The sequence below is a fragment of the Niveispirillum sp. FG156 genome, from assembly GCF_057809555.1.
The window spans coordinates 1-55,490 of the sequence record NZ_JBMDKE010000007.1 but is presented as its reverse complement, the minus strand read 5'-3'; the positions used below and the strand labels follow the sequence as shown (position 1 = coordinate 55,490).

Below are 55,490 nucleotides of genomic sequence, written 5' to 3'. Positions count from 1 at the left end.
CTGATACGCGGTTCAGGATCAGGAATTCATCGAAGTGTGACCCAGCCTCAGTGCCGGGTCTGGCCCAGAACCCAGGATCCGACGATGGCCGCACTTGATACGGCCTCCGCTTCCGGGTGGTGCCACTGATAGACCGCCATGGCGACATCCAGGCAATGCGTATCCGGCACACCACGCGACCGCATTTCGCGATAGGCGCGTGTGACGGCGGAATGGCAGCAATCGCCACTGCCCGCCGCCGGATGATCCGCACAGGGCTGGCCCAGAAATTCCTTGGGAATATCCCGGCCCATCGGGTCAGACCTTGGAGCCGTGGCCACCGGGAACATAGGTCCGCTCCACGATGGGACGGTCCTTGCGCACGCCATAAAGCTCCAGGCGATGGCCGATCAGGCGATAGCCCAGCTCGTCGGCGATCTTCTCCTTGATCTTCTCCAGCTCTTCGCTGGAAAACTCCACCACGTCGCCTGTCTGCACATCAATCAGATGGTGGTGATGTTCCTCGCGCGCCTCTTCATAGCGGGCGCGACCATCGCCGAAATCCAGCCGTTCGATGACATTGGCTTCCTCGAACAGGCGCATGGTGCGATAGACGGTGGCGATGGAGATATGCGGATCAATCTCCACGGCCCGCCGGTAAACCTGCTCCACATCCGGATGGTCTTGGCTGTCCGACAGCACGCGGCTGATGACGCGGCGCTGTTCAGTCATCTTCAGGCCCTTCTGGACGCAAAGCTGTTCGAGGCGGGATGGCATGTCCGTCGTCTCCGATCCGGTTCTCATGGCGAATGATCCGCCAACATATGGACCATCCCGCGCGCCAAGGCGAGGGGGATGGGCATACTCATTCGATAAATCCGCCTTATACCTGCGTCAAGGCCGCCTGTTCCCGGCCCAGCAGCCGCAGCAGCGCCAATAGCTGTGCAGGGGTCAGCCGCGCAATGTCGCGCGCCAGAAGGTTGGCGACCAGCGTATGGTCAGGTGTCAGGCCCGCCGTATCCACGGTGACACGGGGGTCGGAAAGGGTGGCCAGCCGTTCCACCTCCTCCGCCGCGTCCCAGATCAGCCCGAAATAGGTGCATATCTGGCGCAGCAGCATGGGTGACGGCAGGCCCTTATGCCCATGTTCCAGCGCAGACAGGTAGGCCGAGGAGATTTCAAGCTCATCCGCCATCTGTTTCAGGCTGACGCCCTTTTCGGCGCGAAGCTGGCGGACGCGGTTGCCAAATGGGGTCATGGGCACCGAACGGGGTCATGGGGGCAAGAGGCTTGCAGCATAGAGGCCCGTTGCCCCATGAGCAAAGCCCCGCCAGAACCACCCGCGATACGGGAAGAAAACAGGAACTGAATACACTTTTATGCTTGCCGATCCGGCGGCCCTGCCCCGAAATGAAATGGCGGACCGCAATCAAGCGATCCGCCATTCGGAGGGATGGACATGCGCAGTATGTCCCTTCTCCTGGTGTTCCGGTTACCGATCTGGCGGCGGCGTGTCATCCACGTTACTATCATGATCGACCGGGCCTCAAGTGTGATCAGTCAAACTGATCACACCAGCACCAAAAGCAGTGGGCGGGTCGGGAAAGCACCCCGGCCCGCCTACTTCCTTATATAAGCTACTTGGCCTGCCGAGTCGATAGGTGCTTGACGCCGCCACCGCTGCCCTTTACAACCCCGCCCCTTTTGCCGGGTTGAAGGGTGACGGATCATGGTGGCGTGCGGGCTGGATTTCGGCACCTCCAATTCCACGCTGGGCGTGGCGGATGAGGCGGGCAGCCGCATGCTGGCGCTGGAAGGCGACCATGAGACGCTGCCCAGCGCCATTTTCTTCGATTTCGAGACCCACCGCCCCGCCTTTGGCCGTGCGGCCATCAATGCCTATGTGGCGGGTGGCGATGGGCGCCTGATGCGATCCATCAAATCCGTGCTGGGCACCAGCCTGATTGATGAAGAAACACTGCTGGGCCGCCGCCGCGTAGGCTTCCGCGAGGTCATCGGCCTGGTCATCCGCCATATCAAGGAAGAGGGTGAGCGGCGTTGCGGCCGGGAACTGACCCATGTGGTCCATGGCCGCCCCGTGCATTTCGTGGATGGCGATGACGCCGCCGACCAGCGGGCGGAAAACGCCCTGGCCGACATTGCACGGGCCAGCGGCTTCAAGGATGTCAGCTTTCAATATGAACCGATCGCGGCGGCGCTGGCCTATGAGGCACAGATCAATGCCGAACAGATCGCCCTGATCGCGGATATCGGCGGCGGTACATCGGACTTTTCCATCGTACGCATCGGGCCGGACCGGGCGCGGCGGGCGGAACGCGCCGATGACATTTTGGCCAATGACGGTCTGCGCATCGGCGGTACGGATTTTGACCGGCTGCTGAGCCTGGAGGCGGTGATGCCGCATCTGGGCTACCGCTCCCCCCTGCTACGCCAGGGGCTGCTGACGCCCAACCATCTTTATGTCGATCTGGCGACCTGGGCCAAGATCAACTTCCTCTACAGCCCCGCCATCCTGGCCGATGTTGAACGGCTGGTGAAGGAGGCAAAGCACCCGCAATTGATCCGCCGGCTGGTCACGGTGCTGGAGGACCATCTGGGCCATGCGCTGGCCATGAAGGTGGAAGAGGCCAAGATCGCCCTGTCGGGATCAAGCACCCACGACATCGACCTGTCGCTGGTCGAAAAGGGGCTGGAGGCCCCGTCCACCCGCGGGCGTCTGGGGAATGCGGTGGCCGATCCGGTGGAAAGGCTGGCCGCCATGACGACGGACTGCCTGCGTCAGGCGGGGCTGCGTGGCGATCAGGTGGATGCCATCTTCCTGACCGGCGGTTCCACCCTGCTACCCGCCGTGCGCGGCGCCATCACGGGTGCCGTGCCCGAGGCCCGGATCGTTGAAGGCGACAAATTCGGCGCCGTCGGCCTGGGCTTGACCATTGAGGCCGGGCGGCGCTACGGGTAAGCCTGCAGCTTGCCGACCCTAACCTTGGCCTTATAGCACTGCAGTCGGTTTGAAACTCTTCCCCGCTGCAGAAGGATTTTTTTGTTGACGTTGTTAATCACGCCGGTCATATTGGAAAATGTCATTATAATTCTCTGTTGACTATGCAATAACACACCCATACTTTGGGTGAGTTATTTTTTGCCTCAACGTCGCACATAATTGTGCGACGTTGAGACTGAGACGGAGAAGCAAATGCGGGCCAGCGAATTTCTGAGAAGACTGAAAACCCTTGGCCGAGATCGTGGTGTGAATGTCAACTATGACCCCCGTAAAGGAAAGGGAAGCCATGGTACCGTATATTATGGCGACCATTCGACCACACTAAAGGATCTGAACAAGGAGATCAGCCCTGGTTTGCTGAGTGACATGCTCAATGATCTTGGGTTGCGTAAAAAGGACTTCCAGGGCTGAAGTCCAGGAGGAACAATCAATGCGCTATGCTTATCCTTATACTGTAGCCCAGGATGGGGAGTTTTGGATTACTCGCTGTCCCGATGTACGCGGGGCCGCTACAGATTCACGTGACCGCGCCGAAGCCATCACAGAACTTCCAGATGCTCTAATCGCGGCTCTTCGCGGTCATATTGAGCTTGGGCACCCCATTCCGGCTCCCAGCCCCATTCGCGGTCCTGGGCAAATTATCACTCTTGCACCGCTGGTCGCCGCCAAACTGGCCCTGTACGAGGCGATGCGGGCCAAGGATGTGAACAACTCCGAATTGGCCCGGCAAATGGGCCTGCAGGAAAACGCCGTGCGTCGGTTGCTGGACCTGGATCATCGTAGCCATATCGACACTGTTCAACAGGCATTGGCGTTGCTGGGTCGTCGTTTGGTGATTGAGGATGTGCCGCTGAACGCGGCCTGATCCCTTATCCCCTACATCCCACCCTGGCTTTTCCCGCCCACGGGCCGTTCGCCCATGCCATGGGCGGAGTAGCGGGCCACCGCGTCGAAGGCAGCGGAGCGGAACTGGCGGCGCCAGAGGACGTAGGTGACAAGCGCCACCAGCGCGATGAAGGCATAGGGATGGATCATCCAGCCCAGGCTGGCGAAGGCGTAATAGTAACCGCGCAAGCCGCGATTGAAGCTGGTGATGGCGAGCGTCATCATCTTGGCCGCCGCCTTGGCAGTCGTCAGCGCCTCTTCCCCCGGGTCCAGCGGCGCACCGCCGATCAGCGCGATCGTGTAGTTGAACTGCCGCACCGCCCAGGTGAAGGAAAAGAAGCTGTAGATGAAAATGGCCAGCAGCAGCAGCAGCTTGGCCTCGAACACCGTCCTGTCGGTCGGGTTCGTGAAGCCCAGTTCCATCACCACCTTGTAGGCACTGTCGGAAGAGGCCAGCACGCCCAACAGGCCGGCCAGCACCAGAACCGTGGTGGAGGCGAAGAAGGAGACGCTGTGGATCAGGTGACCCATCAGCATGCTGTCCATCACCCGGTTGTCCCGGTACAGCATGTTGGTCATCCAGCGGATGCGGATGCGCAGCATGTGCTGGTTCAGGCTGGTAGGTGCCCCCTGGCGACGGTCGGTCAGCCAGCCATAGCCCCACCAAAGCAGGACGAACCACGCGAAGGCCGCGCCATCAAGCAGCGTCAGGGAAGAAAACAGCGGCGGCATGACAAACCCTCAAGCCAGGCGGTAACGCGGCGCCACCAGCCCGTTGAGATAGGTCTTCAGTTCGGGCGTCAGCGGCTCGAATTTCACTGACACGGAACGGGTGGCGGCGTCCAGCGCCATGACCCGCGCCTGCACCGGCACCGGATCGCCCGCACCCGGTGCCGCCACCAGCAGCGTGACCAGCTCGCCTTCCTGATAAAGGGCGGGATCGGCATCGATGGCCAGCCCACCGAAGGACCAGTTGCGGGTGCGGGCCGTTCCCTTACGGCTGCCCACGGCCAAGGGCGGCTGCACGAAGCGGCGCAGGCGGCGGCGCTGCTTGGCATCGCCATCGCCGGCGCGGGTGGCACCGGCCAGATCGGCGCCCCGCATATTGACGCCGGTGACGATGGCGCCCGCCAGATCGGCCTTGCGCAGGATGGCACCCGACAGGATGGCATTGGTCAGGTCGGCACCGCGCAGAATGGCGCCGTCCAGATTGGCAGGCCAACTGCGCCCGCCCGACAAGGTCTTGGCCGTCAGGTCCACGCCGGCCAGATGCGCACCCGACAGGTTGGCCCGGCGCAAGGTGGCGCCCGACAGGACAGACCCGTCCAGCACCGCTTCCGTCAGGTCGCTATAGGACAGATCGGCCATCTCCAGCCGGTTATCGGCCCAATCGGCAGCGGCCAGACGGCAGCGACGCAGGCGGGCACCGGCCAGGTTGCGGCCATGCAGGACCAGCGGGTCCAGTTCCGCCATGTCCAGATCCAGCCGCGCGCCCTTGGCCCCGCCGGTTTCTATCCATTGCTCATGGGCATCGATCATGGCCGACAGCTCCGCCGACGGAATGCGCCGCCGGCTGGGTGCGGCGATCATGGTCGTCACACCTTCGGGCAGATGCTTGCCGCGCGACAGCATCTCGCTGTCCACCATGGTGCCGGCCAGCTGTGCGCCCATCAGATTGGCGCCCGTCAGATCGACGCCCAGCATCACGCATTTCGACAGGTCGGCACCGGCCAGATCGGCATCCATCAGGTCGGCACCCGTCAGGTCGCAGCCCGTCAGTTTGGCCGAACACAGGATGGCACGTTCCAGCCGCGCCTCCGTTAGAACCGCCGCCCCTTCGCGTTTGGTAGCTCCGCTGCTGTCGGACAGCGTGCCCGACCGGAAATCCGCGCCGCGCAGGATGACATCGTTCAAGGTGGCCCGGTGCAGATTGGCGCCGCGCAGATCGGCACCCGACAGATTGGCGCTGGTCAGTTCCGCACCTTCCAGATCGGCGCCGAACAGATCGGCGCGGGCCAGATCCGCACCTTCAAGGTTGCAGCCCGACAGATTGGCCCCGGCCAGCTTGGCCTCCGCCAGACGCGCGCCCTTCAGCGTCAGGCCCGACAGATCCTGAAAGGCCAGTTCGGCGCGCCGACCACCCTTGCCGTCAAGCCATTGACGGTGAAGCTGAAATTCCTTGCGTAGGAATTCCACGTCGCGGGCGGGCGTGCTCGTGTTGGTCATTGGTCGTTGGCCCCGGATACCGGCATCGGTGATTTTGTTATCTGCACCCTACGCTAGAGAATACCGCTCCACAATGCGGCGAAGCGATGTGTTCCGGGAATGGTTGACCCACCCTGTCCGTCACGTATAATACGACCGTTCGTTCTTTTTGTGCTTAACCCCTGATGGATGCCGATATGACCCGCCGCAGCCGCACCTATGATTGGGACGCAAGCCCCCTGGACCCTGCCCTGCTGACCCGCCTGCCTGGGATTGAGATCATCCGGATGATCGCGCGTGGCGACCTGCCGGCGCCCAGCATGGCCGCGACCCTGGGCATGGGCCTATTGCTGGGCGAGGTGGAGGAAGGCCGTGTGGTGTTTGAAGGGGAGCCGGGCGACCACGTGCTGAACCCGCTGGGCACCGTCCATGGCGGCTTTGCGGCCACGCTGCTGGACAGTGCCATGGGCTGTGCCGTCCATACTATGCTGCCGGCGGGGGCCGGATACGGCACCGTGGACCTGAAAGTCAGTTTCCTGCGCCCCATCCTGCGCGATGCCGGCATCCTGCGGGTGGAAGGCAAGGTGATCAATGCCGGTCGCACCCTGATGCTGGCCGAGGGCCGGGTGGTGGGCCGTGACGATGGCAAGCTTTATGCCCATGGCACCTGCACCTGCTTCGTCCAGGCCGGCAAATAGGCCGCCTACACTATTATTTATTCATCTTCTAGTAGTCATTCTGCGGGAGCAGCCGGCGGGTTGTACATGGACAGGGCGGCGGCGATGATGTCGGCATTGCCCTGCCCGTGCCCGGCCTTGGCATGACCTTCCTCGGTCGCCGCAAGCCGGTAGTAATTCACCAGGAAAACCCGGATCGCTGCTGTCAGGGAGGCGGCGCCCGGCTTCCTTTCCACGATGCGGGTGCAGATGTCATGGACGTTATGTCCTTCACGTACCGCGACATCCGACAGCGCATCCCACATTTCCGGCTCCATCCGAAGGCTGGTGCGCTTGCCCAGCACGACGACATTGCGGATGACCAGGGTGCTGCTGCCATCGGGCAAATCTTCACCGGAGAAACGCTTTGAACGCGGCGGCACGGTTGCCTCCCCACTGGACATGAACGGGACATGTCGGCATAAATCAATATGCAGACACATAAACCTATATGTCACGTCATATGACCAGATCAATCAAAATCAATCTTGGGTAAGTTGCAACGTTCAGGGCCGGTCGGGCCACCCGCAGGCGGGACCGGACAGGGGCGCATCTCTCCCGGTGCGTGCCCCATGGGTCATTTCTGAAAACCGTCAAAGCACCGGCTGATACGCTTCAGCGTTGGACCCGGATTCCAGCATCGCCGGTCCGATTTATGGGAAATCAGCCCTGTCTTTATGAATACTCGGCCTGTGCGACCGAAATGCGGATGGTACGCTTCGGGTGCCGATTACTCGGCCTCCGCCTCCAACGCCTCCATGTCGGCATCGCTGAAGCCGAAATGATGCCCGATCTCATGGATCAGGACATGGCGGACCAGATGATCCAGGTCCTCCCCCGTCTCGCACCAGTAATCCAGGATGGGCCGGCGATAGAGGAAGATCAGGTCCGGTTCCAGGCGCGGCTGCGTCACGCTTTGCCAGGGCATGCCCACGCCACGGTAAAGGCCCAGCAGGTCGAACGGGCTTTCCAGGCCCATTTCGCGCTCCGTCTCCTCATCGGGGAAATCCTCCACCCGGATCAGGACATTGCGCACATGGCTGCGCAGGGCGTCGGGAATGCTCTCGGCGGCGCGGGCGGCGATGATTTCCATCTCGGCCAGGGTGGGGGCGGTGGTGAAGCGGCGAAGCGAGGTCATGGGGTACCGGTCGGGGCAAAGGGGTTGGATGGGCGATGGCGGCTTGACGCCGCCGCCGCCCCGGTCCACCTACAGGCCAACAAATCCTGATCAGGAGGAAGAGATGACGCAAGCCCAAACAGGCCGCCCGCCGAAACTGGATAATGATGCCGTAACGGCATCCCTGGGCGCCCTGCCCGGCTGGACCCTGCGCCCCGATCAGGCCGCCATCGTGAAGACCTTCCGTTTCAAGGACTTCAACGAGGCGTTCGGCTTCATGACGCGCGTCGCCATTCTGGCCGACAAGATCGACCACCATCCCGAATGGTTCAATGTCTATAACCGCGTCGACGTCACGCTGAACACCCACGATGTCGGCGGCATCAGCCGCCTGGACATCGACATGGCGACCTTCATGGAGCAGGCGGCGCGCTGAGCCGCATCGCCTCCAGCATCGCCGTCACCAACTTGGCGGCGTTGCTGGAGGCCAGCGCCATGAAGGTAGGGATGCGGTTTTCATCGGGGTCAGCACCGGCCAGATCGGAGACGGACCGGAAGATGATGTAGGGCACGCCATTCTGTTCAGCGACCAGCGCCACGGCGGCACTTTCCATATCCACCACCTTGGCCCCGATGGTGCCGTACAGATAGGCACGCCAGCCGGCATTGTCCATGAAGGCGGGGCCCGACACCCCGTCGCCGCCCATGACAATCTTGGGGCTTGTCTCAAGACAGGTCTTGTTTGCAGCGCATTTATCCAGCTTCACCCCGGCCACCGCCTTCTCGGCCAGGGCCAGCAGGCCGGCATCCGCCTCGAACCAGAATTTACGGATTGGTTCGGCCTTTCCGGGCACGCGGACATAGGCGTTCGACGGCTGGATCACGCCATAGGCGGGATAGGGCAGGCTGGCCCAGGGCACGGGCTTCAGGGTTCCATCCGCGCCTTCGCGCACGAAATGGCTTTCCAGATACTGGCCCCAGCGGCGGGGCACGGCCACGTCACCGATATGCAGATGCGGATCAAGACCGCCGGCAATGCCGCTGAACAGCAAGGCATCGACCTTGAACCGGTCCAGCAGCATCTGCGTCGTCATGGCGGCATTCACCATGCTGACACCCGACAGGACCAGCACTACCGGGCGGCCCGCCAATGTGCCCAGCGTGAAATCTACGCCATGCACGGAGATTACCTTCTTGTCCTTGGTGCTGGCCAGCAGGGTGACCAGTTCGGGCGCGAAGGCCGACATCACGGCGGTGCGCGGCGTGGCGTCCAGCAATTCCGCCCTTGCTGGCGCTAGCAGCAGCATCAGGGCCAGGAAAGCGGTAACCAGACGAAGCATGGCAAACCATCCATGTTGCAGTGCGGGATACACATGGTGGCGCGGGAACCTGACGGGCGTCAACTAGGGCGAAGGCCCGGGACCCTGGATGTTGACCGCCTTGAGAATGGCCATGTCATAGAATTGGATAATCCCGGCATAACCACTGGCGAATTTCACGACGTCTCCATTCTTCAGTAAAATTTTAGAAAGTCCGAAACTTTCCATTTTGATTTTATCAATATCGGACCAATATATCGAAAATCCATAATTTATGTTATCAAATTTTAATTCATGTTCAGAAAATACTATATAATATACAATATTTATATTAACCGCTTTTAGAAATAGAAAACACATCAGGGAAAAACTTAATATTAAAAATCCTTTTAACAATAAATCACTTACAAAACCATCTTCATTATATTCTTGTAAGGCTGCTCCTATACATACAAAAACAACTATTGCACTGAACAAGAATGATATAATGCTGAAAAATATATATATGTAATTAGTGACACTCGGATATGTACGATGCCAGGTTATATCTCCATCTACCCGCCGGGCAGCGGGTTCTGTAAGTTGCTTGGTTTGCAGAAATCCCAGAAGCAGCATAATGGCTGCAAGCGCAAGGATGATTGCCAGACTTGGAATCAGGCTGCTCATTCTATCCCTTTCCAAGTCTGGCCTGAAGATCACACCTTCTGCGTCTTGATCCAAGCCTCAACCTGTTCACCCAAAACATCCAGCGGCACAGCCCCGGTGCGCAGCACCAGATCATGGAAGGCGCGCAGGTCGAACTTCGCCCCCAGCGCCTGTTTCGCCCGGTCGCGCAGGTCCAGGATCTTCAGCATGCCGACATAGTAGCTGGTGGCCTGACCGGGATTGACGATGTAGCGGTCGATCTCGCGGATCACCTGCTCCCGGTTCAACGGCGTGTTGGCCACGAAATAATCGATGGCCTGTTCACGGGTCCAGCGCTTGGCATGGATGCCGCTATCCACGACCAGCCGCACGGCCCGCCAGACCTGTGTCGTCAGGCGGCCGAAATCGGCATAGGGGTCCTGGTAGAAGCCATATTCCTTGGGCAGGCGCTCGGCATACAGGCCCCAGCCCTCAATATAGGCGCCGAAGAAGCTGTAGCGGCGGAAATCAGGCACATCGCCCAGTTCCTGGGAAATGGCGATCTGCATGTGATGGCCGGGGATCGCCTCGTGATAGACGATGGCGTCGATCTGCCATTTCGCCATTTCCCGCATATTGGCGAGGTTGGCGTAGAAGATGCCGGGCCGGGACCCATCGGGCGAGGGCGGGTTATAGAAGGCCGGCGGGGCGGACTTCTCACGATAGGGTTCGACCCGCTTCACGACGACGGGTGCCTTGGGCTTGGTGATGAACCATTCGTCCAGACGCTTGGAATAATCCGCGATCACTTTCTCGCAATGAGCCAGATAGGCGGCACGGCCTTCATCATCGCCATTGAAATAGAATTTCGGATCATTGCGCAGATGTTCGAAAAATTCCTGCAGGGTGCCGTGGAATTCCACCTGCCGCATGATGCCCTGCATATCCTTCTGCAGAAGCGCCACATGCTTCAGGCCCAGTTCGTGGATCTGATCCGGGCTCATGTCGGTGGTGGTGCTGTTCTTCACGCAGAACCGGTAATAGGCATCGCCATCCGGCAGCTTCCAGACACCGTCATCATGGGTGGCCGCCGCCTCCAGCTTGGCCACGGCGGCGTCCAGCGCCTCATAAGCGGGCTTGACCTTGCTGGTCAGGATGCGGGCCGCTTCGGCCACCAGTTTGTCCTTCTCACCCTGCGCGATGGACAGGGCGCCGACCTTCTTCTTGAAATCGGCATAAAGCGCGCTGTCCGGGCCCTGATCGAAGGGGGCGCCGGTGATGACGGAGCGGATGTCGGGCCGCATCTTGGCCAGCGAGAATTTGGGCGGCACCACGCCGCGCGCAGCGGCATCTTCCCCGCGCCGGATGACATTCTGGATAACGGCGGACACACCGTTCAGGCGCGCCAGATAGGCCCGCGCATCGGAGACATCGTCAATCCGGTGTTGATTGGCCAGGAAGCTGGGGATGCCGGTGTGACGGCCATAGAGATGGTTGATCGGATAGCGGTGATTGCGCAAGCGATGCGCCTCGATCTCCGCCTCGCACTGCGCCTCGAACAGGCGGAAATTCAACCGGTCGGTGGCGCCAAGCTGGCCAGCATCCCAACCCTGGCGCAGCAGATACAGCGCCTGACGGGTGCGGGCAACGGATGCCTCGGCAAAGGCGTCGCTGCCATCATCCCAACGGTCATAGCCGGTCTTGCGACCGCGCTGCGTCTGGGTTTCGGGCGACAGGGACAGGTCGGCTTCATACACCTCTGCGAAGAAGGCATGAAGGGCGGCGGCGTCCCCCTTGTTCTTCGGCTTTGCCGCATCGGTCAGCGACAAGGGGCCGGGCAAGCCCTGCGCAAAGGCGGGCAGCGGGGTGGCAGCAGCAAGCGCCAGACCGGCCGAACCGGCCAGCAGCTGACGACGGGAAAGGCGGTGACGCATGGATCGCTGTTCCATTCTTGTTATCGTGGGACGCTACAACCATACCCGTGTTTCACATGAAACATCGGGGTCCAATCCGGGAAATACCAAGGGTCATACCTTCTGACCGTTGGTACGGCGGTGACTACCGCCGCGCCGCCCATGCGGCGTAGCCAAGGGCGCGGATGCGCCCGCCCGGCGATTGAGGGGCCGTCAAGCCAGCCAGGCGGCGTTCTTCAGCCCCTTCACAAAGGCCTCGTGTGCAGCCAGCTCATCCGGCAGAGGTGCATGTGGGCGCGGCGGGCGGGCGGTGCGGATATCACGGGCGGCCCCCGTATCCAGACCCTGCTGGGTGGCGACCGGGCCGCCGGCCAGCACCAGATCCGGCTGACGCCCACCCATCAGTTCCAGATAGACCTCGGCCAGCAGCTGGCTGTCCAGCAAGGCGCCGTGCAAGGTGCGGTTGGAATTGTCGATTTCAAACCGGCGGCAAAGCGCGTCCAGGCTGGCCGGCGCGCCGGGGAAGCGCTTGCGCGCGATCTTCACCGTATCGATAACCGGATTGATCAGCTTGGGCATGCCGATCCGCACCAGTTCCATGTTCAGGAAGCCAATATCGAACGAGGCATTGTGGATCACCAGCTGCGCATCGCCGATGAAATCCAGGAAATCCCCGACCACGGCGGGAAAGACCGGCTTGTCAGACAGGAAAGTGGCTGACAGGCCGTGCACCGCCTCGGCTTCTGCCGGCATGTCGCGTTCGGGATTCAGATAGGTGTGGTAGTGCTGTCCCGTGGCGATATGGTTGAGCAGTTCCACACAGCCGATTTCGACGATACGGTCGCCGTTCAACGGGTCGATGCCGGTGGTTTCGGTATCCAGCACGATCTCGCGCATTGCCATCAAACCTTTCAAACGGGCGACCAGACGCGGCCCTGATGCTGTTTCATGGTCGCCACGATGCGGCGCAGGTGCAGCAGCGTCAAGCGTCGGCCCAAACCGGTGGGCACGACAAAATCCGCCCGCCGGCGTTTTTCCGCATCGGGCACCTGCCGGGCCAGGATATTGGCCAGTTTCGCGGCATTCATGCCGGGCCGGGCCAGCACGCGCTGACGCTGCAGCCAGGCGGGTGCCGTCACCACAATCACGGCATCCACCCGCCGCTCCCCCTTCGTTTCATAGAGAAGGGGGATATCCATGACGGCCACGGGCACACCGCGCCGGGCACAGCGTTTCAGGAAATCATCGGCATCGGCACGGGTCAGCGGATGCACCGCCGCCTCCAGCCGTTTCAGGGCGTCGGGCTTGCCCAGAACCGCAGCAGCCAGGGCGGCACGGTCCACGGCCCCGTTCTTCACGGCATCGGGAAACAGGGCCTGGATCACCGGCACCGCCTTGCCACCCCGCGCATAAAGCCGGTGGACACTGGCATCGGCATCATGGACGGGACATCCCAGGCGGCGCAGCATGCTGGCCGCCGTGGATTTTCCCATGCCGATGGAACCGGTCAGGCCCAGGATGATCATCGCGGGTCCAGAACGAAGCGGCGCAGATCATCCGTCACCTGCGGATCGGTGCCGAACCAGGCATGAAAGCCGGGCCGGGCCTGATGCAGCAGCATGCCCAACCCATCCACGGCGGGATTGCCCCGTGCGGCGGCAGCGGCCAGCAAGGGCGTAACCAGCGGAACATAGACGATATCGGTGACCAGGGCGTCGGTCGGCAGGGCCGACAGGTCGATCTCCAGGGGTGGATAGCCATTCATGCCCTGGCTGGTGGAATTGACCAGCAGCACGGCGCCATCCAGCGCCGCATCGCGCCCATCCCAGGCCCCGACCTTGATGCGCGGATCGCCCAGATCGGCGGCGATTTCGGCGGCCCGCGCCTGGGTACGGTTCAACAGGCGGATTTCTGGCGCGCCGGCATCCAGCAGCGCCACCACGACGGCCCGCGCCGCACCCCCGGCCCCCAGCACCACCGACGGGCCGCGCGTCACGGACCAGGTGGCCGGTGCCGTGGCCGCCAGATTTTCCCAGAAGCCGAAAGCATCTGTGTTACCACCTTCCAGGGTGCCATCTTCGGCCACGATGATGGTGTTAACGGCACCAATACGCCGGGCGTTGCTGTCCAGCCGGTCAACAATGCGGAACGCCACCTCCTTATGCGGGATGGTGACGTTGCAGCCGCGAAACCCCATGGCAGGCAAGGCGCGGATGGCCTGTTCGGCCCGGTCCGGCGGCACCGCCAACGGCACATAAGCCCCGTCGATCCCATAATGGCGCAGCCAGAACCCATGCAGCAGCGGGCTGCGCGAATGACCAACGGGCCAGCCCATGACGCCGGCGATCAGCCCCTTCCCCGTCAACATTCAGATACTCTCCTGTCAGGCCGGCAACAGCTTGCGCACGCGCAGGAAATCCAGCAGCGGCAGCAGCGGCAGGCCCTGAATGGTGAAATGATCACCCTTCACCTTGTTGAACAGCTGCGCGCCCAGCCCTTCCACCTGATAGGAGCCGGCACAGGACAGAACAGCATCACCGGCGGCATCCAGGTAACGCTCTATGAAGGCGTCGGACAGGGGGCGCATGGTCAGGGTGGCATGGTCGATATGGTGCCAGACACGGGTGCCATTATGAAACACGACCACAGCGGAATAGAGCGTATGTGTGCGCCCCGACAGCAGGCGCAGATGGCTGGCGGCATCGGCCCGGTCGACCGGCTTGTCGAACCAGCGACCGTCGCATTCCAGCATCTGGTCACCGCCCACGACATAGGCGCCGACATATTTGCGCGCGAGCTTGGAGGCTTTCAGATCAGCCAGCGCTTCCGCCACCTCCGGCGGCTTCATGCCGGCGGCCTTGCCCGACAGTTTGATCTCTTCTTCATCCACCCGTGCCGCCTCGGCATGAACCTCCACCCCGGCAGCTTCCAGCATGCGGCGGCGTGAGGTGCTGGCAGACGCCAGGATGATGGGTTCGGTCGTCAGAAAGCCGGGCATCATTCATCACCCTTGATACTGTCGATGGCCGCAGCGGCCTGTGGCCGGCGGCGGGCGAACAGCATCATCACCTCCGCCGCTGTCTCCTCGATCGACCGGCGGGAGACATCGATGACGGCCCAGCCCTTGCGCGTAAACAGGCGCCTTGCCTCCAGCAACTCCTCCCGCACGCGTTCGGGATCGGTGTAGGAGGTGTCGTCGCCCTGATTCAGCAGTTTCAGGCGGTTGCGCCGAATCTGTACCAGCCGTTCAGGGTCCTTGGTCAGACCCACGATCAGGGGTCGGGTCAGTTGATCCAGTTCCGGCGGCAGGGGGCAGCCGGGCACATAAGGAATGTTGGCGGCCTTGATGCCGCGATTGGCCAGATAGATGCAGGTCGGTGTCTTCGATGTCCGGCTGACACCCACCAGGATCACGTCGGCGTCATGCAGACCCCAAGCACTTTGCCCATCATCATGGTTGAGGGCGAAATCCATGGCGTCGATGCGGCCGAAATATTCGGCGGTCAGGGCATGCTGACGCCCTGGTTTTGACTGGCTCTGCAGACCCAGATAATTGCCCAGCGCATTGATCAGCGGGTCCAGGACCGAAATGCTGGGGATGCCCAGTTCCCGACAGGTATCCTGCAGCTTATGGCGCAGCTTTTCGTTCACCAGGGTGAACATCACCAGGCCCGGATGCTCCCGGATGCCTTCCAGCACCATGTCCAGCTGCCGTTCGGTGCGAACCAGATTCCAGAAATGCTCGACCGGGTGCACCTGATCGAACTGGCTGACGCAGGCGCGGGCAACGGAATTGATCGTCTCCCCCGTCGCATCGGAAACCAGATGCAGATGGAAGTTCCTGGGTACGGACGGCGGCTTGATATGACCGCCATGATGATCGCCGGGGTGCATCCTGTGGACCGCTCCTGGGGATATGTCGGGGACGGATGTGTGTGAACGGGCAGAAAAGGCGTAGCCGGGCTTTTCCATCCCTGGCAAGCCCGTACTTATCTGCCCTGCTGCCCGATCTGGGATTAACTCTGCTTGTTTGCCTGAGAATCAAGGACGAATCGGATGGACCAGATGGATTGTCCCCATATCGCAATGATCCCTGGGGAACCAGCATTTCCGCGCCTCTTGCAGCAAACTCCATAAAGTTTTCCACAATTTTTTTCCACACCCTGCGCGATGCATCCGGATTGTGGACAAAAATGCGGACAAATATGAATTCCCGTTATCCACAGGACCCACTACCTCCTCAATCCTTTCTATAAAAAAGTTAAGTTTTAAGAGAGGGGTTGGGATAAGGTTTGGCACGTTCTGCATCGTGACCTGGGTTGGATACATGACCGCCACCTCCGCCGTTCCGCAAAAGAAGATGCTGGCCGCGTTGGCCGGTGTGCCCCAGACGCCGCCGCCCTTCTGGCTGATGCGGCAGGCGGGGCGGTATCTGCCTGAATATAGGCAGGTGCGGACACAGGCGGGTGGCTTCCTGGACCTGTGCATGAACCCGGAACTGGCCTGTGAAGTGACGCTGCAGCCGCTACGCCGCTATGGCATGGATGCGGCCATCCTGTTCTCCGACATTCTGATCATCCCGCACGCCCTGGGACAGGGTCTGCGGTTCGCGGAAGGTGAAGGCCCGGTGCTGGACGCCATCCGGGACCAGCAGGGCCTGCTGAAGCTGGATCTGGACGGTCTTCACCGGAAAGCGGCGCCCGTGTACGAGACGGTGTCACGCATTCGGGCCTCCCTGGATGAACGGACAGCTCTGATTGGGTTCGCCGGCTCGCCCTGGACCGTCGCCTGCTACATGGTGGAAGGGGGCGGATCGAAGGAATATGCGCATGTGAAGCGCTTTGCCTATACCGACCCTGTCGGCTTCAACCGTCTGATCGATATCCTGGTCGAGGCGACGGTTGAATATCTGTCGATGCAGATCAAGGCCGGCGCTGAATTGGTGCAGTTGTTCGACAGCTGGGCCGGCGCCCTGTCCGCCGTCGATTTCCAGCGCTTTGTCGTGGCCCCGACGCGGCGGATTACGGCGGCGCTGAAGGAACGGCATCCGGGCACGCCCATCATCGGCTTCCCCCGCATGGCCGGCCTGAACCTGGAAAGCTTTGTCGAGCAGGCGGGCGTCGATGCCGTGTCGCTGGACCCCGGCGTGCCGGCTGCCTGGGCAGCGCAGCACCTGCAGGGCAAGGTCGCTGTGCAGGGCAATCTGGACCCTGTCCTGCTGATCGCCGGCGGGGAGGAGATGGACCGCGCTGTTCTTGATCTGCTGGAAACTCTTGGCAACGGACCCTTCATTTTCAACCTGGGTCACGGGATCATCAAGGAAACACCGCCGGAAAACGTATCTCGTTTGGCTGGGTTGATCCGGGACTGGAAGCCTGCCACAAGGGATTGATTCCGCGATCCCACAATTTGTGTGCCGGTGGTGACAGCTTCCTTTCGGGACCGTATCGCCGTCGTTCTGATGCAGCCGGGCCAGCCGGCGGCAGATGGGCTGGTTTTGCCTTACCTGCAGGCCCTGCTGGCCGCGCAGCGACAGGACCCGCCCTCCCTGCCCATGCGGCCATTGTTGGCCCTGCGCGCCCGGCGTCTGGCCCGGCATTTCCTTCTGGATGACCTGACCAGCCCGGCGGAAGATCCGACGGCTACGGAGCTGGAAAATGCCCTGTGGGGTGATGGGGTTGTGCGGGTCTTCACCGCCGGTCTGTTCGCGCCGCCATCACCCATCGCCATTGCCCATGATGTTGCCGCCTTCCGGCCTGACCGTCTGGTCCTGCTGCCGCCATCACCGCTGTTTTCCGGTGGTCTGAATGGCATGGCGCTGCAGGCCTGGGACCGTGCCGCCAAGGCGGCGGGACTGGATGTCGCTGCCAGCACCCTATGCTGCCATCCTACTGACCCTGCCCTTTTGCGAACCCTGGTGACCCGCGCGCGGGAGGTGATGGTACCGGGTGGGGCGGGATCGCTGCTGCTGGTCATGCCGGGGCTGGGCTGGTCCGGGGGTGATCCACTTGGCTGGCAGATGAACCGGCTGGCGGTGGAGCTGTCGCGGTTGCTGGACCTGCCTGCAGGCCGGGTTGATGTGGCGCGGCTGGATGTGCCGGGCTTTGATGATGCCGGCCTGCCGACAGTGGAACAGACCATCCGGCGGACACGCAGCCCGGCCCTGTCCATCCTGCCCCTGTCACCCTGGCCATTGCTGAGGGCGAGCTGGGGCGATTATCTGGATGAATGGCGGGATCTGGCGTCGGCATCGGGTGTCCTGTCGCTGACCCTGGCCCGCCCGGCCCTGGCCGAAGGGGCCGATCTGGCGCCGCTGGTGCGTCAGGCCCTGGCTGGACGTGCAGGTATCTGTTCGGGTTTTGGACGGCGGCTTTGCCCCGATACCCATGGTCAATGTCCTCACAAGCGCATGGCGGAGGCTGCCATGCATGGGAAGACCATGGCTTGATTATGCCGGGCTTTGGCCCCAAGTTCGGGGGAAGCCCCTGAGGCATCATCAGGATAACCACCGATGTTCATTCAGACCGAAGACACCCCGAACCCGGCCACGCTGAAGTTTCTGCCTGGCCGCGACGTTCTGGGCACCGGTACCGCCGATTTCACCGATGCGACCGATGCTGCGGCCCGGTCGCCCCTGGCTGACCGGCTTTTTCAGGTCGATGGCGTGACGCGGGTTTTCCTGGCCGGTGATTTTGTCACCGTGACCAAGGATGACAGCCGCGACTGGTATGTGATGAAGCCCGGTATCCTGGGCGCCATCATGGAACATTTCGCCACCGGTAAGCCTGTCTTGACCCAGGTCAAGGCGGACGACAACCAGGTGAACGAGGATGACGATGAGATCGTCGCCCAGATCAAGGAACTGCTGGACGCCAAGGTGCGTCCGGCGGTTGCCCAGGATGGCGGCGACATCACGTTCCATGGTTTTGAGAACGGGGTCGTCTATCTGGCCATGAAGGGGGCCTGCGCCGGCTGCCCCAGCAGCACGGCCACCCTGAAGTCGGGCATCGAGAATATGCTTCGGTATTACATTCCCGAGGTTGTCGAGGTGCAGCAAATCCGATAAGGTTCCTTCTCCAACCCCGGAATTGCGCCTCAATTCGGTCGCAATGGGTTGGGATATGATGCGTGTACAGATGGCGTGCCGGGGGGTTGGGGCCCCTTCGCGGGGAAATTAGACCCCACCGGCATGATGCCCTGGCGGCGGTGCAACCCAGGAAGGGGCCACCGCAGGGATTGCCTCTGACACTGTTGGGCCGGCCTTATTCAGGGCCAAGTGCCAAAGTGCGGAGTTTGCTCCGGCAAAATGACGGACGCGCGCCATGATGATGTGGCGGCGATACCCGTCCTTTCGGCTTGGACTGTAAGGGATTGAAAAAACATGCTGACAGACGCGAACGAGGGCTTTGACAGCCCCCGCGCTACGGCTGCCCGCATATGGGGCATGTCCGCCCTGTTTCTGCTGCTCACCGTTATTCTGCCTTCCACCGTGTTCATCAGCGCTTCCAGCCGGTCTATGGACCGGACGGCGCGGGAGTTCCTGCTGCCCGTGCTGCGCCCGGACCCGGGCTTCACGGTGGAGATGGCAGCCGCCACGACGCGCCATGACCCGTCCTTCAAACTGGACGCCAAGGCCACGCTCGACCTGTTCCATTCCCGCGAGTACCGGATCGAAGCGGTCCGCAGCGGGGAGACGGCGGTGCCGCGTCTGGTTCTGACCGACCTTCCGACCGGCATGACCTCGTTGGAAAGCAGCGACGACCGCAAGGCGCTGTTCGTGAAGACGCTGCTGCCGCTGATCCTGATGGCTAATGAGCGCATTGAACAGGATCGTGACCGGCTGCGCCGGCTGCATGCCGTGAAGCAGGGTGGCCAGATTCTGGCACCGCAGGACCGTCGCTGGCTGGCCGAGGTGGCTGTGCGCTATGGGCTGAATGCCGATGGCGAGATCAACACCAAGGCCCTGTTGCAGCGCGTGGATCTCGTGCCCGTTTCCCTGGCGTTGGCCCAGGCGGCGGAGGAGAGTGGCTGGGGTACCTCGCGCTTTGCCCAGAAGGGCAATGCGCTCTATGGCCAGCTGACCTTCAAGGCGGAGGATGAGGGGATTGTACCCCGTAACCGCCGGCAGGGCGAAACCCACCGCTTTAAATCCTTCGATGATCCGAAGGGAAGCGTGGAAAGCTATATCCATAACCTCAACACCCACCGCGCCTATGCCCAGTTCCGTCAGATGCGCGCCAGCCTGCGCACGCAGGACAAGCCCATTGACGGCTTGATGCTGGTCAATGCGCTGGGCGCTTATTCGGAGCGGGGGGAGGATTATGTCCGTACCATCCGTTCCCTGATCCGTGTCAATTCGCTGGCCGATTTTGACCGGGCAGTGTTGAGCGCGGATCAGATGGAAGAAGTGCTGGGCCCGCGCACGCGCGCCGAAATGGCCCGCGATCACGGGGTCGTTCCGGCCAGCCTTCGCCGGTAATCGCCTTTCGTCCCGTCCTATAGCGTCTTGTGGCTTGCCACTCATGCCGTGATGGCCGATATCACGGACATGAGTGGCCTGCATGCCAAAGGATTGTAACGAATGAGCAACCCGCTTTCCGATACCGCGCTGGATCAGCTGTTCCGCACGGCACGTACCTTCAACAGCTTTACCGACAAGCCGGTCAGCAGTGACACGCTGCGCCAGATCCATGATCTGCTGCGCTGGGGTCCGACCAGCGCCAATTGCTCTCCGCTGCGCCTTGTTTTCCTGACGACGGCAGAAGCAAAGGAACGTCTGCGCCCGGCCCTGTCTGCCGGCAATCTGGCCAAGACCATGTCGGCACCGGTGACCGCCATCCTGGCCTATGACACGCAGTTCGCCGAACACCTGCCGCGTCTGTTCCCGCATGTTGATGCACGCCCCTGGTTTGCCAACCCCGAACTGGCATTCGAGACCGCGTTCCGGAACAGCAGCCTGCAGGGCGCCTATTTCATGCTGGCGGCCCGTGCCGTGGGCCTGGATTGCGGTCCGATGTCCGGTTTTGACCAGGGCAAGGTCAATGCCGAGTTCTTTGCCGATGGCCGCTTCAAGGTCAATTTCATCTGCAATATGGGTTATGGCGATCCCGGCACCCTGTTTGACCGCAGCCCGCGGTTCGATTTCGAGGATGTCTGCCAGGTTCTGTGATCTCGGGGTCTATCCCGGGCAAAAACGAAAAGCCCCGTCAGCCATTCCGGCTGACGGGGCTTTTTCATGCCCGGATATCGGGTGCGATCATTCGTCGGTGTTCAGACGCTCACGCAACTGCTTGCCGGTCTTGAAGAAGGGGATCACCTTCTCATCGACATCGACGCTTTCGCCTGTGCGCGGGTTGCGGCCCGTACGGGCATCACGGCGCTTTACGGAAAAGGCACCGAAGCCGCGCAGTTCGACCCGGTCGCCGCGGGCAAGCGCCTCTGTGATCTCATCAAAGATCGTGGTGACGATCTTCTCCACGTCGCGCTGATAGAGATGCGGATTACGTTCGGCCAGTCGCTGGATCAGTTCCGACTTGGTCATGCCTGTCAATCCCCCCTGGGACGTGGAGCCTTCCGGGACCCGACCTTCCGCCACCGACGGGCGGCCAAGCCGAAGGTCAGGGCCTGTGGCCACCTTGTTTACCAAGGCAAGATTGCCCCAGCCGGGCCGCCCGCGCAAGGGTAAGTCTTTCTGCGCAAACAGTTTTCTTGGAGATTCCCTACGACTTTGGGCAGAAGTGGCATAGAAGCCATGCCCCAGAGCAGGGTTGCAGGTCAGGATCGCTTATCCAATATCACAAGAGATATCGGTATCATCACGATGCCGGTCGCCAGGGACGACCCTGGACGGATTGTCGGTGATGGTGGGGACGACCCTTCCGCGATGGAGAATGCTCCATGGCTTGGGTTTATCTGTTGTTCGCTGGCCTGTTCGAAATCGGCTTTGCCGTTGGTTTGAAGGCCAGTGACGGTTTCTCCCGTCCCCTTCCCACCCTTGTGACCCTGATCTGTCTGGGCATCAGCCTGTGGCTGCTGTCGATGGCCATGCGCGGTCTGCCGCTGGGTACCGCCTATGCCGTCTGGACTGGGATCGGCAGTGCCGGTGCCGTTCTGGCCGGCATGATCATGGCCCGCGAAGGGTTCGACCCTGGCCGCATCTTCTGTGTGCTGCTGATCCTGGCCGGCGTGGCGGGGCTGAAAATCCTGGAAAAATAGCCCGGATTTCAGCCTGTCAGACCCCAATACTGGCGCATCAGCACCTTGAACTCCATCAGCAGCCGGACCTTCACGTCATTATCCTCGGCGCTGGGTGCAAAACGGCTGCTGGCGAGTGCCTGCAGGAACTGCCAGGCTAGGTGCCGCCCCATCTCGAACTTCACGGGATCGGCCACCAGGAAGGAGCCGTAAAGATCCTTTGCCGACTGTTCCCAACGTGCGGCAAAGGCGGCCTTGGCCGGACCCATGATGGAGGCCAGTTCCGCATCGGTGCGGGCGGCGGCCTCCAATTCCTTCCACGCGGTCCAGAGTGGGCTGTGCGCGGCATACCACAGCGCGTCGATGCCCTGATCCAGCCCTTCCCTGCCCTCATGCGCGGCATTGGCCGTGGCGGCCAGATATTCCGCCGTAAAATGCTGGATGATGTGATCGACGGTGGCGCGCAGCACTTCCGGGGTCGTGGGGAAGTAATATTGCACTGCGCCCCGCGTCACCCGCGCCTGCTTGGCGATCTCTGACGTGGTGGTGCGATGGTACCCGATATCCAGAAAGCAACGGATGGCCGCCTCAATGATCCGTTGATGCGTGGCAATGCTTTTGGGCGTTTGCCTTACGCGGGACCCTGCGGCTTCGCTGTCCAAACTCTTGGCGACCGTTGTCGTCATCGACATCGTCTCTGTTCCAGAAACCATGGTTATTGGTTAACGCCCCTTAACCTTATATCGGGACGAGCGTTTATCTACGGTGAATGCCCTTACCTGCGCAACATGGCAATGCGCCGGTCTGACCCGAGAGGGACGAAGAACAAATCGGACAGGCGTTCCTTCCCGCTCGACACCCCGCCCCTGCCTGCGCTATGGGAAGCGCGGTTGACCCCAGCAAGCGAGCCTCCCGCCCGTGACGCCGCGCCAACAGGCCCTGGACTATCTGCGCCGCCTCGGTGAGGCGGATGACAGTGATATTGACGTGGCAGAAGCGGCCCTGGCGCTGGCTGTTCTGGACCACCCCACCGATCTTGCCCCCTATCGCGCCCATCTGGCCGCCTTGGGCGCCGATCTGGGTGTCCTGATGCGGGATGTGCCCGATGGCTTGCCCGACCGTGTGGCGGCCCTGGGCCGGCTGCTGGCGCAGCATGGCTATGCCGGTGACAGCGAAACCTATGAAGACTTGCAGAATGCCAACCTGATTCGCGTCATTGACCGGCGCCGTGGCCTGCCAGTCTCGCTTGGCATCCTGCTGATGTCGGCGGCGCGGGCCCAGGGCTGGGACATGCTTGGCCTGAACTTTCCGGGCCATTTCCTGCTGCGGCTGGACCATGGTGGCGGGCGTCAGATCATCGATCCGTTCGACGGCGCCTCTCCGCGTGGCCCGCGCGAACTGCGTGATATGCTGAAGCAGACGGCGGGTCTTGAATCCGAACTGACGCCCGACCATTACGCACCAGTGTCGAACCGTGAGGTTCTGCTACGCCTGCAGAACAATCTGAAGCTCCGCCACCTGTCGACGGACCAGCCCGACAAGGCGCTGGCGGTCATTGAGGATATGCTGCTGTTCGCGCCCCAGCATATTGGCCTGTGGCGTGAATCCGGCCTGTTGAACGCCCATCTGGGCAAGCTGACGGCGGGCATCCAGGCCTTTGAGAATTTCCTGCGTATTGGTGAGGCACGCGGTGCCTCACCCCAACTGTTAGACCATACGCGCAGCCTGCTGAAGCAGCTGCGGGGGCGACTTAACTAAAGCCTGTTGAAACAGGCTTTAGTTAAGGTTCGTTTTCCTCAGACGCCGGCGCTGCATCCGCAGCTTGGCTTCACGCGGCACGTGCCGCGCGGCGGCGGTCGCCGCCGGATCGGCTTTCGGTTCACCGAAAACCGCTCTGATCTCCCCTGCCCTGTGATGCGGCGCATGGCGTCGGCGCGGCGCTTATGCTTTCCTGCCGCCATCCTCATTTCCGCTGGCCGGAGACAATTCGACATGACCCTGAAGGTCGCCATCCAGATGGACCCGATCGAGTCCATCAATATCGATACTGACAGTTCCTTCATGATGGCGCTGGAGGCGCAGCGCCGCGGCCATGCCCTGTGGCATTACCATCCGCGCGACCTGGCCCTGCGCGGCAACAAGCTGTTTGCCAAGGTGCGGCCCATGCAGGTGCGGCGCGAACGCGGCAACCATCACAGCATGGGTGCCGCAGAGGTGATCGACCTGTCGACCATGGATCTGGTGCTGATGCGCCAGGACCCGCCCTTCGACATGGCCTATATCACTGCCACCCACCTGCTGGAACATATCCATCCCAAGACGCTGGTGGTGAATGACCCGGCTGCGGTCCGCAATGCCCCGGAAAAGCTGTTCGTCACGCATTTCCCCGACCTGATGCCGCCCACCGTCATCACATCGTCGCGTGACGAAGTGCTGGCCGCGCGTGCGGAATGGAAGGACATTATCGTTAAGCCCTTGTTCGGCAACGGTGGTTCCGGTGTGTTTCACGTGAAACCGGATGATGAGAACCTGGGCGCGCTGCTGGAAACCTTCACCCAGCTCTATCGCGAGCCGATCATCGTGCAGAAATACCTGCCGGAAATCCGCAAGGGCGATAAGCGCATCATCCTGATCGATGGCAAGCCCGCCGGGGCCGTATCGCGCATCCCGCAGGATGGCGAGGCGAGGGCCAATTTCCATGCCGGCGGCAGTGCGGGCAAGACGGTGCTGACTAAGCGCGAGCAGGAAATTTGCGAGGCCATTGGCCCCACCCTGCGTCAGCAGGGCCTGTTGTTCGTCGGCATCGATGTCATCGGTGACTATCTGACGGAGATCAATGTCACCAGCCCGACCGGCATTCAGGAGATTAACCGCCTTGACGGTTCGGCCCTCGAAGCCACTCTCTGGGACGCGATGGAAGCACGCTTCGCCGCCACACGGTAAGGCCTTACGGGCGCGGGCGATGGCCTGCGCCCGCTTTCTGCGCCCTCTTGCCGTCCCCCACTGCTTGCGCCACTCTCCTTTGCCTGAAGAACAAGGGGGTGGGTAATGGGTGGAAGTGGCAATCAACCGGTCATTGGCCGCCGTGGGTTTCTCTGTTCCTGCTGCGGTCTGGCCGCCTGGAGCATTGCCGGCGGCATGTTGAGCGAGCCGGCACGGGCCACTGGGGCCGACCCGGCCCTGGACGCGTTCTTTGCCGAATGCTTTGCCCGCCAGGCCGCGAAATCCCCGGAACTGCGCACCTCCCTGGGGCTTCCGGGTGATCAGGGGTCCTGGGACGACTTGTCCGATGCTGCGCTGGCCGCCGATGATGCGGCCCTGCGGGACGATCTCGCCAACTTACGTCGCGATTTCCCCGACGCGAAATTGTCCGCCGATGGGCGGCTGAACAAGGCGCTGTGGGAATATCAGGCAGAGGCAAAGCTGGCGGCTGCGCGCTGGCGCGGGAATGACTATCCCGCCGACCATTTCAATGGCCGCCATAGTGAGATTATCGACACCCTGACCACCTATCACCCGATCCGGGACAAGGTGGGGGCACAGGCCTGGCTGGCGCGCGTGACCCGTATCGACCAGCCTGTGGATCAGTTGATCCAGGCGCTGCGGAAACGTGCGGACAAGGGCGTCATCGCCCCGCGCTTCTCCATGGAAAAGGCGCTGGCCGCCACCCGCGCGGTCCTGACGGGCCGGCCCTTTATGTCGAGTGCGGCGGAGGAGACGGCGTTGCTGGCCGGGTTCCGGCGCAAGGTGGAGGCGCTGGACCTGCCCGCCGCCGACAAGGCGGCGTTGGTGTCGGAGGCTGAAAGCCTGCTCTCCTCCCGCTTCGCGCCGGCCTGGATCCGTCTGGCCAGCGCCATGGAGGCCGTGCTGGCCAAGGCCGACGACCGTGATGGGGTGTGGAAGCTGCCCGATGGCGATGCCTATTACCAGCATTGCCTGTCCCGCCATACCACCCTGCCCCTGAAGGCCGCTGATGTTCATGCGCTGGGCCTCACAGAGGTGAAGCGCATCCATGCGGAGATGGAGACGATCAAGGACAAGGTCGGTTTCAAGGGCGACCTTCAAGCCTTCAACCAGTTCCTTCGCACCGACCGCCAGTTCTATTTCGCAGACGACGATGCGGGCCGTGAGGCCTATATCAAGGGCGCCAACCTGATTCTGGATCGGGTCAAGGGGGTGCTGGACGGGCAGTTCAACCTGAAGCCCAAGGCGCCTCTGGTGGTGCAGCGGTTTGAGCGTTACCGCGAAGCCAGTTCCACCATCGCCCGTTATAGCCAGCCGGCCACCGATGGGTCGCGACCCGGCATCTATTATGTCAACCTGTCCAACATGAAGGAAATGCCGATCTGGCAGATGGAGGTCCTGGCCTTTCATGAAGGCATTCCTGGCCACCATATGCAGATCGCCCTGGCGCAGGAGGCGACGGGCCTGCCGGACTTCCGCCGGCATGATTTCCATACTGCCTATGTGGAGGGGTGGGGCCTTTATTCGGAACGGCTGCCCAAGGAACTGGGTTTCTATGCCGATCCCTATTCCGACTTCGGGCGCCTGACCTTTTCCCTGTGGCGGGCGCTGCGTCTGGTCATGGATACGGGCATCCATGCCAAGCGTTGGACGCGGGCGCAGGCCATCGACTATTTCGTGGCCAATTCCGCCTTCACGCGGGAGGTAGCGGAACGGGAGGTGGACCGCTACATCGTCTATCCTGGGCAGGCCTGCGCCTATTATGTCGGCATGCAGAATATCCTGGAACTGCGGGAGCGGGCGAAGAAGCGGCTGGGCAGCCGCTTCGACATCAAGCGCTTCCACGACACCGTCCTGGGCAATGGGTCGGTGCCCTTGACGGTTCTGGAACAGGTGGTGGAAGGCTGGATCAAAAGCGTTTGATCCGCGCCGTGTAGGTCAGGTCGAGCCAACGGCGAGCCCTGACAGATAAGGCTTTCAATCCATCGCTGTCAGGGCGAGGCTTGCGCCTCGACCTGACCTACGGGTTCAAGGAATCAGGACCGTCGCGCCGGTGGTCGCCCGTGCTTCCAGTGCGCGGTGGGCATCCGCCACATCGCGCAGGGCGAAACGCTGATTGACCTGCACCTTCACTTGGCCCCCCTTCACCACGGCGAACAGATCGTCCGCCATGGACAGCAACTCGTCCCGTGTGCCGGCATAATGCTGCACCGATGGCCGCGTCAGGAACAGGCCACCCTTGCGGTTCAACAGGCCGATATCAAAGGGCGGCACGGCGCCGGAGGCATTGCCATAGCTGACCATCAGGCCGCGTCGGCGCAGACAATCCAGGGAGCGTTCGAACGTGTCCCTGCCGACACCGTCATAGACGACGTCAACGCCCTTCCCGCCTGTGATCTCCCGCACACGGGCCACCACATCCTCGTCGCGATACTGGATGACATGGTGGCAGCCATTGGCCGTTGCCAGCGCCACCTTCTCCGCCGATCCCACCGTGCCGATGACGATGGCACCCAGGGCATTCGCCCATTGGCAGGCAATGGAACCCACCCCGCCGGCGGCGGCATGGATCAGGACAATGTCGCCCTGTTTCACGTGGAACGTCTGTCGCAGAAGATATTGCGCCGTCAGCCCCTGCAGCAGCATGGAGGCCGCAACCTCATCACTCACCCAGTCGGGCAGTTTGATCAACTTGTCCGCCGGGATCAGCCGATGCTCGGCATAGGCACCCAGCGGGGATTGCCCGTACCCGACCCTATCGCCGGGTGCGAGGCCGGACACCCCCTCGCCCACCGCCTCTACAATGCCCGCCCCCTCCATGCCGGGGGTAAAGGGTAAGGGGGCGGGATACAGGCCGGTGCGGTAATAGACGTCGATGAAGTTCAGGCCGATGGCCGTATGCCGGATCAGGGCCTGGTCCGGCCCCGGCTTGCCGATCTGCACCTTCTGCCAGCGCAGAACTTCCGGCCCGCCCGTCTGTTCGACAAGGATGGCATTCGTCATGATAGGACCTTGAAAATGGGGTGGCCGGGATGCGATCTGGCGCATCCCGGCGATGGGCAATCAGCCTAGATGCTTTTTCAGGAATTCGGCAGAGCGGCCATGGGCCAGCTGCGCATCGCCGTCATGGTAATGCTTGCCGCCGATGCGCGTGAAGGCGTGGTCGCGTTCGGAATAGACATGGACCTCCACCAAGAAATTGCCGGCCACGGCCTCCTTGATGGCGTTCTGCGCCTCCGGCGGTACGAAACCGTCCTGGCCGGCAATGTGCAGCAGCAGCGGCTTGGTGATGGCCGACACTTCACCGATATCCTTGTCGATGCCGACCCCGTAATAGGAGACAGAGGCATCAATATCGGTGCGGGTGGCCATCAGATAGGCCAGCTTGCCACCCAGGCAGAAACCGACGCAGCCGACCTTGCCCGTGACGCCGGTATACTGACGGATGAAGGACAGGGTGGTGGCCAGATCCTCCACCCCCTTCACCTCATTGAAGCCTTGATACAGCTGAAACGCCTTCTGCCATTCGGCTTCGGTCTGATCGGTGATTTGCACGCCCGGCTCCTGCCGCCAGAACAGGTCGGGTGCGATGGCGAAATAGCCGGCGGCGGCATATTTGTCGGCAATGGCGCGCAGGTTGGCATTTACGCCGAAAATTTCCTGGATGATGATCATGGCCGGGCCCTTGCCGCTGGCCGGAGCGGCCAGATAGGCGCCAAAGCTGCCATCGGGCGACTGGATCGAAACGTCGGGCATCGGGATATCCTTCCTTTGAATGTACAGATGAAATGGAGCGGGATCACCCACCCAGCAGGGCGGTAAGGTCTGTGGCCGCCGTCACGGGGGCCGAACAATGCTGTTCCTGACAAAGATAAGCGGTCGCATGGCTTTTAACCATGCTTTTGCCTGCGGCGGGATGATGCGGGGGCAGCATCGGATCATTCGCCCCGCGACAGAGTAGGACGAGATTGGGATGCCATTTCTCCAGCGCCACACGGCGAAGGGCGATGGTTCCCGCGTCGTTCGCATCACCGACAATCACCAGCATCTGGCCATGCAAACGCAGATCCACGCCATTCAGGAACCCGGCAAGCGGGAAAAAGTTCCGCCCCACTTCGCCGGCAAATGCGGTGATCAGGGCATCGGCCCGCTGCCGCCAGATATCCTCCCCCGTCAGTAGCCATAGACGGCTGAACAGCCCGACCAGGGTGCCATTGCCGGCGGGAACGGCATTGTCATGGGCATGGCGTGGGCGGCGGATCAGATCATCGGCATCATCCGCCGTAATGAAATAGCCGCCATCGTCATCATCATGGAAATGAAGCTCCACCTTCTCCAGCCAGCCGATGGCGTGGGTCAGATATGGACCCTGCCCCGTCACCTCATAAAGGGTTATGGCAGCCCGTGCCATGTTGGCATGGTCCTCCAGGGTGCCGCGATGCCGCGCCTGTCCATTGCGGAACGAATGCAGCAGACGACCATCGGTGGTGGACATACGGTCCAATACAAAGCCGAAGGCGCGCGTGGCGGCGGAAAGCCAGTCCGCCCGATCCAGCACGGCACCGGCCCGTGCCAGGGCGGCAATCATCAGGCCATTCCAATCGGCCAGAACCTTGTCGTCCCAGCCGGGCCGCACGCGGTATGTACGGGCCGACAGAAGGATGGCGCGACAGCGGGCCAGAATGGCCTCCGTGTCTGCATCCGCCAAACCGTTCTCATGCATGCGGTTCAGGATGGTGTGGCCTTCCCAGTTGCCCTCCGCCGTCACGCCATAAATGCGGCAGAACAGATCGGCATCATCGGCGGGCAGCAGGCGGCGGATTTCTCCGTCGGTCCAGACATAGAACTTGCCCTCCTCCCCCTCGCTGTCGGCATCCAGGGAGGCGGCGAAGCCCCCACCCTCTGCCACCATCTCGGCCAGGGCCCAATCGGCGGTCTCGGTGATGCGGGCGTGCAGCAGCGGATCGCGCGTTTCCTGCCACACGGTCAGCATCAGGTCGATCAGTTGAGCATTGTCGTACAGCATCTTTTCGAAATGCGGGACCAGCCATTCCGCATCCACCGAATAACGGGCGAAGCCGCCACCCAGATGATCATAGATGCCGCCCTGGGCCATGCGCGTTACCGTCTGGATCGTCGCGGTGGCAAATTGCTGCCGGCCCGTATGGCGGAAGGCACGCCAGAGCAGATCGAAAATGCCCGGCTGTGGGAATTTCGGCGCATCGCCGATCCCGCCCCAGACGGGGTCCACCTCCCGCACCAGCCGGTCGGCCACCTGGATCAGGGTGTCAGGCGTGATGGCCTCACCGGGCCGTCCGGTGGCCAGATTGTCCATGGCATTGGTCAGGGCCTGGACATTGCGTTCAACCTTGGCCGGTTCTTCCGCAAAGGTCTGTGCAACAATCTGCAACACTTCTGGAAAGCCGGGTCGGCCCCAACGCCGCTCCGGCGGAAAATAGGTGCCACCCCAGAACGGGTGCCCATCGGGGGTCAGGAACATGGTCAGCGGCCAGCCGCCCTGCTGCCCCAGCAGGCTCAGCGCCTGCTGATAGATATGGTCCAGGTCGGGCCGTTCTTCCCGATCGACCTTGATATTGACGAACAGCTTGTTCATCAGGCCGGCAATGGCGGGGTTTTCAAAGCTTTCATGGGCCATCACATGGCACCAGTGACAGGCGGCATAGCCGACCGACAGCAGGATGGGCTTCCCCTCCGCCTTCGCCTTGTTGAGCGCGTCCGGACCCCAGCCCATCCAGTCCACGGGATTGTCCATGTGCTGGCGCAGATAGGGGCTGGTTTCCCGGTGCAGCAGATTACCAGCACCGCGATGGGCGCTGTTCGGGGGCGTGGCCATGTCTCATCCTTTGCCGGGTCCGCCCATCATGACGCCAATCCATGACGGGCCTGTGAAGAACAGATAGTTTATCCTTGTGTCAAACCCAGGGTACGGGAAAAATCACGCCAGACCAGAGGGAGGCCGGCCGCCATGAAGGTGACCATCAATATCGATTGCACACCGGAAGAGGCGCGGACCTTTCTGGGCCTGCCGGATGTTCAGCCCATGCAGACGGCTCTGATGCAGCAATTGCAGGATCAGATGTCGGCCAATATGAAGGCGATGGACCCGGAAACCATGATGACGACCTGGTTGCCTGTGGGGCTGCAGGGTATTGAGCAGTTTCAGAAAATGATGTGGTCACAGATGTCCAGCGCCATGGGTGGCGCACCGGCAAAGGATGGTAAAAAGTGAGTGATGACGTGAAGGCCGATCCCGCGCCCTATTACCGCGCCCATGTCTTCGTCTGCACCAATGAGCGGGAGCCGGGCCACCCCCGTGGCTGCTGCCGCGAAAAAGGCGGGGATGAACTGCGCGACTATATGAAGAAAAAGGCCACCGGCCTGGGCCTGGGCAAGGCGGTACGCATCAACAATGCCGGCTGCCTGGATCGCTGCGAGCTGGGTCCCGTCCTGGTTATCTATCCCGAGGGTGTCTGGTACACGGTGACTAACAAGGCGGATGTTGATGAGGTGCTGCAAACCCATCTGGTGGAGGGTAAGCGCGTTGAGCGACTGATGCTGCAGCCCACGGACAAGCTACCGGTCGATATCGTCGCCCGCCGGGTGGCGGCCGAGTAATGTTTCACGTGAAACACGCCTGATGCGCGCCGATACGATCTTCGCCCTGGCCTCTGCCCCCGGTCGCGCCGGGGTACAGGTGATCCGCATTTCCGGCCCTGATGCCGGTACGGTGCTGTCCCGCTTGACGGGTCGACCCCTGCCCGCGCCGCGGCAAGCGGCATTGGTGGGCTTGCGTGACCCGGTCACGGGCGAACTGTTCGACAAGGCCCTGGTCCTGTCCTTTCCCGCCCCCGGCAGCTTCACGGGCGAGGATGTGGTGGAACTGCACCTGCATGGTGGCCGCGCCGTCCTGTCGGCAGCAGCGCAGGCGCTAACCGGTCTGGGCCTGCGTGTGGCTGAACCGGGGGAGTTCAGCCGCCGTGCCTTCGAACATGGCAAGCTGGACCTGACAGAGGCGGAGGCCATTGCCGATCTGGTCGATGCCGAAACGGCGGCGCAGCGGCGTCAGGCCCTGCGCCAGATGGAAGGCGCGCTGGGGCAGCTCTATGACGGCTGGCGTCACCGCCTGACCCGCGCCCTGGCCCATCTGGAGGCCGATATTGACTTCCCGGACGAGGATTTGCCCGGCGGCCTGTCCGACACTGTGCGGCCCGTTGTCGAGGGGCTGGTGGCCGAATTATCGGTGCATCTGGCCGATCAGGGCCGTGGGGAGCGGCTGCGCGATGGTATCTCCATCGCCATCTTGGGCGCACCCAATGCCGGCAAATCCAGCTTGCTGAATGCCATTGCCCGACGCGATGTCGCCATCGTGTCGAACCAGGCGGGCACGACGCGCGACGTGATCGAAGTGCAGTTGGATTTGGGTGGCTACCCCGTCCTGCTGGCGGATACGGCGGGCCTGCGCGATGCCGCCGATCTTGTGGAATCGGAGGGCATCCGCCGGGCCCTTGACCGGGCCGCCAAGGCGGATCTGAAGCTGCTGGTCTTTGATGGCGGTGAATTACCCGACCCGGCCACCCTGGCGCTGGCCGATGATGACGCCATCCTGGTGATGAACAAGGCCGACCTGCCCGGTGCCGTCGCACCGCTGGTTGGCCGCCCCATCCTGCCGATCTCGGCCCGCACGGGCGAGGGTGTACCGGCCCTGCTGGCGGCCCTGGAACAGGCCGTTGCCGCCCGCTACGCCCCCTCCGGCGCCCCTGCCCTGACCCGTGCCCGCCATCGTTCGGCGCTGGAGGAATGCCGGGGGAACCTGCACCGGGCGCTGCAGGCCCCGTTGCCCGAACTGGCGGCGGAGGATGTGCGTCTGGCCGTCCGCGCTTTGGGCCGTATCACGGGCCGCGTGGATGTGGAGGATCTGCTTGATGTGATCTTCCGCGATTTCTGTATCGGGAAGTGAGCACAGCGCCATGTACCGCGGATTAGCGCAGCGTAATCCGCGGTATCGTATAGCCCGACGCCGATCGTGAAGAGGCGGAGGTCAAAGTCCGCGGATTACGCTGCGCTAATCCGCGCTACGGTCCATCATCGTTATGCCGTGTTTGCGACGGCCCCCCATGCGCCCCTGCCCTTTGACTAGAACGTCGCGCGCGCTTATCTTTCCGCCCCATGCAGCACTATGATGTGATCGTGGTTGGCGGCGGCCATGCGGGATGCGAGGCAGCGGCCGCGGCGGCGCGTGCGGGGGCCCGTACGGCGCTGGTGACCCACAAACTGGAAACTATTGGCGAGATGTCATGCAACCCGGCCATCGGTGGCCTGGGCAAGGGGCATCTCGTGCGCGAGATTGATGCGCTGGATGGCGTCATGGGCCGGGTGACGGACCAGGGCGGTATCCAGTTCCGTATCCTGAACCGGTCCAAGGGCCCGGCCGTGCGCGGCCCGCGTGCCCAGGCCGACCGTAGGCTGTACCGTCAGGCGATGCAGAAGGCGCTGGCCGAGCAGCCGAACCTGGACATCATTGCCGCCGCCGCCGAAGACCTGATCATCGATGCCTCCGGCGCCTGCGCCGGTATCGTGACCGGTGACGGGCGTGAAATCCGGTCCGGCGCCGTGGTCCTGACCACGGGCACCTTTCTGCGTGGCCTGATCCATATCGGGGAGGAAAAGATCCCCGCGGGTCGTGTGGGTGAAGATCCTGCCATCGGCCTGTCCCTAACGCTTGAAAAGCTGGGCTTCAACCTGGGCCGGTTGAAGACGGGCACGCCGCCGCGTCTGGATGGCAAGACTATCGATTGGGCCGGGCTGGAGATGCAGCTGGGTGATAATCCGCCCCCGCCCTTCTCTACCCTGACCGACCGCATCACGACGCCGCAGATCGACTGCGCCATCACCTACACCACACCGGAGGTCCATCGGGTCATCCGCGACAATATCCACCGCGCGCCCATGTATTCGGGTCAGATTGAGGGGGTTGGCCCCCGCTACTGCCCCAGCGTGGAGGATAAGGTCGTCCGCTTCGCCGACAAGGATCGGCACCAGATTTTCCTGGAGCCGGAGGGATTGGATGATGACACGGTTTATCCCAATGGCATCTCCACCTCCCTGCCGCGCGATGTGCAGTTGGATATTCTGAAGAACATTCCCGGCCTGGAACATGTGCGCATGATCCGGCCCGGCTATGCCATCGAGTATGATTATGTCGACCCGCGCGAACTGACCCGTACCCTGGAAACCCGTCGCCTGCCCCGCCTGTTCCTGGCCGGGCAGATCAATGGCACCACGGGGTATGAGGAAGCAGCCGCACAGGGCCTGATTGCCGGTGTCAATGCAGCTTTGGCCGTGACCGGTTCCGCACCCTTTGTCCTGGACCGGGCGGAGGCCTATATCGGCGTGCTGATCGATGATCTGATCACGCGCGGCACGTCGGAACCCTATCGCATGTTTACCAGCCGGGCGGAATATCGCCTGCTGCTGCGTGCCGATAACGCCGATCAGCGCCTGACCGACCGTGGCCTGGCCATCGGTCTGGTGGGCAGCCGGCGGCAGGCGCATTGGGCGGAAAAGAAGCAGGCCCTGGTGCAGGCCCGCGATCTGGTGACCGGCCTGTCGGCCACGCCGAACGAGTTGGAAAAGCACGGGCTGCATATCAACAAGGATGGGGTGCGCCGTAACGCGCTGGACCTGCTGCGCTATCCCGAGATCGACTTCCCGCGCCTGTGTCTGGTCTGGCCAGAACTCTCGTCCCTGTCGTCCGACATCGCGGAGCAGGTGGAGATCGACGGCAAATACGCGGGATATCTGGACCGGCAGGAGGCGGATATCCGTGCCTTCCGCAAGGATGAGGCGCTGGAACTGCCCCCTGATCTGGACCCGGATAGCATCGCCTCCCTGTCCACGGAAATCCGTCAAAAGCTGAAGGCCACGCGGCCCGCGACCCTTGGCGCGGCTGCGCGTATTCCGGGTATGACACCGGCTGCCCTCACCTCTTTGTTGCGGCATGTGAAGAAGCGTGGGGGCGACCGTGGCGCCGCGTAAACCGTCCAAACCGTTGAAGCTGCCGCCCATGCCCCGCCAACCGGGGCCGCCGCCGATGACCCCGCAACAGTTCCAGTCCCGCTTCGGTGTTTCACGTGAAACATTGGCGAAGCTGGAGGTCTATGCGGCCCATCTGCAGAAATGGAACCCGGCCATCAATCTGGTCTCCAAGACCACCTTGGACGATCTCTGGTCGCGTCATCTGGCCGACAGCGCGCAGGTTTTCAGCCTGATTCCGGAAGGGACGAAGGTGCTGGTCGATCTGGGGTCCGGTGCTGGCTTCCCCGGTCTGGTCCTGGCGATCCTGGGCGTGCCAGAGGTGCATCTGGTCGAATCGGATGTGCGCAAGGCCGCTTTCCTGCGCGAAGTGGCGCGGGTGACGGGTGCGCCGGCCACCGTGCATCCTGTGCGGATTGAGGTGGTGGATACGCCCCCCGCCGATGTCGTCTCGGCCCGTGCCCTGGCAGAACTGACCCTGCTGCTGCCCTGGGCGCATGGAATGCTGAAACCGGGTGGCACCTGCCTATTTCCGAAGGGCAGGACAGCCGAGGATGAATTGACCGCAGTGAAGGATTCCTGGAATATGCGGGTCGAGCGGTTCCCCAGTCAGACCGACCCGGCCGGAACCATTCTGCGTATTACTGACCCTGCGCCGCGTTGAGCGGTCTCGCCACAAGCCGAACGACAGAGGTTGAACGACAGTGCCGAGCGCCGCCCAGACCACCCTTCCCGCCCACCGCGCCCGCATCATCGCCCTTGCCAACCAGAAGGGCGGTGTGGGCAAGACCACGACCACCATCAATCTGGCGACGGCGCTGGCTGCCTGTGGCAAGCGCGTGCTGATCATCGATAATGATCCGCAGGGTAATGCCTCCACCGGTCTGGGCATTCCACAGAGCAACCGGGAGTTCGGTATCTATGACCTGCTGTTCGCCGACCTCACGGTGGAAGAGGTGGCGGTGGCGACCTCCGTCCCCGGCCTGTGGGTGGTAACGGCCAATGTCGACCTGTCAGGCGCCGAGGTTGAGCTGGTCAATGTCGAGCGCCGTGAATTCCGGCTGAAGGACAGCCTGGAAAAATCGTCCGGCGGGTTCGACTATATCCTGATCGATTGCCCGCCGGCCCTTGGCCTGCTGACCCTTAACGCGCTGGCGGCGGCGGATGCCGTGCTGGTGCCCCTGCAGTGCGAATTCTACGCTCTGGAAGGGCTGTCGCATCTGGTCCGCACCATTGAGCGCGTGAAGCGCGCCTTCAACCCCACGCTGGATATTAACGGCGTGGTCCTGACGATGTTCGACCGTCGCAATAACCTGTCCGACATGGTGGCTGCCGATGTGCGTGGCTTCTTCGGGGAAAAGGTCTATGAGACGGTGATCCCCCGCAATGTGCGGGTGTCCGAGGCGCCCAGCCATGGCAAGCCCGTGCTGCTCTACGACCACAAGTCGGCGGGTGCACAGGCCTATATCCATCTGGCGGGCGAAATGTTGAAGCGCGAGCGGAAGCGGCAGTTGGCCTATGGATGAACCGAGAAAGAATAACTCCCGCACCGGCTTGGGCCGTGGCCTGTCCGCCCTGTTCGGGGAGGTCGCCGCGACGGAGGAAGAGCAGCAGGTGGACCGTGTCCGCTTGACCCGGCTGCTGCCCATTGATCAGGTTCATCCCGGCAAGTTCCAGCCGCGCCGCCGCTTTGACGAGGAGGCGTTGACCGCGCTCGTCGAAAGTGTCCGCGAGCGTGGCATCCTGCAGCCGCTGCTGGTGCGCAAGGACCCCGCCGCCACGCCGGGCAATGCCAGCTATGAGATCATCGCCGGCGAACGCCGTTGGCGTGCGGCACAGCTGGCGGGCCTGCATGAGGTGCCGGTCCTGGTCCGTACCCTGTCGGACCGCGAAGCACTGGAAATCGCGCTGATCGAGAATATCCAGCGCTCTGACCTGACGCCGCTCGAAGAGGCGGAAGGCTTTAAGCGCCTGATGGATGAGTTCGACCACACGCAGGAGGATCTGGCACGGTCGGTCGGCAAAAGCCGGTCCCATGTTGCCAACATGCTGCGCCTGCTGGCCCTGCCGGATGATGTGAAGGCTCTGGTCCAGGATGGCACCCTGTCCATGGGCCATGCCCGCGCCCTGCTGACCGCGCCCGATCCGATGGCGGCGGCGCAGGAGGTCATCAAGCGCGAACTGAATGTCCGCCAGACCGAAGCGCTGGTGAAGCAGATGTCGGCGGAACCGCTGGTCCTGACCAAGGCGGTGAAGGACAAAGCGCCCGATACGGTTGCCCTGGAACGGGAAATGTCCCTGGCGTTGGGCCTTAAGGTCACGCTGAGCGGTACCGGCAAGAAGGGGAGCTTGCAGATCCATTATCGCACACTGGATCAGCTGGACAGTGTACTGAACCGCATTCTGAAGCGGTGAGATCGGGGGCCGGAGCGCGGGACACGCTCCGGCCCTTTTTCATTTAACGATAACAAGCAATCCAGGGGGAAAAATGACCGACAGCAGCCAGATCGGCGCCGAAGCCGCCGCCTATTTCAACGGCTACAGCGCTGCCTTCGCGGCCTATGACACAGACCGCGTGTCGGCCCTGTTCGATCAACCCCTGACGGTTCTGACGGCGGCAAAGCCCATCGTGCATGGCGATCCGGACGCCGTGCGCGCCTATGTCGACGGCATGCTGGATACCTATCGCCATATCGGGCTGGCCTGGCCCGTGCCCGCCGCCGTCTGGGCCTGGCCCTGCGGTGAGAATCTGGCACGGGCGGAAGTGCTGTGGCTGCTGCGTTCCGCTGACCGGGCGGAGATCATGCGGTTCTCCACCTCCTACGTCCTGCGCCGCGACACTGATGCCGGCTGGCGCGTGTCTGTCGTGATCTCCTACGAAGAACCCGTGAAGCTGCCGGCCAGCGCCTGATGCCGTCGCTGCCGCTGACCCTGCTTCCCGACCATCTGGCTGTCTGCAGGTTACCACCCGATGCGCCCCTGCCCGCCTGGGCGATGGGTTCGGGCTTTGTCAGCATCACGCGCACCGATGAAGAACTATCCATCACGGTAGCGCAGGACCGTGTTCCGGGCGATGTGGTTTCCGTGGGGCCGTGGCGGGCACTGAAGGTGCAAGGACCCCTGGATTTCGCCCTGACCGGCATCCTCGCCGCCCTGACGGCCCCGCTGGCCCATGCCGGCATCAGCCTGTTCGCCATCGCCACCTATGACACGGATTATGTGCTGGTCCGGGCAGAGGTGCTGGACGCGGCGATCACGGCCCTGACGGCGGCGGGTCATCGGGTGGGGGCGTAGCGGCCTCTTTGGCGGCACGAACGGCCTCCTCGAACCGCTCAACCTCCTCATCCGTCAGTTCCGGGAAGTGCCGCTGCCGCTTATCGGCGCCGATGCGGCCATTGCTGATCACCAGATTGACGAACAGTTGCGCCCTGCGATCCGGCATAGCGCTATGGTCATTGAGCGCCCTTAGCCCACGGTCGAACTGCGCGACATAGGTCAGCTCATTGCGCAGATCGACATCAATCGCCTCCTTGATGCAGCGATAAAGATACTCAACCTGCGGCGTGGCGTCGAAATAGCGGTAGAGATCGGCGGTGTCATTCTCCACCACCACCTCAAACCCGCCCTTGCCATCGTCGCTCCAATGCCAGTCGATATAAGGCATGATCGAGGCGGAGAACCGCTCCAGCGCCTCATCATAGGCGCGACGGTCACGGAGCATGACGGCGGAGACCGGTATGATGATGCCGGGTGGTGTGAAGCGGACATGTTCCAACAGGTCATGGATCAGCAATCGATGCAATCGACCGTTACCGTCCATGAACGGGTGAATGAACACGAACGCGAAACTTGTAATCGCAGCACAGGCAGGCGCGCAAACCAGGGGGGCCGCTTGTGCACCATCCGGCAATAAGTCATCGGCAAGCCTTTGCCACCAAAAACCATCAATTAGCCGTTTGCGAAGCGCTGAAAATCCGGTCATCAACTGTTGAGCATCTATTGCCTTCGGCGGAACAAAGTGAACCTTGTCATGGCCTGTGAGCCGGCTTTCGCCAACGTAGTTCTGCTCATTGCGCCAACCCTGCACCGCATAGCGTTGGTCGCCAATGATCACCTTACAGATCGAGGTTTGGCCAGCCTCCGTAGACAGGTCTTGCCCATCACGACTCCGCAGTGCCGCTATAAATCGTTCCTCGCGTGACCCTTGTATGTCCTCCCTCTCCAGGGCAAACGTACTCTTGGTCTCCTTTGTGTAGATGTAGTTGACAGCCCGTAACACCATTGTTGGGTCCGCATCTGCCAAGAGCTTGTGCGCTTGGGCCGACAGGCCGAGGGCCTGCAGTTCTCTAATCGCCGTTGTGCTGCGTATTGTTGGGCAAAGCGCTGGGGTTCCCAGTAGGTTGTTATGGACGCGTTGGCGTTTAGATGGCTCTCCCAAACAGCCAACCTGCAGCTTGGGGTCCAACACATTGACCACCGGACCCATCGTCGCATCTGAAAGGTCCAGGCGTTCGTCCAACAGCCACTCATATAGAAACCAAGCCCGTCTTGCGAACTGCCCTGACGGCTCACGTCGGATCAACTCCTCCAGCAGTTCCGGTCCCATAGCCCTGAATGCGGCTTTCAGCAGGCCCAGCTCCAGTGGCTCGTACCGGATAGCAAATTTCAGATCGCTGACGGCGTCGTCGCCCTTGTCATAACTGACCGGGTAGCGCTCAATCTGGTGGGTTGGCTGGCTGTGGCTGCGCCGCTGTCCGGCACCGACGATGGAGATCACAAAGGGTTCCGGCAGGCGCAGGCCGAAGCGGTTGCGGAGGCCCATCTGGCCGCTATAGCGTTCATTCCCGGACAGGCGCTGTGGCATGGGGCGGGCCTGATGAAAATTTGTCTGATGCGGCAGACTGCCACAAATTCTTGTTTGGCCTCACGAGTTTTTGTCTAAACCGACGTGACCCCAAAAATTTTAGTCGGCGCCCGCGAAAATTTATTCAGAACCGGGTGTCATCGCGAATTCTTGTCAGTCGTTGACGATCCCCAATCGCGCCGCCGCTGTCCTTGCCGCCGCCCAACGCCGTTCCTGCAGGCCTGCCGCTCGCGCCCTCATGGCATCCACCATAGCCGGGTCGGTGTGGCGCGGGTGGCCGCTGTGGAAGGGCGGGGCGGGGTCGTACTCCATGGAGAGTTGGGTACGTTCGGCGCGGTCCTGGTCGAACAGCAGGGCGGTCAGGTGCAGGGCAAAGTCGATGCCCGACGTGACGCCGCCACCGGTGACGCGGTTGCCGTCGATAACGACGCGGTCGCCGCAGGGTGTGCAGCCGAACAAGGACAGTTGCTCCAGCGACATCCAGTGGCAGGTGGCGCGGTAGCCGGTCAGCAGGCCGGCGGCGGCCAGGACCAGGGAGCCGGTACAGACCGAGGTCACATAACGCGCCCCGCTGGCCTGGGCGCGCAGGAAATCCAGCACCACGGCATCGTCCATCAGGTCGAGCTGCCCCGGCCCGCCGGGTACGAACAGGATGTCGGCCTGGGGCGTATCGGCCAGCGTATGGCTGGGCAGCAGGCGCAAACCACCGCTGTCGGTAACAGGGTCCAGGGTCTTGGCGGCCAGGATGATCTTCACATCCGGCAGGCGCGCAAACACCTCAAACGGGCCGGTCAGGTCCAGTTGGGTGAGGCGGGGATAGAGCAGCATGACGATATTCATGAGGCACTCTCCATCGCCGGTTCAGGGGATCAGTTAGGCCGCCGCGCCAGCTGCGCTAGTTGGAAGAAGGCGCGCGAACAGATGGTTTCATCCGGCATATGGGTGCGTTTGCACTCCGCCTCCGCCTCCTGCAGCCGGTCCAGGGCCTGATGCAGCTTGGGCAGGGTCCAGTTGCGGATCTGGGCCGTCAGGATGGGTTCCAGCTTGAAGAAAACGGGCGGGCGCAGGGCCTTTACAGCGGCCTGTGGGGTCTGTCCCTTGGCCACATGGGCCACGGCCATATGCAAGCGCTGGAAATAGCGCTGGGCGGCGCGCAGGATGGCAACCGTGGCGGTACCGTCGGCATAGAGACGGCGCAAAGACCGGTCCACCTCCGCCATATCCCCACCCGCCGCCGCCTGGGCCGGTTCGTCCAGGTCGAGCGCGGCGCTGTCGCCGATGACCGCGCGGGCATCCTCCAGCGTCACCCGCTTCTGCCCCAGCATGTAGAGTGCGAGCTTGTCGATCTCTCCCCGTGCCATGGAGCGGTCACCGACCAGATTACCGGCCAGCCAGTCGCGGGCATCGGGATCGATCTGCAGGCCATGGTCGGCCATCATGCGACCGATGGTGCCGGCCAGTTCCTCCTCGCCCTCCACATAGCAGGCGATGGCACCGGCGATGTCGCCCGCATCTTCCACCGCCTTGCGCAGCTTGGAGCGGGCATCCAACTCGCCGGCTTCGATGACCAGCAGCGTGTCGCCGCCGGGAAAGCCTTTCAGCAGAGCGGTGACGGTCACGGCCAGCTTGTCATCGGCGTCGCGCACGCGCACCACGCGCCGCCCACCTGTCAGGGCCATGGCCGACAGCTCATCGCCTAAGCGGGCCGGGTCGGCGGTCACCTGATCGGCCTTCATTTCCGACACGCGGAACGGGTCGGACAGGTCGGGACATGCGGACTGCGCGGCAATCTTGGCGCGTTCGCGCACCAGACCGGCATCGGGACCATAGAGCAGGACCAGCCGCGTGGCCGGCGGCGGGCGCTTGGCGAAGGCGTCGGCGTTTTTCGGCTGAACCTTCAACGCCCCCTCCCCTTACTGCTTGTCACGTGCGAAATAGAGCGACAGGCGCGTGCGGATATCGTCCGCCAGCTCGGTCAGGCCGCGATCATAGGCGTCCTGGCGCGTGGCCAGCACGGCAAACTGGCTGTCCAGCAGGTTGAAGCTGACGATGGAGCGGGAGAAGGTGCGATAGACCACCTGGCCCGTGCTGATCTCGATCAACTCGTAACTGGCCTGCAGGCGCAGCCGCGCACGGGTGGCGGTCGCGTCCTTCTGAATGCCCAGCTCCTCCTCCGTCGCCGACAGGGCGACAGCCAGACGGTAGCGGGCATTGGCGGGCCGGCCATCGGTATAGAACCGGTCAATCAGGTTGTTGCGCAGGACCTGACCGTTGCGGTCCACGATCGGGTCGATCTGCACATTGGCCAGGGCGGCGCCCACTGCGCTGTCATGGGACGCTGTGCCATAGACCGGCTTGAAACCGCAGGCCCCCAGCACCGCCGGCATGAGGGCCAGCAGCAGGGCGGTGGCAAGACGGGGGAAATGCTGGGCCATGGCACGCCTCGTTGAGGCTTGGTTCAAGAAATTTGCGGTTCTGTAGCCAAGAACCTGCGGGAAACAGGCCGGAAGGTTGAACCAAGCCTCAACCTTCCGGCCTATATACTCACACAACAATATTCACGATGCGGTTCGGCACCACGATGATCTTGCGCGGCTCCTTGCCATCCATGGCCCGCTGCACATTCACATCGGCCAGGGCCGCCTCCCGCGCCACCGCCTCGGCACAGTCGCGGGGCAGGGTCAGGGTGGCGCGCAGCTTGCCATTGACCTGCACGGCCACGGTCGCGCTGTCATCCACCACCAGGGCGGCATCAGAGACGGGCCAGATACGGTCGACCAGCAGGTCGCCATGGCCCAGCTCTTCCCACATCTGTTGGGCCAGATGCGGCATCACGGGCTGTACGATCTGCGCCATATATTCCAGCGCTTCACGCGCGGCCCAGGCCTCATCCGCCGGCACCTCGCCCTTGGCCGCCATCTTCGACAGGGCGTCGCCCAGCGCGTTGGTGAAGGTGCGCAGCTTGGCCACGGAACTGTTGAAGCGGTAGCCCTCGATATCCTCACCCACGGCCGCCGCCGCCTTGTGCGCGGCGCGGCGCAGGGCCGTGGCATCGGCACCGAAGCTGTTGGGGGCGGCGGCACCAGTGGTGGGCAGGGCAAAGCCCGGCTCCGTCACCAGACGCCACAGGCGGTTGATATAGCGCCAGGCGCCGTCAATACCGGCCTCGGTCCATTCCAGATCGCGGTCGGGCGGGCTGTCGGACATCATGAACAGGCGGGCGGCATCGGCGCCATAGCTGCCGATGATGCCTTCCGGGTCCACGACATTCTTCTTGGACTTCGACATCTTGATGACGGGGCCGACCGTGATGGGGGAACCATCGGCGATCTTGGTGGCCTTGGTCCCCTGGATATCCACATCCACGGGGAAGACCCACTTGCCATCGGCATCCTGGAAGGTGGCGTGCGTCACCATGCCCTGGGTGAACAGGCCGCCAAACGGCTCTGGCAGATCCAGATAGCCGCAATGCGACAGGGCGCGCGTCCAGAAGCGGGAATAGAGCAGGTGCAGGACCGCATGCTCGATACCGCCGATATAATTATCGACAGGCAGCCAGTACTTCACCAACTCCTTATCAAACGCCACCTGCTCGTTGCGCGGGTCGGCAAAGCGCAGGAAGTACCAGCTCGACTCGATAAACGTGTCGAACGTATCCGTCTCCCGCTCCGCATCCTTGCCACAGCAGGGGCACTTTACGTGCTTCCAGGTGGCATGGCGGGCCAGCGGGTTGCCAGCGGCGTCAAAGGTGACGTCGGCGGGCAGGGTGACGGGCAACTGCTCTTCCGGCACCGGCACCACGCCGCAATCGGCGCAATGGATGATGGGGATGGGGCAGCCCCAGTAACGCTGACGGGAAACACCCCAGTCGCGCAGGCGGAACATGGTCGTCCCCTGCCCCCGGCTCAAGGCTTCGATCTTGGCGACGGCGGCCTTCTTCCCCTCTTCCACGGACAGACCGTCCAAGAAGTTGGAATTGCGGATGCTGCCGGGGCCGGTATAGGCCTCATTCCCCACGGTGAAGCTGGCCGGGTCCTCACCGTCGGGCACCACCACCGGCTTCACGGGCAGGTCATACTTGCGGGCGAAGTCCAGGTCGCGCTGATCATGGGCCGGGCAGCCGAAGATGGCGCCGGTTCCATATTCCATCAGCACGAAGTTGGCGACATAGACGGGCAGGTTCCAGCCCTTCACAAAGGGATGCTCCGCTGCCACCGGCGTGCGCCAGCCCTTCTTTTCCGCCTGTTCCAGCGTGGCTTCGCTGGTGCCCATGCGGTTGCATTCGGCGATAAACTCGGCCAGGCCGGCATCGCTCTCGGCCAGCTTGCCGGCCAGCGGATGGTTGGGGCTGATCGCCACGAAGGATGCACCGAACAGCGTGTCGGGCCGGGTGGTGAACACCTCCAGATCGGCATGCCCATCGGAAAGCTGGAAGAAGAAGCGGCAGCCCGTGGACTTGCCGATCCAGTTCTCCTGCATGATGCGGACTTTTTCGGGCCAGCGGTCCAGTGTGGTGATGGCGGACAGCAGCTCGTCCGCGAAATGCGTGATCTTCAGAAACCACTGGGAGAGCTTGCGCTTTTCCACCAGCGCGCCGGTGCGCCAGCCGCGCCCGTCAATCACCTGCTCATTGGCCAGAACGGTATTGTCGACCGGGTCCCAGTTGACCCAGCTTTCCTTGCGGTAGGCGAGGCCGGCCTTCAGGAAATCCAGGAACATCTTCTGTTCGAACCGGTAATATTCCGGTCGGCAGGTGGCAATCTCACGGTCCCAGTCGATGGCCAGACCCATGGTCTTCAACTGGCCACGCATGGCCTTGATATTCTCGTAGGTCCAGGTGCCGGGATGGGTATTGCGCTCCAGCGCGGCGTTTTCCGCCGGCAGGCCGAACGCGTCCCAGCCCATCGGGTGCAGGACGTTGAAACCCTTGGACCGCTTATAGCGGGCGATCACGTCGCCGATCGTGTAGTTGCGCACATGGCCCATATGGATGCGCCCCGACGGATAGGGGAACATCTCCAGCACATAGGTCTTGGGCTTGGACGGATCGGCGGTGACGGCGAAGCTGCGGCGCTCTTCCCAGACGGACTGCCACTTGGCTTCGGTTTCGCGGACATTATAGCGGGACATGGGTCGGAACCTGTCGAACGGGTGTCGCTTCGCCGGGCGTCACCCGTGACAGGGGCCGATGCCCGGCGGCTCGGAATATCGCTCTGCGATCACTATCATAAACGCCGAAGGCCGGCGAAGGCCGGCCTTGGCATGGCTGAACCGCAAACTGCCGGAAAACGGGATCAGTTGCTGGGCGCAGCCGACTGCTGACGTAGCTGACGGGCGCGGGTCAGGATCGTGTCTTCCATCTGCGTGCCGGTTTCCGCCGTCACCGGCGCGTCGATCCAGACACCGTTCTTCAGTTCCTGGCGGAACACGGTGGCGCGCACGCCATCGGCGCGCAGGGCGGCGTCCAGGATGTACAGGTTGACCTTGAAGCGCTCGCTCGGCGTGGCCGGCGGGCTGTACCAGTCGGTCAGGATGACGCCGCCATAGGGGTCGGCCTGAACCAGCGGCATGAAGGTCACCGTATCCAGGGCGGCGCGCCACAGATAGGCATTCACCGTCACGGTGCCGGCGGGGCGGGCGGCGGCGTTCATGCCGGCAGCGCCGCCATTGTTCTGGCGCAGGATCTGGGTGTTGGGGGCCTCAGGCTCCCCGCCGAAACCCAGGCTGTCCAGCGCGCCGCAGCCGGAAAGACCCAGCGCCAGGGCGCCCAACAGGGCGGAACGACCAATCACGGACAGGGCACGCAAGGACATGGGAAGACCACCCGGATAACGCCAGCGGAAAGTTTAAGCCATCCTTAGAGCAAAAAAGCCGGCACTAGGCAAGGCCGGGCGGTTCGCCCCTTGGACGGAGTTGCTGCTTACACGGCAATCAAGGCGGGATTCAGGCGGGGAAAAATGCGGATGCGGGATAAATCGGTCAGACCGAAACCGACTTGCGTGGCCGCCCGCCCTTGCGGCCATTGGCCTGCGCTGCCGCCGTTTTCGCCGTCGACCGGGCTCGACCGCCCTGCCCACCCAGTTCCGCCGCCATCCAGTGCCGGCTGCCAAACTGACCTTGCAGCAGGCCGGGCACATAAAGATCGGCATCCAGGGCCGGCCAGTGCAGGCCAAGGCCTGTGGGACTGATCTCAATCACCGATAACGCGCTGGCATCGGCACTTGCCAAACCTTCTGCCAGGGCCGGCGGGAACACCAGATCCAGGCCGGTTTCAGGCTGATGATGATGCGGTCGGCGGTGGGGTCGTAGTGGGCGGGCCCGGACATGGCCCGCCTGACGAAGAGCCTGCATCCGCGCCTCCGCTGATGCCAGCTGTTCATCACTGATCGCCATGGATCATCCTCCATTCCGCGCAAGAGCCGAGGTCACATCAAGTCGTCATCCCGACGACAAGCCCATAGGCGCTAAGATAGGTGTTCGCCCTTTCGTATCCACCCGCTTCTACCGTCATCCCCGCGAAAGCGGGGACCCAGCGTGAGCGGCGATAGCCGCGACATGAGTCATATCGGCGCTGACCGCGCCTCACGCTGGGCCCCGGCTTGTCGCCGGGGTGACGGTAGAGAAGCGGAAAGGACGGTACCCGTCGTTTCGCCGGGTATGAGGGCATGCACAGCGTTAACTTAGCGCCTATGGGCGAAAGCCGGGATGACGGTGGATATCGCTCAAATCAGCGTCAGATAGGATGACAAAACGCTGACGAAACCCAAGCGATTTCGATGGAGGGTCGGGTGTGTCGGTAGAAACACCTACCCCAACAGCTCCGCATAAACCGCCAGTGTCGCGGCGCACATGCCGGCCTTGGTGAAGTTGGCCCGCACATGGCGCATGCCGTCCAGGCCCACGGCCTGACGCTGCAACGGGTCCAGGTCCAGGGCGGCGCGGATGGCGCCGGCCAGGGCGTCGGGATCGTTGGGGGGCACCACCAGTCCGGTTTCGCCGTTGATGACGGTTTCCTTTACCGCGCCCAGGTCGGACACGATCACCGGGCGGCCCATGGCCTGGGCCTCTGCGATCACGCGGCCAAAGGCTTCGGGTTCGATGGAGGCATTCACTACTACGTCGGACAGCATATAGGCTGCCGCCATGTCGTTGCAGTGGCCGGCGATGGTGACCTGCCCGCCCAGGTTCAGGCGGCGGATATGGTCTTCCAGTTCCTGGCGGTAATGGTCGCGGCCCTGTTCATCACCCACCAGAACGGCGCGCACATCGCTGCGCCCCAAGCGGGATATGGCCTCGATCAGCACGCCCTGCCCCTTCCAGCGGGTCAGGCGACCGGGCAGCAGCACGATGCGCTGATCCTCCGGCAGGCGCCACTGCTGGATCAACTGCGCCATGCGGGCCTGGGTCACCTTGTCGGGCGACATGATATCGACATCGACGCCACGATGGATCAGGCGCAGCCGGTCGGCACCGACGCCATACTCCGTGGCCACATGCTCATAGACGAAGCCCGACACGGCGATGATGCGGTCGGCCTTGGCCATGACGCTGTTGTACCATTTCTTCACCCGGCCCTTGAAATTATAGGGCGCGTGGAAGGTGGTGACGAAGGGAATGTCCGTGCGTTTAGCCGCCCAATAGGCGCTCCAGGCCGGCGCGCGGGAGCGGGCATGGATCAGATCGACGCCATGCTGCTTGATGATGTCCGTCAGCCTGGCCGCGTTGCGCCGCATGGTCAGCGGGTTCTTGGACTGCACCGGCAGCTGGATATGCTTGGCCCCATACCGGTCCAACTCACGCGCCATCTGTCCACCGGCGGAAACCACGATGGCCGTGCCGCCCGCGCGCTGAATAGCGGCTGCCATATCAATGCAGCCACGCTCCGCACCGCCCGTAACCAGGGTGGGGATCACCTGCAGGATGACGGGCTTGCCACCGCCGAACAGGCTGGCGGCATCAAGGCCGGGATTGTCCGGCGTCACATCGCCGTCTAGGGTGCCGGCTTGGGCGCCGGCGTCAGCTTGGGGCGGCATGGGCGGAATTTCGAACGAATGAACGGGGCAGCCATGGAAGGCGAGGTGCCGATACATAGCCTGGATCGGGCCGGAACCGCCATAGCCTATCGCCAGAGCCCGGGTGCAGGGCCGGGTATCATCTTCCTGACGGGCTTCCGGTCCGATATGGGTGGTGCCAAGGCGGTGACGCTGGAACGCTGGGCGCGCGCCAGGGGACAGGCCTTCATCCGCTTCGATTACCATGCCCATGGCGCCAGCGGCGGCAAGTGGGAGGACGGGTCCATCGGCCGCTGGCGCGATGATGCCTTGGCCGTGCTGGACCGGGTGGCACGGGGGCCGCAGATCCTGATCGGCTCCTCCATGGGCGGCTGGATCGCGCTGCTGCTGGCCTTGGCCCGGCCCGATCGGGTGGCGGGGCTGCTGGGCATTGCCCCCGCGCCCGACTTCACCGAACGCATGATCCGTCCGCGCCTGGGGCCGGCGGAGCTGGAAGCTTTGGAACGGCATGGCAGGTTCATCGCGCCATCGGCCTATGATCCCGCCGGATACCCGATCACGCGGCATCTGCTGGATGAGGCGAAGTCCCATCTTCTGCTGGGCCGGCCTATTCCCATCCACTGCCCTGTCCGCCTGCTGCATGGGCAGCGCGATCCCGACATTCCCTGGCAGACCAGCCTGGATCTGGCGGCATTGTTGGAAAGCGACGATGTGCGTATCACTCTGGTCAAGGATGGGGACCATCGCCTGTCGCGCGACGCGGACCTGTCATTGATGCTGCAACTGGCGGGCGAACTGGCCACCGCGTGACGCGGCCTGTGCCGCATGCTATAGACGCCCTTGATGGGACAGCAAACCCGAGACAGGGGTGGCCGCTCCGGCCGCTCGATGGCCCTGCTGGGCCGTACCGGCATCAACCTGCTTTCGGCCATGGTGCTGGGCGGGTTGTGGCTGCTTGTCGGCTGGCAAATCCATTCATCTTATCTCGATGCCCTGGCCGACGCCGAACGCGACACGGCCAACCTGACCCGCGCCTTCGGCCAGCATGTCAGCCGTACCGTCAGCCAGGTGCAGCAGTTGCTGCAGGAAGTGTCCGACCGGGTGGAGGCGGGATATCCCGCCGATCTGGAGGTGATGCGCCGGCGCGTGGCCGGGCTGGACCGGGTGTCGAAATTCCTGGGCATCATGGATGCGCGCGGCATCGTGGTGGACGCGACGCGGCCCGGCGCGGTCGGCCTGGACATGTCCGACAGCGATTATTTCCGGCAGGCGACGGAACCGGGATCGCCGCGCCTGGGCTTTGGCAAGCCCATCATCGGGCGCACGCCGCTGATGTCCTCCATCCCCTTCTGGGTGCGGGTGGAGGCGCCTGATGGCAGCTTGATCGCCGTCGTGGTCGGTGACGTGCTGTCGGAATATTTCGCAGGCTTTTTCAGTGCGGTCGATCTGGACCTGGGCGCCATCGCCACCCTGATGGACCTGGATGGCACTGTCTATGCGCGCGGTGCGTCGACCCCCGGCATTGTGGGACAGTCCTATCCCGACCTGCCCGATGTTGGGGCGGCGCGCGAAGGCGACGGCCATGGCATCATCCGCGCCGTCAGCCCCATCGATGGCGAGGACCGTATCGCCAGTTACGAATTGCTGCCCGGCACCCGTCTGCTGGTGTCGGTGGGCCAAGACATGGACCATGTTCTGCAGCCCTACCGTCAGTTCCGAAACCAGATCCTGCTGCTGGGCGTGTTCGGCACCATCCTGGTGCTGGCCCTGGTGGTGCTGGTCCGCCGCTATGTCGCCAAGCTGGAAGCCAGCGAGACGGCGGCCCGGCAGGCGCGGGCGGAGGCGGAGCAGGCGACCGCCGCAAAGTCACAGTTTCTGGCCGTGGCCAGTCATGAGCTGCGCACGCCCTTGAACGCCATTATCGGCTTTGCTGAGGTGATGGTGCACCGTATCCACGGGCCCATGGGCAACCCGAAATATGCCGAATATGCCGAGGATATCAGGGGTTCCGGCCTGCATCTTCTGGCCCTGATCAATGACATCCTGGATCTGTCGAAGATCGAGGCCGGCAAGATGGATCTGCGGCTGGAGATCGTGGACCTGCCGACGCTGGCGGCGGAATGCGTGCGCCTGATGCGCGGGCGGGTGGAGGCGGCGGCGCTGGACCTGCGTGTCGTCTCCACCGGGGAAAAGGCACCGTACCTGCGCGCCGACGCCATGAAAATCCGGCAAGTATTGCTGAATCTGATCAACAATGCCGTGAAATACACAGCCTCCGGCGGCACCATCACGGTCGCGGTGGAACGTGACCCGCTCTGGCCCGACGATTACATGGTGATGCGGGTGGCCGATACTGGCTGCGGGATGACGCCGACAGAGGTGGCCCTGGCCCTGGAACCGTTCCGCCAGATCAATAGCCATCTGGCCCGCACCGGTGAGGGCACGGGCCTGGGCCTGCCGGTCGCCAAGTCACTGGTGGAGTTGCATGGCGGCTCGCTGTCCATCGACAGCGAGCCCGGCCAGGGTACGGTGGTCAGCATCCGGCTGCCGATACGCCTGCACGTGTAATGCCAGCGGCATGAGTTTCTGACTCATGCCGCTGGAGGCCGGCGACTGCCGGCCCGGCGCTCGTGCGCTCGCTAAGCCAAGGCGGTGGATGCCGCCGCCCGGCGATTGAAGGAACGCCAAGCGGCATTGATCGGTCACGATCAAATGCTGCTGGTATAGCGTTCAGACGACGGCGACGACGACCTTCACCACCACCTTGCCGACCTTCACCAGAACATCGCCGACACCGATATTCTTGCCGCCGTCGGTGGTGTTCTCGATCGTGTCGCTGCCGGGATAGATGGTCAGGTTGACATTGTCGCTGACCTTGACGCCCTGCGGCAGGGGGTTCGGATAGGTGCTGCTTTCCGCGAAATAGATGATGTTGTTGTCCTTCCACAGGCTGAATTCATAGTCGGTGGAGGTAAATGTCATCCGATGTTCGTTCCACCATTCCGGACCGCTGCAATCCGGGATGTCGCAGCCCTTGCCCTTCTGGCCCGGCGTGTTGCTGGCCCCGTCCTTGGCCACCGTCATATCGTCGGCAGCACATTCCAGATTCCTGAAGGCCAGGTCTTCGCCCGTATTGTTGGTGACGATCCACAGCTTGTGATTGGACATGATCTTCCTCCCGATGACTGCAGCCTGGGATTTTATCGTCGGAATGACGACAACTAATCATAGCAATCAGCAATAGGGAGTCGAGTCGGATTCCAACCATTGAGAGAAAAATTCATATCCAAAAATGTAAAGACCCCGCCGAACATGATGTCCGGCGGGGTCGTGACTGCTTGCTTCGGGTGATGGTGCGGGTGCGGATCAGACGTCCAGGTCCACGATGACCGGGACATGGTCGCTGGGCTTCGGCTCCCATCCCCGCGCCTCGCGCAGGATGGTCTGGCCCTTCAATCCCGTCGCCAGCGGCGGGGTGACCCAGATATGGTCCAGGCGGCGGCCCTTGTTGGACAGGTTCCAGTCCGCCGCGCGGTAGGACCACCAGCTATACAGCTTCTGATCCGTCGGCACGAAATGGCGAACCGCATCGACCCAATTCAGGCTGTTCTGCAGCGCTGTCAGCTTCTCCACCTCGATCGGGGTGTGGGAGACGACGTCCAGCAGCTGCTTGTGCGACCAGACATCATGCTCCAGCGGCGCGATGTTCAGATCGCCCACCAGGATCATGGGCTGATCCGGTGACCGCTTCTCCTGGAACCAGGTCTGTATCTCGTCCAGGAACCGGAGCTTGTGGGCGAACTTGTCGTTAAGCGCAGGGTCGGGGATGTCACCGCCGGCGGGGATATAGAGATTGTGGATCTCCACCCCGTTTTCCAGCGTGGCCAGGACGTGGCGGCAATCCTCCTTGCCGCAGGAATGGCGAATGTCGCGCGACGTGAAGGGGATGCGCGACAGGATGGCGACGCCGTTATAGCTCTTCATCCCATGGATATGGATATGCTCATACCCGCGCGCCTTGAACTCCCCGCGCGGAAAGGCGTCGTCCACCACCTTGGTTTCCTGCAGGCACAGGACGTCGGGTTGCTGTTCGTCCAGAAGCTTGCCGACAATGTCGATGCGCAGGCGGACGGAGTTGATGTTCCAGGTGGCGATACGCACGGGGAGGGCCTCGGAGCGTCGGTGACGGAAGGAGACAGGATTAGGCGGGCCGGGCGTGCCTGTCCAGACCGGCGAAGGGCATGATCGGGGTTCAGCCATACCGGCCCCCGTCTTGCCGCAGGCTTCACGGGCATGATATCGATTCCATTACCGGCCCCTTCCGGTTCGGCCTGACCCGTTGCGCATGGCCGGCATCGCCCCCTGCCCCGCGGATCATGACCCCTTCCCGCCCCCGTTCCAGTTTGCCCGCCGCCCTGATCGCCATGGCGTTCCTGGCCTTCATCAGCCTCGGCCTGCCGGATGGGCTGCCCGGTGTGACATGGCCTTTCATCCGGGAAACCTTTGACCGGCCACTGGGCAATCTTGGCATTCTGCTGATCTGCGGCACCGGTGGTTACCTGTTCTCCGGTCTGGCTGGCGGCAGCATCGTGCGCCGCATGGGCCTTGGTGTCGTGCTGACGGTCAGCAGTGTCGCCATGGTGGCCAGCTTGGCCACCTATGCCCTGACCCCATCCTTCTATCTGCTGATCCCCGCCGCCATTCTGGGCGGGCTGGCCAGCGGCGCCATCGATACAGGCATCAATCTCTATGGCGCCCGCCGTTTCTCCCCCCGCGTCATGAACTGGCTGCACGGGTCCTGGGGCCTGGGTGCCACCGCCGGGCCGCTGCTGATGACGGCTTCCATCACCATGGGTGCCGGCTGGCGCTGGGGTTATGCCCTGATCGCCCTGATCCTGGCCGGTATGGCCGTGATGTTCCTGGTGACCATGCGGCGGTGGGAGGAAGGCAAGGATACCGATGGCGATGGCAAGGGCGAGGCGACGGCCATCGCCCCCTTCACCGATGCCCTGCGCCATCCGGTGATCTGGCTGAATGTCGCCCTGTTCATGGTCTATTGCGGGGTGGAGATGGCGGCGGGGCAGTGGCTGTTCACGCTGCTGACGCGCCAGCACGGGATCGATGTTGGCACTGCCGGCACCATTGCGGGCCTGTACTGGGGCGCGCTGACCTTCGGGCGGCTGGTGTTCGGGCAGGTGACGGCGCGGGTGCGTCCCTTCAATGCCTTGCGGGCCGGCCTTGCCATTGCCCTGGTGTCGGCCCTGCTGTTCGCCTGGTTCCCCACGCCCGCCGTGGGCATGGCGGCGGCCCTGGGCCTGGGCTTCGGCCTGGCCCCCACCTTCCCCACGCTGGTTTCTCTCACGCCTCTTCGTGTCGGTGATGCCATCGCCCCGCACGCGGTGGGGTTCCAGATGACGGCAGCGGGCGCCGGTGCCACCCTTATTCCGGGGGCGCTGGGCTGGCTGGCGCAGCATCTGGGGCTGGTGGTGCTGCCGGTCTGGCTGCTGCTGGGCATGGTGCTGCTGATCGGCCTGTCGGAATTCGCCGAACGGCTGGTCCGCCGCCGCGCCGCCCTGGCCCGTGCGGCCTGACCGCTTCTTGGAACCGCTCCCCAGCGGGGGCATATACGGGTTGCAGGAATGTTGGATGCGGTTTGGCGACCGCGTTCATATTATTGTGTCCATCAGCGATCCATTTTTGAAATCTTCGAACAAGCCTGAAGGAAGACCCCCGTGCCGCAGCTTCGTTCCCGCAAAAGCACCCATGGCCGCAACATGGCCGGCGCCCGTGGCCTGTGGCGCGCCACAGGCATGAAGGACGAGGATTTCGGCAAGCCCATCGTGGCCATCGCCAATTCCTTCACGCAGTTCGTGCCCGGCCATGTGCATCTGAAGGATCTGGGCCAGCTGGTGGCGCGCGAAGTGGAGTCGGTTGGCGGCGTTGCCAAGGAATTCAACACCATCGCGGTGGATGACGGCATCGCCATGGGCCATGACGGGATGCTCTATTCCCTGCCCTCGCGTGAGGTGATTGCCGACGCGGTGGAGTATATGGTCAATGCTCATTGCGCCGACGCCCTGGTCTGCATCTCCAATTGCGACAAGATCACGCCGGGCATGCTGATGGCGGCATTGCGCCTGAACATCCCCACCATTTTCGTGTCGGGTGGCCCGATGGAGGCCGGCAAGGCGCAGGTGAAGGGCAAGGAAATTGCCATCGACCTGATCGACGCCATGGTCGCCGCCGCCGATGACAAGTACAGTGACGAAGAAGTGCAGGTCATTGAGCGGTCGGCCTGCCCGACCTGCGGTTCCTGCTCCGGCATGTTCACGGCCAATTCCATGAACTGCCTGACGGAGGCGCTGGGCCTGTCGCTGCCCGGCAACGGCACCACCCTGGCCACCCATGCCGACCGCCGCCGCCTGTTCGAAGAAGCGGGCCGCCGCATTGTCGGTCTGGCCAAGCGCTATTACGAGCAGGATGATGAAGGCGTGCTGCCGCGCTCCATCGCCACGTTCCAGGCGTTTGAGAATGCCATCGCGCTGGACATCGCCATGGGCGGGTCTACCAACACCGTGCTGCACCTGCTGGCCGCCGCGCATGAGGGCGAGGTGAATTTCACCATGGCGGATATCGACCGCCTGTCGCGCCGCGTCCCCAATATCTGCAAGGTGGCCCCCGCCGTCGCTGATGTGCATATCGAGGATGTGCATCGGGCCGGCGGCATCATGTCGATACTGGGCGAGCTGGCGCGTGGCGGCCTGCTGCATACCGACGTGAAGCGCATTGACGCCGACAGTCTGGCCGAGGCGCTGGCCCGCTGGGACGTGGCACAGACCAATAATCCCGAGGTTGCGCATTTCTATAAGGCCGCCCCCGGCGGCGTGCGCACCACGGTGGCCTTCAGCCAGGCCAGCCGTTATCAGGAACTGGACCTGGACCGCGCCAAGGGCGTGATCCGCTCGACCGAGAACGCCTTCTCCAAGGATGGCGGTCTGGCGGTGCTGTTCGGCAATCTGGCGGAGGAAGGCTGCATCGTGAAGACGGCGGGCGTGGATGCCTCCGCCCTGGTCTTCGCCGGTCCGGCCCGCGTGTTCGAAAGCCAGGATGCCGCCGTCAGCGCCGTTCTGGGTAACCGCATCCAGGCCGGCGATGTGGTGCTGATCCGCTATGAAGGGCCGAAGGGTGGGCCGGGCATGCAGGAAATGCTGTACCCGACCAGCTATCTGAAGTCGAAGGGTCTGGGCAAGGTGTGCGCCCTGATCACCGATGGCCGCTTCTCCGGCGGCACCTCGGGCCTGTCCATCGGCCATGCCAGCCCGGAAGCCGCCGAAGGCGGCACCATCGGTCTGGTGGAGGAAGGCGACCGGATCGAGATCGACATTCCCAACCGCCGCATCCATCTGGCCGTGTCGGATGAGGAGCTGGCCCGTCGCCGCGCGGCCGAAGAGGCCAAGGGCGTCAATGCCTGGCAGCCGACAGAACCGCGCGAACGCGTCGTTTCCCAGGCGCTGAAGGCCTATGCCGCCCTGACCACGTCCGCTGCCAAGGGTGCCGTGCGTGACGTCGGGCAGCTGACGCGGCGGAAGTGAGGAGGGGGCCGTAGGTCGGGGTGTTCGTATC

The 55,490-nt window shown here is 63.0% G+C and carries 58 protein-coding genes (1 of these 58 running past the window's edge); 28 read left to right on the top strand and 30 right to left on the bottom strand.

Annotation, left to right across the window (positions count from 1 at the left end):
• Positions 1-4, top strand: the 3' end of a protein-coding gene (locus ACODSP_RS05955; RefSeq protein WP_156344586.1) for a hypothetical protein. It extends 149 nt beyond the left edge of the window; only the last 4 of its 153 coding nucleotides appear in the window; its start codon lies beyond the left edge, outside the window; it ends in the stop codon at positions 2-4.
• 43 nt (positions 5-47) lie between these two features.
• Here ACODSP_RS05955 and ACODSP_RS05950 read toward each other — a convergent pair whose 3' ends face one another.
• The 3 genes from ACODSP_RS05950 to ACODSP_RS05940 form a co-directional block, all read right to left on the bottom strand.
• On the bottom strand, positions 48-293 hold the full coding sequence (locus tag ACODSP_RS05950; RefSeq protein WP_488964707.1) for a hypothetical protein: 246 nt from the start codon (positions 291-293) through the stop codon (positions 48-50).
• Positions 294-297: 4 nt separating this feature from the next.
• A complete protein-coding gene (locus ACODSP_RS05945) occupies positions 298-756 on the bottom strand; it encodes a Fur family transcriptional regulator (RefSeq protein ID WP_054168009.1) in 459 nt (152 codons plus the stop codon).
• A 106-nt stretch (positions 757-862) separates the two neighbouring features.
• Positions 863-1,237 carry a helix-turn-helix domain-containing protein gene (locus ACODSP_RS05940; RefSeq protein ID WP_488964706.1) on the bottom strand — a complete coding sequence of 125 codons (375 nt, stop codon included), beginning with the start codon at positions 1,235-1,237 and terminating at the stop codon, positions 863-865.
• Positions 1,238-1,708: 471 nt separating this feature from the next.
• Between ACODSP_RS05940 and ACODSP_RS05935 the strand changes: the two genes are divergently transcribed.
• The 3 genes from ACODSP_RS05935 to ACODSP_RS05925 all read left to right on the top strand — a co-directional run bounded on the left by ACODSP_RS05935 (position 1,709) and on the right by ACODSP_RS05925 (position 3,866).
• Positions 1,709-2,959, top strand: coding sequence for an Hsp70 family protein (locus tag ACODSP_RS05935; RefSeq protein WP_488964705.1), 1,251 nt, complete (start codon positions 1,709-1,711; stop codon positions 2,957-2,959).
• 234 nt (positions 2,960-3,193) lie between these two features.
• Positions 3,194-3,412, top strand: a complete 219-nt coding sequence (locus ACODSP_RS05930) for a type II toxin-antitoxin system HicA family toxin (RefSeq protein ID WP_488964704.1) — start codon at positions 3,194-3,196, stop codon at positions 3,410-3,412.
• A gap of 19 nt (positions 3,413-3,431) precedes the next feature.
• A complete protein-coding gene (locus ACODSP_RS05925) occupies positions 3,432-3,866 on the top strand; it encodes a type II toxin-antitoxin system HicB family antitoxin (RefSeq protein ID WP_488964703.1) in 435 nt (144 codons plus the stop codon).
• 11 nt (positions 3,867-3,877) lie between these two features.
• On the opposite strand, the gene ACODSP_RS05920 is transcribed toward ACODSP_RS05925, so the two are convergent.
• Together ACODSP_RS05920 and ACODSP_RS05915 are read right to left on the bottom strand one after the other, a co-directional pair.
• Positions 3,878-4,618, bottom strand: a complete 741-nt coding sequence (locus ACODSP_RS05920; RefSeq protein ID WP_488964702.1) for a DUF599 domain-containing protein — start codon at positions 4,616-4,618, stop codon at positions 3,878-3,880.
• A gap of 9 nt (positions 4,619-4,627) precedes the next feature.
• Entirely contained in the window at positions 4,628-6,112 is a 1,485-nt protein-coding gene (locus tag ACODSP_RS05915) for a pentapeptide repeat-containing protein (protein WP_488964701.1), read from the bottom strand.
• Positions 6,113-6,288: 176 nt separating this feature from the next.
• Between ACODSP_RS05915 and ACODSP_RS05910 the strand changes: the two genes are divergently transcribed.
• Positions 6,289-6,789, top strand: a complete 501-nt coding sequence (locus tag ACODSP_RS05910) for a PaaI family thioesterase (protein WP_488964700.1) — start codon at positions 6,289-6,291, stop codon at positions 6,787-6,789.
• A gap of 35 nt (positions 6,790-6,824) precedes the next feature.
• Here ACODSP_RS05910 and ACODSP_RS05905 read toward each other — a convergent pair whose 3' ends face one another.
• Both ACODSP_RS05905 and ACODSP_RS05900 read right to left on the bottom strand, forming a co-directional pair.
• Positions 6,825-7,190, bottom strand: coding sequence for a ribbon-helix-helix domain-containing protein (locus ACODSP_RS05905; protein ID WP_488964699.1), 366 nt, complete (start codon positions 7,188-7,190; stop codon positions 6,825-6,827).
• A gap of 347 nt (positions 7,191-7,537) precedes the next feature.
• On the bottom strand, positions 7,538-7,945 hold the full coding sequence (locus ACODSP_RS05900) for a metallopeptidase family protein (protein ID WP_488964698.1): 408 nt from the start codon (positions 7,943-7,945) through the stop codon (positions 7,538-7,540).
• A 103-nt stretch (positions 7,946-8,048) separates the two neighbouring features.
• Between ACODSP_RS05900 and ACODSP_RS05895 the strand changes: the two genes are divergently transcribed.
• The gene (locus tag ACODSP_RS05895) at positions 8,049-8,360 is read left to right on the top strand and encodes a 4a-hydroxytetrahydrobiopterin dehydratase (RefSeq protein ID WP_488964697.1); all 312 of its coding nucleotides are present in this window, start codon (positions 8,049-8,051) and stop codon (positions 8,358-8,360) included.
• On the opposite strand, the gene ACODSP_RS05890 is transcribed toward ACODSP_RS05895, so the two are convergent.
• The 8 genes from ACODSP_RS05890 to ACODSP_RS05855 form a co-directional block, all read right to left on the bottom strand.
• Entirely contained in the window at positions 8,338-9,264 is a 927-nt protein-coding gene (locus ACODSP_RS05890; protein WP_488964696.1) for a 5'-methylthioadenosine/S-adenosylhomocysteine nucleosidase, read from the bottom strand. The genes ACODSP_RS05895 and ACODSP_RS05890 overlap by 23 nt on opposite strands.
• 63 nt (positions 9,265-9,327) lie before the next feature.
• Entirely contained in the window at positions 9,328-9,909 is a 582-nt protein-coding gene (locus ACODSP_RS05885) for a hypothetical protein (RefSeq protein ID WP_488964695.1), read from the bottom strand.
• A gap of 29 nt (positions 9,910-9,938) precedes the next feature.
• A complete protein-coding gene (locus tag ACODSP_RS05880) occupies positions 9,939-11,801 on the bottom strand; it encodes a DUF885 domain-containing protein (protein ID WP_488964694.1) in 1,863 nt (620 codons plus the stop codon).
• Positions 11,802-11,993: 192 nt separating this feature from the next.
• Positions 11,994-12,677: a DNA polymerase III subunit epsilon gene (gene dnaQ / locus ACODSP_RS05875; protein ID WP_488964811.1), complete on the bottom strand. Its 684-nt coding sequence runs from the start codon at positions 12,675-12,677 to the stop codon at positions 11,994-11,996.
• Positions 12,678-12,691: 14 nt separating this feature from the next.
• Positions 12,692-13,306, bottom strand: coding sequence for a dephospho-CoA kinase (gene coaE / locus ACODSP_RS05870; protein WP_488964693.1), 615 nt, complete (start codon positions 13,304-13,306; stop codon positions 12,692-12,694).
• Positions 13,303-14,148, bottom strand: a complete 846-nt coding sequence (locus tag ACODSP_RS05865) for a shikimate dehydrogenase (RefSeq protein ID WP_488964692.1) — start codon at positions 14,146-14,148, stop codon at positions 13,303-13,305. The genes coaE and ACODSP_RS05865 overlap by 4 nt, the downstream gene beginning before the upstream one ends.
• Before the next feature lie 15 nt (positions 14,149-14,163).
• Entirely contained in the window at positions 14,164-14,781 is a 618-nt protein-coding gene (locus ACODSP_RS05860; protein ID WP_488964691.1) for a Maf family protein, read from the bottom strand.
• Complete coding sequence (locus ACODSP_RS05855; RefSeq protein ID WP_054168022.1) at positions 14,778-15,674, bottom strand: pyruvate, water dikinase regulatory protein; 897 nt, start codon at positions 15,672-15,674, stop codon at positions 14,778-14,780. Before ACODSP_RS05855 ends, ACODSP_RS05860 begins: the two co-directional genes overlap by 4 nt.
• Positions 15,675-16,107: 433 nt before the next feature.
• On the opposite strand from ACODSP_RS05855, the gene hemE reads away from it, so the two are divergent.
• The 5 genes from hemE (at position 16,108) to ACODSP_RS05830 (ending at position 20,949) form a co-directional block, all read left to right on the top strand.
• The gene (gene hemE, locus ACODSP_RS05850) at positions 16,108-17,172 is read left to right on the top strand and encodes a uroporphyrinogen decarboxylase (protein WP_488964690.1); all 1,065 of its coding nucleotides are present in this window, start codon (positions 16,108-16,110) and stop codon (positions 17,170-17,172) included.
• A gap of 30 nt (positions 17,173-17,202) precedes the next feature.
• A complete protein-coding gene (locus tag ACODSP_RS05845) occupies positions 17,203-18,228 on the top strand; it encodes a ferrochelatase (protein WP_488964689.1) in 1,026 nt (341 codons plus the stop codon).
• Between the two features lie 63 nt (positions 18,229-18,291).
• Entirely contained in the window at positions 18,292-18,846 is a 555-nt protein-coding gene (locus ACODSP_RS05840; RefSeq protein WP_054168025.1) for a NifU family protein, read from the top strand.
• 315 nt (positions 18,847-19,161) lie between these two features.
• Complete coding sequence (locus tag ACODSP_RS05835) at positions 19,162-20,259, top strand: glucosaminidase domain-containing protein (RefSeq protein ID WP_488964688.1); 1,098 nt, start codon at positions 19,162-19,164, stop codon at positions 20,257-20,259.
• A gap of 102 nt (positions 20,260-20,361) precedes the next feature.
• Positions 20,362-20,949: a malonic semialdehyde reductase gene (locus tag ACODSP_RS05830; protein ID WP_488964687.1), complete on the top strand. Its 588-nt coding sequence runs from the start codon at positions 20,362-20,364 to the stop codon at positions 20,947-20,949.
• Between the two features lie 87 nt (positions 20,950-21,036).
• Here ACODSP_RS05830 and ihfB read toward each other — a convergent pair whose 3' ends face one another.
• Positions 21,037-21,321, bottom strand: a complete 285-nt coding sequence (gene ihfB, locus ACODSP_RS05825) for an integration host factor subunit beta (protein ID WP_054168028.1) — start codon at positions 21,319-21,321, stop codon at positions 21,037-21,039.
• Between the two features lie 356 nt (positions 21,322-21,677).
• On the opposite strand from ihfB, the gene ACODSP_RS05820 reads away from it, so the two are divergent.
• Entirely contained in the window at positions 21,678-21,995 is a 318-nt protein-coding gene (locus ACODSP_RS05820; RefSeq protein WP_488964686.1) for a DMT family transporter, read from the top strand.
• Positions 21,996-22,003: 8 nt separating this feature from the next.
• Here the strand turns inward: ACODSP_RS05820 and ACODSP_RS05815 are convergent, their stop codons facing one another.
• On the bottom strand, positions 22,004-22,666 hold the full coding sequence (locus tag ACODSP_RS05815) for a TetR/AcrR family transcriptional regulator (protein ID WP_488964685.1): 663 nt from the start codon (positions 22,664-22,666) through the stop codon (positions 22,004-22,006).
• A 226-nt stretch (positions 22,667-22,892) separates the two neighbouring features.
• On the opposite strand from ACODSP_RS05815, the gene ACODSP_RS05810 reads away from it, so the two are divergent.
• The 3 genes from ACODSP_RS05810 to ACODSP_RS05800 all read left to right on the top strand — a co-directional run bounded on the left by ACODSP_RS05810 (position 22,893) and on the right by ACODSP_RS05800 (position 26,861).
• Complete coding sequence (locus ACODSP_RS05810) at positions 22,893-23,732, top strand: SirB1 family protein (RefSeq protein WP_488964684.1); 840 nt, start codon at positions 22,893-22,895, stop codon at positions 23,730-23,732.
• A gap of 234 nt (positions 23,733-23,966) precedes the next feature.
• Positions 23,967-24,917 (top strand): glutathione synthase, encoded by a 951-nt coding sequence (gene gshB, locus ACODSP_RS05805; RefSeq protein WP_488964683.1) that lies wholly within the window; start codon positions 23,967-23,969, stop codon positions 24,915-24,917.
• 105 nt (positions 24,918-25,022) lie between these two features.
• Positions 25,023-26,861, top strand: coding sequence for a DUF885 domain-containing protein (locus ACODSP_RS05800; protein WP_488964682.1), 1,839 nt, complete (start codon positions 25,023-25,025; stop codon positions 26,859-26,861).
• Between the two features lie 105 nt (positions 26,862-26,966).
• Here the strand turns inward: ACODSP_RS05800 and ACODSP_RS05795 are convergent, their stop codons facing one another.
• From ACODSP_RS05795 to ACODSP_RS05785, 3 genes are read right to left on the bottom strand one after another with little or no spacing between them, the layout of a single operon-like run.
• Entirely contained in the window at positions 26,967-27,941 is a 975-nt protein-coding gene (locus ACODSP_RS05795; RefSeq protein WP_488964681.1) for a quinone oxidoreductase family protein, read from the bottom strand.
• A 60-nt stretch (positions 27,942-28,001) separates the two neighbouring features.
• Positions 28,002-28,694 carry a dienelactone hydrolase family protein gene (locus ACODSP_RS05790; protein WP_488964680.1) on the bottom strand — a complete coding sequence of 231 codons (693 nt, stop codon included), beginning with the start codon at positions 28,692-28,694 and terminating at the stop codon, positions 28,002-28,004.
• Between the two features lie 43 nt (positions 28,695-28,737).
• Positions 28,738-30,792 carry a thioredoxin domain-containing protein gene (locus ACODSP_RS05785; protein ID WP_488964679.1) on the bottom strand — a complete coding sequence of 685 codons (2,055 nt, stop codon included), beginning with the start codon at positions 30,790-30,792 and terminating at the stop codon, positions 28,738-28,740.
• A 132-nt stretch (positions 30,793-30,924) separates the two neighbouring features.
• Here ACODSP_RS05785 and ACODSP_RS05780 point away from each other — a divergent pair, with 132 nt between their 5' ends.
• The 9 genes from ACODSP_RS05780 (at position 30,925) to ACODSP_RS05740 (ending at position 38,285) form a co-directional block, all read left to right on the top strand.
• The gene (locus tag ACODSP_RS05780) at positions 30,925-31,188 is read left to right on the top strand and encodes a DUF6489 family protein (protein WP_488964678.1); all 264 of its coding nucleotides are present in this window, start codon (positions 30,925-30,927) and stop codon (positions 31,186-31,188) included.
• On the top strand, positions 31,185-31,574 hold the full coding sequence (locus tag ACODSP_RS05775) for a (2Fe-2S) ferredoxin domain-containing protein (protein WP_488964677.1): 390 nt from the start codon (positions 31,185-31,187) through the stop codon (positions 31,572-31,574). Before ACODSP_RS05780 ends, ACODSP_RS05775 begins: the two co-directional genes overlap by 4 nt.
• 22 nt (positions 31,575-31,596) lie before the next feature.
• A complete protein-coding gene (mnmE, locus tag ACODSP_RS05770; RefSeq protein WP_488964676.1) occupies positions 31,597-32,916 on the top strand; it encodes a tRNA uridine-5-carboxymethylaminomethyl(34) synthesis GTPase MnmE in 1,320 nt (439 codons plus the stop codon).
• 209 nt (positions 32,917-33,125) lie between these two features.
• Complete coding sequence (gene mnmG / locus ACODSP_RS05765) at positions 33,126-34,994, top strand: tRNA uridine-5-carboxymethylaminomethyl(34) synthesis enzyme MnmG (RefSeq protein WP_488964675.1); 1,869 nt, start codon at positions 33,126-33,128, stop codon at positions 34,992-34,994.
• Between the two features lie 55 nt (positions 34,995-35,049).
• Positions 35,050-35,655: a 16S rRNA (guanine(527)-N(7))-methyltransferase RsmG gene (gene rsmG, locus ACODSP_RS05760; protein ID WP_488964810.1), complete on the top strand. Its 606-nt coding sequence runs from the start codon at positions 35,050-35,052 to the stop codon at positions 35,653-35,655.
• Between the two features lie 40 nt (positions 35,656-35,695).
• Positions 35,696-36,517 (top strand): ParA family protein, encoded by an 822-nt coding sequence (locus tag ACODSP_RS05755; protein WP_488964674.1) that lies wholly within the window; start codon positions 35,696-35,698, stop codon positions 36,515-36,517.
• A complete protein-coding gene (locus ACODSP_RS05750) occupies positions 36,510-37,406 on the top strand; it encodes a ParB/RepB/Spo0J family partition protein (protein WP_488964673.1) in 897 nt (298 codons plus the stop codon). Before ACODSP_RS05755 ends, ACODSP_RS05750 begins: the two co-directional genes overlap by 8 nt.
• A 73-nt stretch (positions 37,407-37,479) precedes the next feature.
• Positions 37,480-37,902, top strand: a complete 423-nt coding sequence (locus ACODSP_RS05745) for a DUF6841 family protein (RefSeq protein WP_488964672.1) — start codon at positions 37,480-37,482, stop codon at positions 37,900-37,902.
• A complete protein-coding gene (locus tag ACODSP_RS05740; RefSeq protein WP_488964671.1) occupies positions 37,902-38,285 on the top strand; it encodes an ACT domain-containing protein in 384 nt (127 codons plus the stop codon). Before ACODSP_RS05745 ends, ACODSP_RS05740 begins: the two co-directional genes overlap by 1 nt.
• Here the strand turns inward: ACODSP_RS05740 and ACODSP_RS05735 are convergent.
• The 8 genes from ACODSP_RS05735 to ACODSP_RS05700 all read right to left on the bottom strand — a co-directional run bounded on the left by ACODSP_RS05735 (position 38,245) and on the right by ACODSP_RS05700 (position 47,888).
• Positions 38,245-39,855, bottom strand: coding sequence for a Fic family protein (locus ACODSP_RS05735; protein WP_488964670.1), 1,611 nt, complete (start codon positions 39,853-39,855; stop codon positions 38,245-38,247). The genes ACODSP_RS05740 and ACODSP_RS05735 overlap by 41 nt on opposite strands.
• A 153-nt stretch (positions 39,856-40,008) precedes the next feature.
• The gene (locus ACODSP_RS05730; protein WP_488964669.1) at positions 40,009-40,695 is read right to left on the bottom strand and encodes a DJ-1/PfpI family protein; all 687 of its coding nucleotides are present in this window, start codon (positions 40,693-40,695) and stop codon (positions 40,009-40,011) included.
• A gap of 29 nt (positions 40,696-40,724) precedes the next feature.
• Positions 40,725-41,756 carry a DNA polymerase III subunit delta gene (gene holA, locus ACODSP_RS05725; protein ID WP_488964668.1) on the bottom strand — a complete coding sequence of 344 codons (1,032 nt, stop codon included), beginning with the start codon at positions 41,754-41,756 and terminating at the stop codon, positions 40,725-40,727.
• 12 nt (positions 41,757-41,768) lie between these two features.
• Positions 41,769-42,290, bottom strand: coding sequence for an LPS assembly lipoprotein LptE (gene lptE / locus ACODSP_RS05720; protein ID WP_054168049.1), 522 nt, complete (start codon positions 42,288-42,290; stop codon positions 41,769-41,771).
• A 109-nt stretch (positions 42,291-42,399) separates the two neighbouring features.
• Positions 42,400-44,985, bottom strand: a complete 2,586-nt coding sequence (gene leuS, locus ACODSP_RS05715) for a leucine--tRNA ligase (protein WP_488964667.1) — start codon at positions 44,983-44,985, stop codon at positions 42,400-42,402.
• Between the two features lie 164 nt (positions 44,986-45,149).
• Positions 45,150-45,668, bottom strand: coding sequence for a DUF3576 domain-containing protein (locus ACODSP_RS05710; protein WP_488964666.1), 519 nt, complete (start codon positions 45,666-45,668; stop codon positions 45,150-45,152).
• Positions 45,669-45,834: 166 nt separating this feature from the next.
• A complete protein-coding gene (locus tag ACODSP_RS05705; protein ID WP_488964665.1) occupies positions 45,835-46,248 on the bottom strand; it encodes a DUF2442 domain-containing protein in 414 nt (137 codons plus the stop codon).
• Positions 46,249-46,661: 413 nt separating this feature from the next.
• A complete protein-coding gene (locus ACODSP_RS05700; protein ID WP_488964664.1) occupies positions 46,662-47,888 on the bottom strand; it encodes a glycosyltransferase family 4 protein in 1,227 nt (408 codons plus the stop codon).
• An 18-nt stretch (positions 47,889-47,906) separates the two neighbouring features.
• Between ACODSP_RS05700 and ACODSP_RS05695 the strand changes: the two genes are divergently transcribed.
• Together ACODSP_RS05695 and ACODSP_RS05690 are read left to right on the top strand one after the other, a co-directional pair.
• Entirely contained in the window at positions 47,907-48,677 is a 771-nt protein-coding gene (locus ACODSP_RS05695; RefSeq protein WP_488964663.1) for an alpha/beta hydrolase, read from the top strand.
• Between the two features lie 33 nt (positions 48,678-48,710).
• Positions 48,711-50,435 carry a sensor histidine kinase gene (locus tag ACODSP_RS05690; protein WP_488964662.1) on the top strand — a complete coding sequence of 575 codons (1,725 nt, stop codon included), beginning with the start codon at positions 48,711-48,713 and terminating at the stop codon, positions 50,433-50,435.
• Positions 50,436-50,597: 162 nt separating this feature from the next.
• Here the strand turns inward: ACODSP_RS05690 and ACODSP_RS05685 are convergent, their stop codons facing one another.
• Positions 50,598-51,035: a hypothetical protein gene (locus ACODSP_RS05685; protein WP_488964661.1), complete on the bottom strand. Its 438-nt coding sequence runs from the start codon at positions 51,033-51,035 to the stop codon at positions 50,598-50,600.
• Between the two features lie 198 nt (positions 51,036-51,233).
• The gene (xth, locus tag ACODSP_RS05680; RefSeq protein ID WP_488964660.1) at positions 51,234-52,028 is read right to left on the bottom strand and encodes an exodeoxyribonuclease III; all 795 of its coding nucleotides are present in this window, start codon (positions 52,026-52,028) and stop codon (positions 51,234-51,236) included.
• A 215-nt stretch (positions 52,029-52,243) separates the two neighbouring features.
• Between xth and ACODSP_RS05675 the strand changes: the two genes are divergently transcribed.
• Both ACODSP_RS05675 and ilvD read left to right on the top strand, forming a co-directional pair.
• Positions 52,244-53,458 (top strand): MFS transporter, encoded by a 1,215-nt coding sequence (locus ACODSP_RS05675; protein ID WP_488964659.1) that lies wholly within the window; start codon positions 52,244-52,246, stop codon positions 53,456-53,458.
• A gap of 141 nt (positions 53,459-53,599) precedes the next feature.
• Complete coding sequence (gene ilvD, locus ACODSP_RS05670; RefSeq protein ID WP_488964658.1) at positions 53,600-55,459, top strand: dihydroxy-acid dehydratase; 1,860 nt, start codon at positions 53,600-53,602, stop codon at positions 55,457-55,459.
• Positions 55,460-55,490: the final 31 nt, after the last annotated feature.

Excerpts from the sequence above, each read along its gene's own strand:
- ACODSP_RS05735 (WP_488964670.1), bottom strand. The coding sequence starts at position 39,855 with ATGCCACAGCGCCTGTCCGGGAATGAACGCTATAGCGGCCAGATGGGC.
- ACODSP_RS05885 (WP_488964695.1), bottom strand. The coding sequence starts at position 9,909 with ATGAGCAGCCTGATTCCAAGTCTGGCAATCATCCTTGCGCTTGCAGCC.
- ACODSP_RS05920 (WP_488964702.1), bottom strand. The coding sequence starts at position 4,618 with ATGCCGCCGCTGTTTTCTTCCCTGACGCTGCTTGATGGCGCGGCCTTC.
- ACODSP_RS05830 (WP_488964687.1), top strand. The coding sequence starts at position 20,362 with ATGAGCAACCCGCTTTCCGATACCGCGCTGGATCAGCTGTTCCGCACG.
- ACODSP_RS05785 (WP_488964679.1), bottom strand. The coding sequence starts at position 30,792 with ATGGCCACGCCCCCGAACAGCGCCCATCGCGGTGCTGGTAATCTGCTG.
- mnmE (WP_488964676.1), top strand. The coding sequence starts at position 31,597 with ATGCGCGCCGATACGATCTTCGCCCTGGCCTCTGCCCCCGGTCGCGCC.
- ihfB (WP_054168028.1), bottom strand. The coding sequence starts at position 21,321 with ATGACCAAGTCGGAACTGATCCAGCGACTGGCCGAACGTAATCCGCAT.
- ACODSP_RS05820 (WP_488964686.1), top strand. The coding sequence starts at position 21,678 with ATGGCTTGGGTTTATCTGTTGTTCGCTGGCCTGTTCGAAATCGGCTTT.
- ACODSP_RS05935 (WP_488964705.1), top strand. The coding sequence starts at position 1,709 with ATGGTGGCGTGCGGGCTGGATTTCGGCACCTCCAATTCCACGCTGGGC.
- gshB (WP_488964683.1), top strand. The coding sequence starts at position 23,967 with ATGACCCTGAAGGTCGCCATCCAGATGGACCCGATCGAGTCCATCAAT.
- ACODSP_RS05950 (WP_488964707.1), bottom strand. The coding sequence starts at position 293 with ATGGGCCGGGATATTCCCAAGGAATTTCTGGGCCAGCCCTGTGCGGAT.
- ACODSP_RS05710 (WP_488964666.1), bottom strand. The coding sequence starts at position 45,668 with ATGTCCTTGCGTGCCCTGTCCGTGATTGGTCGTTCCGCCCTGTTGGGC.
- ACODSP_RS05940 (WP_488964706.1), bottom strand. The coding sequence starts at position 1,237 with ATGACCCCATTTGGCAACCGCGTCCGCCAGCTTCGCGCCGAAAAGGGC.
- ACODSP_RS05945 (WP_054168009.1), bottom strand. The coding sequence starts at position 756 with ATGCCATCCCGCCTCGAACAGCTTTGCGTCCAGAAGGGCCTGAAGATG.
- dnaQ (WP_488964811.1), bottom strand. The coding sequence starts at position 12,677 with ATGCGCGAGATCGTGCTGGATACCGAAACCACCGGCATCGACCCGTTG.
- ACODSP_RS05930 (WP_488964704.1), top strand. The coding sequence starts at position 3,194 with ATGCGGGCCAGCGAATTTCTGAGAAGACTGAAAACCCTTGGCCGAGAT.
- ACODSP_RS05840 (WP_054168025.1), top strand. The coding sequence starts at position 18,292 with ATGTTCATTCAGACCGAAGACACCCCGAACCCGGCCACGCTGAAGTTT.
- ACODSP_RS05795 (WP_488964681.1), bottom strand. The coding sequence starts at position 27,941 with ATGACGAATGCCATCCTTGTCGAACAGACGGGCGGGCCGGAAGTTCTG.
- ACODSP_RS05730 (WP_488964669.1), bottom strand. The coding sequence starts at position 40,695 with ATGAATATCGTCATGCTGCTCTATCCCCGCCTCACCCAACTGGACCTG.
- ACODSP_RS05800 (WP_488964682.1), top strand. The coding sequence starts at position 25,023 with ATGGGTGGAAGTGGCAATCAACCGGTCATTGGCCGCCGTGGGTTTCTC.
- leuS (WP_488964667.1), bottom strand. The coding sequence starts at position 44,985 with ATGTCCCGCTATAATGTCCGCGAAACCGAAGCCAAGTGGCAGTCCGTC.
- hemE (WP_488964690.1), top strand. The coding sequence starts at position 16,108 with ATGACCGCCACCTCCGCCGTTCCGCAAAAGAAGATGCTGGCCGCGTTG.
- ACODSP_RS05685 (WP_488964661.1), bottom strand. The coding sequence starts at position 51,035 with ATGTCCAATCACAAGCTGTGGATCGTCACCAACAATACGGGCGAAGAC.
- ACODSP_RS05860 (WP_488964691.1), bottom strand. The coding sequence starts at position 14,781 with ATGATGCCCGGCTTTCTGACGACCGAACCCATCATCCTGGCGTCTGCC.
- ACODSP_RS05700 (WP_488964664.1), bottom strand. The coding sequence starts at position 47,888 with ATGCCGCCCCAAGCTGACGCCGGCGCCCAAGCCGGCACCCTAGACGGC.
- ACODSP_RS05925 (WP_488964703.1), top strand. The coding sequence starts at position 3,432 with ATGCGCTATGCTTATCCTTATACTGTAGCCCAGGATGGGGAGTTTTGG.
- ACODSP_RS05900 (WP_488964698.1), bottom strand. The coding sequence starts at position 7,945 with ATGACCTCGCTTCGCCGCTTCACCACCGCCCCCACCCTGGCCGAGATG.
- lptE (WP_054168049.1), bottom strand. The coding sequence starts at position 42,290 with ATGGCCCAGCATTTCCCCCGTCTTGCCACCGCCCTGCTGCTGGCCCTC.
- rsmG (WP_488964810.1), top strand. The coding sequence starts at position 35,050 with ATGACCCCGCAACAGTTCCAGTCCCGCTTCGGTGTTTCACGTGAAACA.
- ACODSP_RS05895 (WP_488964697.1), top strand. The coding sequence starts at position 8,049 with ATGACGCAAGCCCAAACAGGCCGCCCGCCGAAACTGGATAATGATGCC.
- ACODSP_RS05780 (WP_488964678.1), top strand. The coding sequence starts at position 30,925 with ATGAAGGTGACCATCAATATCGATTGCACACCGGAAGAGGCGCGGACC.
- ACODSP_RS05855 (WP_054168022.1), bottom strand. The coding sequence starts at position 15,674 with ATGCACCCCGGCGATCATCATGGCGGTCATATCAAGCCGCCGTCCGTA.
- ACODSP_RS05835 (WP_488964688.1), top strand. The coding sequence starts at position 19,162 with ATGCTGACAGACGCGAACGAGGGCTTTGACAGCCCCCGCGCTACGGCT.
- ACODSP_RS05880 (WP_488964694.1), bottom strand. The coding sequence starts at position 11,801 with ATGCGTCACCGCCTTTCCCGTCGTCAGCTGCTGGCCGGTTCGGCCGGT.
- ACODSP_RS05815 (WP_488964685.1), bottom strand. The coding sequence starts at position 22,666 with ATGTCGATGACGACAACGGTCGCCAAGAGTTTGGACAGCGAAGCCGCA.
- ACODSP_RS05740 (WP_488964671.1), top strand. The coding sequence starts at position 37,902 with ATGCCGTCGCTGCCGCTGACCCTGCTTCCCGACCATCTGGCTGTCTGC.
- ACODSP_RS05890 (WP_488964696.1), bottom strand. The coding sequence starts at position 9,264 with ATGCTTCGTCTGGTTACCGCTTTCCTGGCCCTGATGCTGCTGCTAGCG.
- coaE (WP_488964693.1), bottom strand. The coding sequence starts at position 13,306 with ATGATCATCCTGGGCCTGACCGGTTCCATCGGCATGGGAAAATCCACG.
- ACODSP_RS05675 (WP_488964659.1), top strand. The coding sequence starts at position 52,244 with ATGACCCCTTCCCGCCCCCGTTCCAGTTTGCCCGCCGCCCTGATCGCC.
- ACODSP_RS05750 (WP_488964673.1), top strand. The coding sequence starts at position 36,510 with ATGGATGAACCGAGAAAGAATAACTCCCGCACCGGCTTGGGCCGTGGC.
- ACODSP_RS05915 (WP_488964701.1), bottom strand. The coding sequence starts at position 6,112 with ATGACCAACACGAGCACGCCCGCCCGCGACGTGGAATTCCTACGCAAG.
- ACODSP_RS05690 (WP_488964662.1), top strand. The coding sequence starts at position 48,711 with ATGGGACAGCAAACCCGAGACAGGGGTGGCCGCTCCGGCCGCTCGATG.
- ACODSP_RS05910 (WP_488964700.1), top strand. The coding sequence starts at position 6,289 with ATGACCCGCCGCAGCCGCACCTATGATTGGGACGCAAGCCCCCTGGAC.
- ACODSP_RS05695 (WP_488964663.1), top strand. The coding sequence starts at position 47,907 with ATGAACGGGGCAGCCATGGAAGGCGAGGTGCCGATACATAGCCTGGAT.
- mnmG (WP_488964675.1), top strand. The coding sequence starts at position 33,126 with ATGCAGCACTATGATGTGATCGTGGTTGGCGGCGGCCATGCGGGATGC.
- ACODSP_RS05865 (WP_488964692.1), bottom strand. The coding sequence starts at position 14,148 with ATGTTGACGGGGAAGGGGCTGATCGCCGGCGTCATGGGCTGGCCCGTT.
- ACODSP_RS05745 (WP_488964672.1), top strand. The coding sequence starts at position 37,480 with ATGACCGACAGCAGCCAGATCGGCGCCGAAGCCGCCGCCTATTTCAAC.
- ACODSP_RS05705 (WP_488964665.1), bottom strand. The coding sequence starts at position 46,248 with ATGGCGATCAGTGATGAACAGCTGGCATCAGCGGAGGCGCGGATGCAG.
- ACODSP_RS05790 (WP_488964680.1), bottom strand. The coding sequence starts at position 28,694 with ATGCCCGACGTTTCGATCCAGTCGCCCGATGGCAGCTTTGGCGCCTAT.